We start from the raw sequence: 50934 nt of genomic DNA, 5'->3' as shown, positions 1-50934 counted from the left end.
TGGTGGAGGGAGAAGGATTCGAACCTTCGAAGGCAGAGCCGTCAGATTTACAGTCTGATCCCTTTGGCCGCTCGGGAACCCCTCCACGGGGTATTGCTTTCAACTTGTCGCACTTGAAATGGTGGAGGGAGAAGGATTCGAACCTTCGAAGGCAGAGCCGTCAGATTTACAGTCTGATCCCTTTGGCCGCTCGGGAACCCCTCCACAAGTGCGAGGCGCATACTAACAGATCTTCCGGTTTTGTGAACCCCCAAGCAGGATTTTTCCATTAAAAGAATTGGATTTGTGGCCGATAACCAGTGAAATCGCCATTTTCGAGAGTTATCTCATGCTGCCCAGTTCAATCCGTAATCACCTGCTTGTTGATGAGGGCCAGTTGGGGCAGCGCCTCAACCGTGACCTGCAGCATGGGGATCGGGCGGATTTCCGGTTGCATCTGGCCCTGCTGACCGACGCGGTGGAGGAGCAGCCCTGGTTTGATGCCAAACCGGCGGCCACTCCCCAGAGCCGTGACTGGCGTCTGCACTTTGCGCTGAGACCGGCAGAGGTGCTGGTGGCTGAAGGGGCGGGGAGTGACTGCAGTGCCATCAATGAGCGGTTGCAGCAAGGGGGAAGCATGGTGGATGTACGGCTCTGGCTGGCGCTGCAAACACCGCCGCTGGCGGTCAAACAGCCACTGCTCGATGAGGCGGTCTACGACAACCTGTCACCGCTGGCGCGGGAGCAGTTGCAAGGAAAGCTGGCCGATATGCCACGCCAGGAGGATCCGCTGGTATTGCTGCCGATCCTCGATCGTTTGCAAGAGGGGATGGATACCCGGTTGCACTGGCTCAGTTGATGGCGCCTGTTCACTGGTGTAACGCGATGCTTGTCGGCAAATCACAGGCAACAAAAAGGCGGGTGCCCCCGCCTTTATGCTCTTTGGAATTTTTAGCCTTGCGGCATGCAATCAAGCGTCAGCTTCATCCGGTTGCGGCTGCTCTTTGAGCGCGGCATTGGCACGACGGGCAATCGGCTTTTCGGTGTGACGGTTGAGTTGGCGCTCCAGTTTTTGCCCCAGTTCGTTGATGGCGGCGTAGAGATCCTCATGCTCTGCCTGGGCAAACAGTTTGCCGTTGGGGATGCCAGCACTGGCTTCGACAGTGAACATCAGACGCTCTTTGGAAACAATCACATGGGGTGTGATGAGAGGCACCTGAAGACGTTCGAGCTTTTCAAAACGGGATTCGATGCGCTCGCGGATAGCCGGGGTGATGTCGATGATTTTGCTGGTAATTTCGATTTTCATATTGGCCCCCTTCGGGTCGTCTTGCTTGTGTCTTCACCTTCAGATTACTCATTGGTAAAGATTGAAATGTGATCTATGTCACATAACCTTCCCTTGGCTATTCAGCAACTTATAAATTGTGATCTTTTCCGGTTTCGTGCCAAAAACAGCTTGAGCTCCATGAAACTGGCAGGCAGTATGACGGGAATAGGATCGTTTCTGTCCCTTCTTGGCAGCACTTCGTGTCGACCTCATGTCCGGTTTCCACTGCTTGATATCGCATGTTTGTACTCTTCCCTCGCAACCTCTGATCTCATGAGCGGATGCAGGGGGCGTTGCTATGCCTGATTGGACATCAAACGTGGTTGGTTGTTGTGTTGGAGTGGTAAATGAAGCAGCAGGCCACGCAAGTCATGTGGTTTTTCGATCGGCAACATGATCAGTGGAGTCTCTCTGATCAGGGGGCCTACCAGCAGTGGCAAGGGGAGGGCAATCATCCCTGGGCCGCTCGCCTGTTACCGGAAGATGAGGCAGGCTTTGCCGACTTTCTTGTCCGGCTTCATGAATCACATCTGCCTGAACAGTTCATCGGTCATCTGAAAGATGATCAGGGGCAGCTTAACCATGTGCTCTGGAGTGGCCAGTTTGTGCCCACCCAGCAGATCTGCTGTGGCTGGCTGGCCCCTCTTGATACCGCCAACAGTGCGGTCTCCTCTCTCAACCTCTCTTTGCCGTTGCTGCAAACCACCCTGCTCACCCAGTTGGCGCAGGCGCTCTCTGCCCGCACCGGGCTCGATTTCTTCAATACCCTGGTCAGCCAGCTGGCTCATATTCTCAAGGTGGATGCGGTCTGGGTGGGGGAGTTGTGCGGTGCCGACCGGGTCAAAGTGCTGGCTGCCGATGGGTTGTCGCTTAAAGACTACCCGCTGGCGGGCTCCCCCTGTCAGGAGCTCTATAAGCAGGGGGCCATCTGTTTCGAGGTGATCGACGAGTCGCAGGAGTATCAACCCTGGCTGGCGGCCGGGCAGACTTATTATGGTCAGCCGCTGTTTGATGCCAGGGGCCAACTTCTGGGCCATCTGGCGCTGCTCTATTCGGCCCCGGCAGATACCAGCAATCTCACCTCGGTGCTCAATACCTTCTCGGTACGGATGGTGGCCGAGCTGGAGCGTCTGCAATCCGATGCCCAGATGCGGCTCTCTGCCGTTGCATTCGAGACCCACGAAGGGATCATCATCACGGATCCGGGGTTCAAGATCCTACGGGTCAACAACGCCTTCAGCCAGATCACCGGCTTTGACAGCCAGTCGGTGCTGGGCCTGCATCTGGAAGAGGATCTCTGGCCCAATCTGGGGGGGCTCGGCTACGAGCTCAATACCCTCAGCCGCTGGCAGGGGGAGACCCAGCGTCGCCATGTCGATGGTCACACCTATCCCCAGTGGGAGATAGTGACACCGGTGCAGGATGAAAAAGGGGTGATCAGCCACTTTGTCATCTGCTTCGAGGATATCTCCGAGCGCAAGGCTGCCGAGCGACGCATTCAGGATCTCGCCTATTACGACGAGCTGACCGGATTGCCCAATCGCCGTCAGCTCCACGAGACTCTGGTGCAGACCTTCAACGAGGCGACCCGCGACGGTCTGATTGGCGCGCTGCTCTTTATCGATCTCGACCACTTCAAGACCATCAACGACTCTCTCGGCCACGCCACCGGCGACTGGCTGCTCAAAGAGGTCGCCGCCCGTCTCAAACGCCTGGTGCGACAGGGGGATTGTCTGGCCCGCCTCGGTGGTGACGAGTTTGTACTGCTGCTGCCATCGCTCTCGGCCAGCCCGCCCCAGGCGGAGATGCAGGCCGATATCATTGCCGAACGGCTTATCACCGAGATTGCCGCTCCTTATACCTATGTGGGGCAGGTGCTGCACATCGGCGCCAGTGTCGGCATTACCCTGTTTCCGGATCGGGAGCAGGGGGTCGATGATCTGCTCAAGCAGGCGGATACCGCCATGTATCAGGCCAAGTCCGCTGGCCGCAAGACCCGTCGCTTCTTCGATGCCTCGATGCAGCAGCAGGCGGATCGCCGTCTGCTCATTCACAACGAATTGCGCAACGCCCTCAGCCAGCAAGAGCTGACCCTCTACTATCAGCCTCAGCATATGGTCGATGGCGGCGATATCATCGGTGTCGAGGCGCTCATTCGCTGGCAGCCGGCCGGTCGCTCGCTGGTCTCGCCGGCCGAATTTATTCCCATTGCCGAGGAGACGGACCTGATTGTCGATATCGGCAACTGGGTGCTGCACGAGGCGTGCGCCCAGTATGTGCTGTGGGAGGAGAACGGCATCCACATTCCGCAGATCTCGGTCAACGTCAGTGCCAAGCAGTTCCATGCCACCGATTTTGTCGAGCGGATCCACGATGTGCTGGCGCAAACCGGCATGGATCCGGCCTGCCTCAATCTGGAGATCACCGAGTCCGTGGTGCTGGGTCATGCAGAGGACACCATCAGCAAGATGACCGAGCTCAAGGAGCTCGGCATCAGCTTTGCCATCGACGATTTTGGCGCCGGTTACTCCTCTCTGAGCTACCTCAAGCGGCTGCCTGCCGATGAGCTCAAGATCGACCGTTCCTTCATTCAGGACATCCCGAAAGATGGTGACAACATGGCCATCGTCGAGGCGGTGATCGCCATGGCGCGACATATGGGGTTCAACGTCACGGCGGAAGGGGTGGAGTCCCGTCAGCAACTGGAGTTTCTCAAGGCGCAGGGGTGCAGTTTCTATCAGGGCTATCTCGCCTCCAAGCCGCTGCCGGTGCCCTATCTGGAGAAATATGTACAGCGGCTGACCAGACCGGAGCAACTGCGCGAAATGCAGCTGAGCGAGGCAGAAAAATAGTCCTTGCTCCCCGCTGTAGCGCTGCCCGGCAACGGGTAGAATGAGAGGCAGTAGACCCACCGCCACCGGGCGGTGTATTGCCCTCAATGGAGATGCTCAGTGAAAGCTGTATGGGGAATTGTTTTGTCGGCGCTGTTTGTGCCGACCCTGATGGCGCAGACTGCCGACCAGACGCTCTACCGTCAGGCGTATGACGCCGTACGGGCCAATGATCAGGCCCGTTTCCAGCAAATTCGTGCCCGTTTGACCCATTATCCCCTGTTGCCCTATCTCGACTACTATCAGCTCGCCTTTCGTCCGGGGGCGGCGGATTACAACGATGTGACCCGCTTTATCCGCCAGCATGGAGATACCCCCCAGTCCAACCGGCTGGAGCGCAGCTATCTGACCTATCTGGCCCAGAGCCAGCAGTGGTCGCAGTTCCTGCGTTTCTATCCGGCCAAGCCGAGCTCCACCGATCTGCTCTGCATGCACTATCAGGCGCTCTATTACACCGGCAAGCCGAAAGAGGCGTTGCAGGGGGCGGGCAAGATCTGGATGAGCGGCCAATCCCGTCCCGATGCCTGCTCACCGCTGTTCCAGCTGTGGCAGGCATCGGGTCAGCGAACCCAGGAGAAGATCTGGCAGCGGATGACGCTGGCGTTCGAGGCGGAAAACCCCAATCTGATCCGCCACCTTGGCGCGACCCTGGGTAGCGGCTTGCAGAGCTATGGCGATCAGATGGTGACCCTGTTCGAGCAGCCAGCCAAGGCGATGAACCCGGCCTATTTCAGCAGCAATCCCTATTCCCGCAAGCTGCTCTCCCTCGGCTTGACCCGCTATGCCAATCAGGAGCCGGAGTCGGTGCTGCGCCAGCTTGCGCTGTTGCGCAGCCGTTTCGGCCTGACCCAGGCCGAGGTGAAACCGGTAGAGCGTGCCATTGCCCGCCGCCTGCTGCTGGATCGCTCCATTGCCCAGCGCAGCTGGGTCGACAGTACGGTGAAAAAGCTGGCGGATCCCGACATTACCGAGCTGCGTGCGCGACTGGCCATCTGGGAGCAGGATTGGCGTGGCCTCTCCGGCTGGGTGAAGATGATGCCGATGGCCCGTCAGAAAGAGGATCGCTGGCGCTACTGGATGGCGCGCTCCCTTGAAGTGCAGGGGCAGCAAAAACCGGCGCGGGATCTCTATCTGGAGACCGCCAACCTGCGTGGTTTCTACGGCTTTATGGCCGCCCAGCGCACCGGCGTGCCTTATCGCATCAAGAACCAGAGCGTCAAGCATGTACCGGACTGGCGGACGGCCAGTCAGCGCTGGCCCTTCCTGTTGCGGGTGCGCGAGCTGCTGTCGATGAACGAGATTGCGGCGGCCCGTTCGGAGTGGATCCACAATATGGATCGCAATCCGGTGGCCCAGCGCATCGAGTTTGGTCATATCGCCCTCAATCAGGGCTGGCACGAGCTGGCCATTCTCGCCAGCATTCGCGCCGAAGCGTGGGATGCCCTGGACCTGCGCTTCCCGCTGCCGCTCAAGCGCACCTTCTCCCAGATGGCGCAAGAGCGCACCATGAACACCAGTTTGCTCTACGCCATCTCCCGTCAGGAGAGTGCTCTCTATCCGCTGGCCCAGTCGCCGGTGGGGGCGCGCGGTCTGATGCAACTGATGCCTGCTACTGCCAAAGAGACTGCCGGCAAGCTGGGGGTGCCCTATCGCAACGAGCAGCAACTGTTTGATCCGACGATGAATATTCGTCTGGGGAGTGCCTATCTCAAGCGCTTGCTGGATGTCTATGATGGCAACCGGATCCTGGCGGCCGCCGCCTACAACGCCGGGCCGGGACGGGTAAAACGCTGGCGAGAGCAGAGTGACAACAAGCCGATGGATGTGTGGGTCGAGAGTATTCCCTACAAGGAGACCCGCAACTACGTGCAAAACGTGTTGTCGTTCGATCTCATCTATCAGCACAAGCTGCAGCAGCCGCTGCGCTTCATGTCAGAGCGGGAGCTCAATCACGCCTATTGAGTCGGGGGCCGCCAGCCGGCCCCTGTTTTCAAATTTCCCTGCCGCCGGGTATCATCGGGTAAGGTTTTGTTACCAAAGGAAACATGCCTGGTGACCTGGCTCCGGGAATTGCATCAGGCCGCAGGGTATACTCGGGCGTCGGCACCGACAGGTTCCCCCACAATAAAGGAATGGATAGTGGCAACGATTAAAGACGTTTCTCAGCTGGCAAATGTGTCTATCTCCACTGTGTCGCGGGTTATCAACAACACGGCACAGGTAGCACCGGAAAAGCGTGAGGCCGTACTGGCGGCCATGAAGGAACTGAATTTTCGACCCAACAGTTTTGCCCAGGCACTGGTCAGCAAGCGTTCCAACTGCATTGGTGTGCTGGTTGGCGACCTCTGCGGTGGCCCCTTCTTTGCCCAGATGATGCGTGGCATCGAAACCATGGTCGATCAGGCCAACAAGTTCACCATCGTCATGTCTGGCAACCACGATATCGCGCGCGAGCGTCACGCCATTCAGGCGCTGCTGCAGCGCCAGTGCGATGCGCTGATCCTCCACAGCAAGGCGCTTCCGGACGAGGAGCTCAGCGAGCTGGCGGCAGGCTCTACCCCCATCGTGTTCATCAACCGTCAGGTGCCGGGCGCTGAAGATCGCTGCGTCTGGCTCGATAACCAGGCGGGGATCACCACCGCGTGCCAGCACTTGCTGGATGCCGGTCATCGCAACATCGCTTTTATCACCTCCGATGATGAAGAGTTTGTCGATGGTCAGCAGCGGATGGCCGGTTACACCCAGACCCTGGCCAGAGCCGGGATCGCCTTTGATCCTGCTCTCGTCAGCCGCGCCTATGCCGACGAAAATGGCGGCTATGTGGCGATGAGTGAACTGCTGGCCCGTGGTGTCGAGTTCACGGCCGTGCTCGGTTTCAACGACGGCATGGTGGCGGGGGCTATCTCTTGCCTGCTGGAGCGGGGTTACAAGATCCCGCAGCAGGTATCGGTGGTGGGGTTCGACGATATCCCCTACGCCCGCTACATCTATCCCAAGCTCACCACGGTGCGCTACCCCATCGAGGAGATGGGTAGCCGTGCAGCCGAGCTGGCGCTGCGTCTGCTCGATCACAAGCCGGTGGACGGCCTGGCGCTCAAATTTGAAGCCCAGCTGGTGGAGCGGGAGTCAGTCGCCTGATGTGCGGCGAGAGGTTCAGAGCAATATGGCCCCGTCGGGGCCATATCTTTATCTGCCACAGGCAAGTTCCGGTTTACCCCGCCAGGGCAATGCGCTGCTGGCGGCGCGCTTCCACCCCTTCGGCAAGGGTATCGAGCACTACCCGCGTCTGCTCCCAGCTGATGCAGCCATCGGTGATCGACTGGCCGTAGCGCAGCGGTTTATTGCCGATATCCTGATGCCCTTCGCAGATAAAACTCTCCACCATGATGGCGGCGATGGCATGGCTACCAGCACCCAGCTGGTCGGCAATGTCACGGGCAACCAGCAGCTGGCGGGCATGTTGTTTCTGGCTGTTGCCGTGGCTGCAATCGATCATCAGGCGAGGGGAGAGATGATGCTGGCGCAGCAGCTCGCCAGCCTCTGCCACATGACTGCTCTGATAGTTTGGCTGGCGGCCACCGCGCAGGATCAGATGGCAGTCGGGGTTGCCATGGCTGCGCACCAGTGCCAGCTGGCCATCACCGGAAGGCTGGGTATAGAGGTGGGCCGCCCGGCTGGCGAGGATCGCCTCGACTGCGATCCGGATATTGCCATCGGTGCCGTTTTTAAAACCGATGGGGCAGGGGAGAGCGGAGGCTAGCTGGCGGTGGAGCTGGGATTCGGTGGTGCGGGCACCGATGGCGCCCCAGCTGATGAGGTCCCCCAGATAGAGCATGCTGGTGAGATCGAGAAATTCGGTGGCACAGGCGAGCCCTTCCTGTCCAAGGGTCAACAGTAACTCCCGGGCCTGGGTTAGTCCCTTTTCCAGCCGATCGCTGCCATCGAGGTCGGGATCGAAGATAAATCCTTTCCAGCCGAGCGTCGTGCGCGGCTTTTCGAAATAGGTGCGCATCACCAGTTGCAGCTGCTCCCCGTATTGGCCCTGCAGTTCAGCGAGCCGGCCACCATAGTCGCGGGCGGCTGCCGGATCGTGAATGGAGCAGGGGCCGATCACCAGCAGCAGGCGATCATCCTCTCCCTGCAGAATATGGCGGGTTTGCTGGCGGCTGCGAGCGATCTGGCGAGCGAGCCGTGCCGGACAGGGTCTGGCCTTTAACATCTCGTCAGGGGTGGGCAATGTGGCAAGGGGTGAAGCATTCAGAAGTGAGGTGAACATGAGCGATCCTGATGAAAATGGAAATCTGCATGCTCTTTGCTGTCCAGTGGGGATCTTCCCCTTATTCTCTTGGTTAACAGAGCGCGGGCATGGGCCCGCGCTCTGTTATATCGGCCTTGGCTACCTTAGAAGCGGGCTGAGCCGCTGACGTAGTAGCTGCGACCCGGTTCGACGTTCTGGAAGACAGTATCTTTCTCTTGCAGGCGCACGTCGGTCAGGTTGTTGATCCCCAGTCGCAGGTCAAAGTTCTCGGTGACCTTGAAGCCGGTGCCGAGATCGAAGGTCTGATAGCTGGGCAGCTTGTGCAGTACGACAACCTTGTTGACGGTCTGCTCGGCAAACTGGGTGCCGGTGTAGGTGGTGCCGACAAAGGCATTGACCCGCTCGGTGGCCTGCCAGGTGATCTTGGCGTTGGCCTTGTGCTCCGGGCGCTCGGGCAGAGCCTGACCCTGATCGCCTTCCGCCTTGAGGTAGGTGTAGTTGGCGCCAAGGTTGATATTGTCGGTCAGATCGAGCTTGCCGGTCAGCTCCAACCCCTTGGTGGTGGCTTTCTCCAGGTTGTACCAGGTGCGGTCAGTGGAGTTCGGCAGCTGTTTGAAGGTGAGCATGTCGTCGATGTCGGAGTAGAACAGGGTGGCGCTGGTTTCCCAGATCCCTTCTCCTGCGATGACACCCAGCTCGTAGTTGGTGCTGGTTTCCGGCTTGACCTTGTCACTGCCATAGATGCGACAGCTGCCGCCGCAGCTCTCGATGCTGTAACCGTTGGAGTACTGGTGTGGTGCCGGTGCCTTGAAGGCCTGGCTGACACCGCCTTTCACTGTCACCACATCGTTCATCTCATAGACCAGATAGCCGCGCGGGGTGAAGTGGCTGCCGTAGATCTCGTGGTGATCGTAACGGCCGCCCAGCGTGAAGGTCAGGCTGTCGGTCAGGCCAATTTCATCCTGGGCGAACAGCGCCTCCTGAGAGTGACTCTCCTTGCCGCCGATATCCTTGTAGCTCACCGCATCCACCAGCTCCCGGTCCAGATATTCACCACCCAGGGTCAGGTAGTGGTTGGCCAGCGCCAGGTTGGTATAGCCCTTGAGGGTCAAGGTGTTCTCTTCCAGCTCCCGCTGCTGTGGGGCAGAGTAGCTGGTGTTGAAGTCGTCGATCTGGGAGCTCTCGTAGTTGGCCATGACGGTGGTGTCACCCCAACTCCAGTTCCCCTTGTGGGTCAGACCAAACAGGTTGCGATCGTTCTGCTGCTGGCGGCTGTGCACTTTGTTGCCGGTTTTGCGGAAGATATCGAGAGGCCGCTCATCCTGGTTGTAGAGGTAATCCAGCTCGAAGCGCTGCTGCTCATCCACCAGCCAGCTGAGGGTGGAGGCGAAGTTGCGGGTCTGTTTGGCTTCGATAAGGGGGATGCCGTCAGCAGCTTCGGTGGGGGTCCAGGCTTGACGGTCATACACCTCGCCGTTCATCCGGATCAGCAGGTTGTCGGTCAGCGGGCCGGTAAAGCCCAGGTTGGTTCTGTGCTGATCGCCGCCATCCTTGCCTTCGATAGCCTTGAAGTCGGCATCGGCCGCCCCTTGCCAGGTTTTGCCCGGCTGCTTGGTGATGATGTTGATGACACCACCGATGGCATCGGAGCCGTAAAGTGCCGACATGGGGCCACGGATCACCTCGACCCGCTGGATCATGCCAAGGGGCACGGGAGTGTTGTCGAAGTTGCCGCCGCGCCACAGGGCATTGGAGGAGGAGAGGCGTTTGCCATCCACCAGTACCAGCGTGTATTTGCCGGACATGCCGCGAATGCCGATATCGCTGCGGCCATTGGTGTCAGCTTCAGCCTGAATGCCCACTTCGTGGCGCAGCAGGTCGGCAAGATCATTGACGGGCGCGGCGGCGATCTGTTCGGCCGTGATGACAGAGATAGAAGCTGGTGCCGAGCGGGTATTGTGCGCCGTGGTGGTGACGGTGATCACCTCATCGGCTTGAGGGGCGTTGCTGGCGGCGATCGCTTGCTGGGTCAGCAGAGTGACGATGGTGGTGGCCAGCAGGCTGGGAGCAATAAAACGGGAGGTTGAGGATTTCATTATTTACATCTTCCATAATATACAAATGATAAGCGTTATCATTATCAAGTTGAATTTGCTCCGATCGCAACTCTTTTTTATCGGCGAAGCTCAGTTTCGTTCGTCACCCTCTTTTGACTAAAAAGAAGTTAATGAAATTGATTCTCATTTGTATTGATCGTTTTTTCGCTCCTTGTTAGGATGCCGTTCACCCTGACATCTGGTGAGTCAAATGACTCACTACAAGTTGTGTCAGGCAGTGATTCATTCCAAGGAGTAGCACCGTCATGTGTGACCATGCACTGGAAGGAGAGTGGCTCGCCACAGCGGTCGGGCTGGATAAAGTGTGCTGTTTTGCCAGCGGTGACAGGGTACTAGTCGCCTCCGGTATCCACGACAGTTTTACCGGCATCCCGCCGGAGAAGCTGCTCGCCCATCTGCGTCAGTTGCGCCAGCAGGGGATGGTCAATCCCATCGCCATCGGCGCCATTCCGTTTGATACCCAATCCCCTTGGCATCTGGTGATCCCGGCGCAATCGCAGTGGGTCAAACGGGATGCGTTGTTACCCGCCTGCTGTTGCCAGCTCCATGGCGAGGTGAGCGAAGTGACCGGCTCTGCCCACTATCAGGGGGCGGTGCGGGCAGCGTTGCAGCAGTTCAGCGAGGGGCAACTCGAGAAAGTGGTGTTGTCGCGCGCCATCGATGTGCAGAGTGCAGAGCAGACCTCCCCCGCACACGCCTATGGCTCTCTGCTTGCCCAGAATCCGGGCGCCTATGTGTTCCAGATCCCGCTGCCGGAGGGGGAGACCCTGCTTGGTGCGAGCCCCGAGCTGCTGGTATCGCGCAGCGAGATGGCGGTGGTGAGCAATCCATTGGCGGGCTCCCGTCCGCGCCACGCGTTTTCCGATGAACAGGCGGCCAGCGCCGAACTGCTGGGGGCGCAAAAAGATCGCTATGAACATGCGCTGGTGGCCGATGCGGTCGCCGCCGCCCTCGCTCCCTTCTGCCGCGAGCTGGACGTCCCTCTGGAGCCGCAGGTGATCGCGACCCCTACCATGTGGCACCTTTCGACCCGCATTGCCGGACGGCTCCATGAGCCCTCTCCCGTGCTGGCACTGGCGCTGGCACTGCACCCGACACCGGCGGTGTGCGGCACACCGCTCTCGGCTGCGCGTCAGGCCATCGCCCGGCTCGAGGGGTACGATCGCCGCTTCTACTGCGGCGCCGTCGGCTGGATGGATGCCGATGGCAATGGCGAGTGGGTGGTCACCATCCGCTGTGGCGTGCTGGCTGGCAGGCAACTGCGGCTCTATGCCGGCGCCGGGGTGGTGGTGGGCTCTTCGCCGGAAGCGGAGTGGCAGGAGACCGCCGCCAAGCTTGGCACCATGCTGCGGGCGTTTGGCCTCGAAAGCCGGGAGCCGGAGGTAACCGCATGAAGCCGCTGGTGCCCTTTACCCCCTGGCCCGCCGAGCTGGCAGCCCACTACCGGGCACAAGGGTGGTGGCGCGGACAACCGCTCACCGCCCTGCTCGATGAATCTGCCGAACGTTATCCCGAGCGCACGGCCCTGATCTGCGGCGCGCGAACCCTCAGTTATGGCCAGTTAAAGTGTGAGGTTGATGCGCTGGCGGCGCGGCTGGCGGCGCGCGGGCTGGGCCACGGCGATACAGCGCTGGTGCAGTTGCCCAACTGCGCCGAGTTCTATATCTGCTGGTTTGCCCTGATCCGCTGCGGCGTAGTGGCGGTGCATGCCCTCTACAGCCATCAGCGGCGCGAGCTGGTGGCCTTTGCCCGCCAGATTGAGCCCGCCTTGCTGGTACTCAGCCCCTCCCATCCCGGCTTTGCCGGTGAAGCGGGGAGCCTCGCGGCCCTTGATGAGCTGGTATCGCCTTCTTGCCAGACACTGCTGTTCGAGCAGGCAGAAGGCTCCGATCTTCAGTCGGGATTTGCATGGTGTCAGCCTGACCCGATAGCCCGTGCTGATGGTTCGCCGCTGACGGCTATCGAGCCAACTCCTACCCCGGCCGATCAAGTCGCTTTTTTCCAGCTCTCCGGCGGCAGCACCGGCACCCCCAAACTGATCCCCCGTACCCACGATGACTATGGCTACAGCGTGCGCCAGAGCGTAGAGGTGTGCGGCTGGGATGAGCGGGTGATCTATCTCTGCGCTCTGCCAGCGCCCCACAACTTTCCCCTGAGCTCCCCCGGGGCACTCGGGGTGTTTTATGCCGGTGGCTGCGTGGTGCTGGCAAAGGATCCTTCCGCCGCAACCTGTCTGCCGCTGGTGCAGCGCCATCAGGTCAACTGGGCGGCGCTGGTGCCACCGGCTCTGGCGCTCTGGCTGGAGGCGGCCAGCCACTATCCGCAGACCTCCCTGGAGTGTGTGCAGGTGGGCGGCGCGCGCCTCAGCCCGGCTCATGCCGAGGCGGTAGCGAGCCGCCTTGGCTGCCGCTTGCAGCAGGTGTTCGGCATGGCCGAAGGGCTGGTCAACTACACCCGCATCGAGGATGACCAGTGGCACATCGTCAATACCCAGGGCCGCCCGATGAGCCCGGGCGACGAGGTGGAGGTGCGGGATAGCGACGGACGCCCCTTGCCAGATGGCGAGTGCGGAGAGCTCTGGACGCGTGGCCCCTACACCTTTCGCGGCTACTTCAAAGCTGATGCCCACAATCAGCGGGCTTTTGACCGGGACGGTTTCTACTGCACTGGCGATCTGGTCTGCCGCTTGCCCAGTGGTCATTTGATAGTGGTGGGGCGCAACAAGGATCAGATCAACCGGGGCGGGGAGAAGATCGACGCCCTCGAGATTGAAGAGCTGTTGCTGACCCACCCGGAGGTGCGGCAGGCAGTGCTGGTCGCCATGCCTGATCCCATGCTCGGGGAGCGCAGCTGCGCCTTTCTGATGTGCCGCGAGCCCCTCAATTTGCCCCGCTTGCGCCGTTTCCTGCGCGAGCAGGGGGTGGCCGATTACAAACTGCCCGATCGCCTGGTGCTGGTGGAGCAACTGCCCCACACCCCGGTCGGCAAGATAGACAAACAGACGCTGCGCGAGCAGCTCGCCAAGGAGTGTGCATGACCATTCAATCCCTCGCCGCCTATCCGCTGCCTACCGCCGAGGAGCTGCCCACCGGGCGGGTGAACTGGCCCTTCGAACCGGGCCGCGCCGCCTTGCTGGTCCACGATATGCAGCACTATTTCGTCGACTTCTACGGGCCGGACAATCCGCTGATCAATCAGGTCATCGACCATATCGCCACCCTGATCCGTCAGGCGCGAGCTCTTGGCATGCCGGTGGTCTATACCGCCCAGCCCGCCGAGCAGCGTCAGGCCGATCGGGCGCTGCTCAACGACATGTGGGGGCCCGGGTTGACCCGGGCGCCGGAGCGCCAACCAATCGTTCCGGCGCTGGCACCCGAGCCGCAGGATACGGTGCTGACCAAGTGGCGCTACAGCGCTTTTTGCCGTTCACCGCTGGCCGAGCTGATGGCCGAATGGGGGCGGGATCAGCTGGTGATCTGCGGCATCTACGGCCATATCGGGGTGATGCAGACGGCGGTCGATGCCTTCATGCGGGATATCCGCCCCTTCCTGGTGGCAGATGCCATCGCCGACTTCTCCCGCGAGGATCATCTGTTGGCGCTCTCCTACGTCAGCCGTAATGCCGGTCGGGTGATTACCGTGGCCGAGGTGATGGCGGCCAGCAAACGCCCTCTGACTCGCGAGTCACTACGTGCTCAGGTGTTGGCACGGCTGCCCGCCGAGATGCAGCAGGAGCAGCCCACCGAGGATGACAACCTGCTCGACTACGGTCTCGACTCGCTGGCGGTGATGGGGCTGGTGGAAGAGTGGCGTCAGCAGAGGCTGGTGGTGGAGCTGGCCGAGCTGGCCCGCACGCCGACCCTAGCTCACTGGTGGGCGCTCCTCTCCCGTCAGCTGAATGTCAGTCAGGACACGGCTTATCAGGTCAACGAAGATCACGTCAGCGAACCGGAGTGCATCCCATGAGCGAGTGGCAAGGCAAAACCGTCTGGGTGACCGGTGCGGCGCAGGGAATTGGCCATACGGTGGCGCGCACCTTTGCCGAGGCGGGGGCCAGCGTGGTGGCGTTCGATCTGCAACTGGCCGAGGCGCTGCCCGGCAACGTGAAGGGAGTGGTGATCGATGTCAGCGACAGCGAGGCCGTGACCCGCTGCTGCGAACAGCTGCTGGACGAGGGGCTGGGGCCCGATGTGCTGGTCAATGTCGCTGGCGTACTGGCGACCGGCAGGCTCGATGAGGTGGATGACGCCCTCTTGCAGCGCACCTTCGCCATCAACACTTTCGCCCCCTTCTACCTGATGCGGGCCCTGACCCCCTGGTTTCAGGGGCGGCGCAGGGGATCCATCGTCAATGTCTCCTCCAATGCCGGTCGGGTGCCGCGAGTGGGGATGGGCATCTATGGTGCCTCCAAGGCGGCGCTAACCAGCCTGACCCAAACGGCAGGGCTGGAACTCGCCCCCTACGGCGTGCGCTGCAATCTGGTGTCGCCGGGCTCGACCCGTACCCCGATGTTGTACGGCATGTGGCAGGAGGGGGAACAGCGTGAAGGGGAGCTGCGCACCATCGCGGGCCTGCCCGGGCAGTTCAAGCTTGGGATCCCCCTTGGCAAACTTGGGACCCCCGACGAGGTGGCTGCCTGCGTGCTGTTTCTCGCCTCCGATGCGGCCAGCCATATCACCCTGCAGGATCTGGTGGTCGATGGCGGTGCCACCCTGGGGGTCTAGCCCACGTGCTGCCGATCTGGCAGGCGTGACACTCTCTTTATGCAGGAGGCTTTGTCTCCTCGCTTTTCAGCCATGCGGGCAGGGGCAAGCCGCTGCCCGCCCGATGTTTGCGCAAGGACATTCCCATGGAACAGACAATGGCGATGCGCGCCACCCACCAGCGCGGTGAGCACCCGCGCTGGCCGCTAACCACAGCTCAGGCTGGCATCTGGTTTGCCCAGCAAAAATACCCGCAGAGCCCCGCCTGCAATACCGGCGAGTACTGGCTGCTGGAGGGGGCGCTGGCTCCCCATCACTTCACCCGCGCGGTGCGCCAGACTATCGACGAGATCCCCGGTCTGCACTGCGCCTTTGTGGCTACTGCCGATGGCCCGCAGATGGTGGCCAACCCCGCTTGCTGGCAGCTGGCAGAGCGGGATCTGCGCAGCGAAGCCGACCCGCTCGCCGCTGCGCAGGCCGAGATGCGTGCGCAGTTGGCCGTCCCCTTCAATCTGGCCGGGGGGCCGCTGTTTGCCACTACGCTCTATCGCCTTGGCGAGGGGCGGTGGGCCTGGTTTATCGCCGTGCACCATATCGCCATCGACGGCTTTGGCCTGAGTTTGCTTTGCCAGCGGGTGACAAATTGGTATGAGGCGCTCTGTGCCGGCGAGCAGCCTGCCCCCTGTCGTTATGCGACCCAGCAGGAGTTGCTGGCTGAAGAGGCGGCCTATCAGGATTCGCCGCGCGCCGCGCGGGATCGCGATTTCTTCGTGCAGCAGCTGGCCGGGGTGGAGAATCCTGCGTCGCTCTCCCGCCGTCCGGCGCAAGGGCCGGGCTCCACCTATCGTCTTGAGCAGCGGCTTGCTGGCCGCCAGTGGCAGGCACTGGTAGAGCGAGCGAGTCGCACGGCCTGTCACCCCTACAGCCTGCTGCTGGCGGCGGTGGCCAGCTATGTGCAGCGGATGAGCGGCGCTGGCGAGGTGGTGCTGGGTATTCCGCTGATGGGGCGGCTGGGCTCAGCGGCGGCCGATACCCCCTGCATGAAGGTCAATGTGGTGCCCCTGCGCATCGAGCTGAGCGGCACCAGCCGGGTAGGGGAGTTGCTGGCACAGGTCGAGCGGCAATTTGCCGCCCTGCGCCGTCATCAGGGCTGCCGTCAGGAGTGGTTGCAACAGCGTCAGCCGGGCCAGCCGCTGTTTGGCCCTCAGGTCAATTTGATGCCCTTTGCCCGCACCCTCAGCTTTGGTGAAGGACACAACCAGGTTCGTGGTGAGGTGCAGGTGCTGGCGGCGGGGCCGGTGGAGGAGTGCGCCTTCTACTTTGGCGAGGAGGCAGGTGCGATGACCCTGACCCTCGAAGCACATCAGGGGCGCTTCAGCCAACAGGAGAGTGAACGTCATCTGGCCCGGCTGGTAGCTTATCTGGCGGCCTGGAGTGAGGCGGCTGACGAGGCCCTGGCGGTGTGCTTGCCGCTGTTGCTGCCCTGCGAGCAGGCTGAGTTGGCGCGCTGGAACCAAACCGACCATCCCTTGCCGACTACCACCCTGAGTGCACTGCTGGCCGAAGGGCTGGCGGCGGCAGAACAGAGCGCCATCGCGCTGGAGTGTGGCGCCGAGCGCTGGAGTGTGGCCGAGCTGCGCCAGCGCACCCGCCAGCTGGCCAGCTATCTGGCGGGGAGGGGCGTGGGCCCCGGTAGCCGGGTGGCGGTGGTGATCCCGCGCTCTCCCGAGCTTATTCTCGCCCAACAGGCCATCATGGCGGTGGGTGCCGTCTATGTGCCCGTTGATCCGGACTATCCGGCGGAGCGGATCGGCTACATTCTCGCCAGCAGCGACCCTGCGCTGGTGCTGACCAGTCGCACCTTGCGGATGCCGCTCGATGTGGCCGTACCACTTGTCTGCCTTGATGCCCCCGGTGTGGCAGAGCAGCTGGCGACGATAGACGTGGCGGCGACAGTACCTTGTGAGCTGCCAGCCTCCAAGCCGGAAGATGCGGCCTACATCATCTACACCTCCGGCTCGACCGGTCGGCCCAAAGGGGTGGTGGTGAGCCATGGCGCCATCGTCAACCGGCTGCTCTGGATGCAGCACATGTATCCCATCGGCCCGGCGGATCGGGTGCTGCAAAAGACCCCGGCCGGTTTCGATGTCTCCATCTGGGAGTTCTTCTGGCCCTTTATGACCGGGGCGCGGCTGGTGCTCGCCAAACCGGGCGGCCACAAGGATCCCGCCTACCTTGCCGAGCTGATTGAGCAGGCCGGGATCACCACCTTGCACTTTGTCCCCTCCATGCTGCAGATCTTTGTCACTCAGGCCGAGCCTGCGCGTTGCCAGGCACTGCGGCAGGTCTTCTGCTCCGGCGAGGCGCTGCCCGCCGATCTGGTGCAACGCTGGTATGGAACATTTTCAGCCCCCCTGCACAACCTCTATGGCCCGACCGAGGCGGCGGTGGATGTCACCTGGTATCCCTGCCGGGCAGACGAGGCGGTGATCAGCGTGCCCATCGGCTATCCGGTCTGGAATACCAGCATCCACATTCTCGACCCCTGGTTGCAGCCGGTGCCCCCCGGTGTGGCGGGGGAGCTCTGGATCGGCGGCGTACAGGTGGCGGATGGCTATTTTGGCCAGCCCGAGCTCACCGCCGAGCGCTTTATTGCCAACCCCTTCGGCGCGGGACGGCTCTATCGCAGCGGCGATCTGGCCGCCTGGCGCGAGGATGGCGCCATCGAGTATCTGGGGCGCCTCGATTTTCAGGTGAAGATCCGCGGTCAACGCATCGAACTGGAGGAGATCGAGCAGGTGCTGCTGCGCCATCCCCGAGTGGCGCAGGCGGTAGTGCTGGCCCCCGAATTTACCCCCGGCGATCGCCGTCTGGTGGCCTATGTGGTGGCCGCAGATAGTGGCGAGTTGACGCTTGCCGAGTTGGCACCCGCCCTTGGTGCAGCCTTGCCTGACTACATGGTGCCGGGGCTCTTGGTCACTCTGGCTGAGCTGCCGCTCACCCCCAATGGCAAGCTGGATCGCAAGGGGCTGCCGCTGCCCGATATGGCGTCGGCAGTGGGTCAGTCACTGCCGAAAACCCTGCTGGAGGAGCGGCTCTGTCGCCTCTTCGCCGAGGTACTGGGGCTGGCGCGAGTCGGCGCCGACGATAACTTCTTTGCCCTCGGTGGCCACTCCCTGCTGGCGGCGCAGCTGGTGGTGCGCATTGAGGAATCAATCGGACAGGATCTCACTCTGGCCAGCCTGTTCGAAGCGCCGAGCCCAGCCCAGCTGGCGCGTCGTCTTGGTGGTGAGCGGGAGGCCATGCCCATGCTGTTGCCCCTGCGGGCGCATGGTACGCAGTCTGGCACATCGTGCCCCACCCTCTTTTGCGTCCACCCCGCAGGGGGGCTCGGCTGGTGTTATGCGCCGCTGGTGCCCCATCTGCCGGCCGACATGGCGGTCTATGCCCTGCAGGCGCGGGCGCTCTGTCAGCCGGCTGCGCCGCTGCCCGCCAGTTTCGACGAACTGGCGCTCGATTATGTGACCGAGCTGCGTCGTCAACAGAGCGAGGGGCCCTACTGGCTGCTCGGCTGGTCGCTCGGGGGCATGCTGGTGCACCGGATGGCCGCCATGCTGCAAGAGCAGGGACAGGAGGTGGCCATGGTGCTGCTGCTCGATGCCTACCCCTGCCAGCAGTGGCAGACCCAGCCGTTGCCCGACGAGCAGCGGATGCTCGATGCGCTGCTGCGGATGGGCGGCATTGCGGTTGCGGATGAGGCACTCGACTCCCTCACTCGGGACGAGGTGGTGGCCCGACTGGGGGCGGAGGGGAGTGCGCTGGTCATGCTCGACGAGCAGGTGGTGAGCGCCATGATTGAGCTGGTGGGCCACAACAACCGGCTGATCCGCCAGCCGGTCGACTACTGCTACCACGGGGAGGTGATCTTTATCGAGGCGTCAGCCTCCCGCCAGCTCTGGCTGGATGGACGTGGTTGGGAGCCGCTGACAAAAGGCGAAATCCGTTATGAGCGCTTCCCCTGCCTGCATCAGGAGATGGTGCATCCCGACTGGCTGGCAAAGGTCGGCGCCCTTATTTGTGAGCGGGTCGATGGGGTCGGGCAGCAACCGCACATCCGGCAGGAGGGGGATGCATGACCCCGGTTGCCGCCATCCGGGAAGCCTTGCTGGCGGGTAAGCTGGTGGGGCTGGGGGAGCCGCACTGGCACCCGGATTTTATCCGGCGCCAGCACGCCTGGCTCTGTGATCCGGCGCTCTGGGAAATCATGACCGATCTGGTGCTGGAGTGCGGCAACCGCCGCCATCAGGGCTTGCTCGATGCCTGGCTGACGGGGCAGGAGAGCTGGCAGGGTGAGCCGCTGACGCTGGCACGGCTCTATCCAGTCTGGCTTGACTCCTGCGCCTTTCCTGCCTGGATGGCCCCCGAGTTTCCGGCTCTCTTTTCCGCTCTGCGCCAGAGCAATATGGCGCGCCCCGAACATGTGCGGCTGCGGGTGCATCTCTGCGAGCCCTTATTCGAGTGGCAGGAGATGAGCCCGGAGTGGTGGCAGCAACACAACAGGGGGCGGGATCAGGCGCTGGCCGACTATCTTCTTGCACTTCCCGCCCGCGGCGTGGTGGTGCTGGCGGGGGCGCGCCATCTGCTCAAAGCCGCAGGGGATCCCCACTTTGCTCAGCCGACGCTGGGCCAGTTGCTGGAGACAGCACGGCCGGGTTGGCTACAGGTGCTTCACCCCTGGCCAATGGTTGATGAGAAGGGAGATGGGGAAGAGGAGCGGGTGTGCGAGTTGGCCGATATCACCACTGCTGACCTCTATCCCAACTGGCCGGTGTATCCGCCGCTGGAGACTCTTGTCGACAGGCTGGTGCGCGTGGCTGACCGGGGACGGGAGATGCGAATTTGCCCCACCTTGCTGGCCGAGCCCTGGCGCAGCCGCTTGTTGAGTCGCGCTCACTTGCTGCCAGTTGGCATGGCCCGCCAGCTGCAACAGTGGCTGGCGTAACTGCTGGTTGGAGTAACCCCTGACAGAAGTAACAGCTAACTGAAACAACTCAATGGGGGAGCAAGGCTCCCCTTTTTCACATTTGGCATCCTGCGTTCAGTGCTGCAAAGTTGCACCATTTACGGCATACCTTGCCACTCATCGCCGAAAATTCAGCTCCTTCGCTACTTTAAAGAAGTTTCTACTGGTCTTACCTGAGTAAATCCCTTTGCTTTTTATTTAACAAGGTATTTACATCTAGGTGTCACCAGCATCGGTGACGCTCACAACGGCAAGGAGCCAGTTATGACCCATGTCGACATCCCTTTCCTTCGTTACCTCGATGCGGAAGGGTGCCCGGTCGCCACCTTACCGACCTGGCTGGACAAGGCGATACTGCACACCTTCTACCGCAATATGGTGATGGTGCGCAGCTATGACAAAAAAGCGATTGCGCTGCAACGAACCGGCAAACTCGGTACTTTTCCCTCCCATCTCGGCGCAGAAGCCGTGGGGATTGGCATTGGTCTGGCCATGCAGCCGCAGGATGTCTACGTCCCCTACTATCGGGACATGCCCACCCTCTATGTGCGTGGCGTGCCGATGGAGAAGAACTTGCAATATTGGGGTGGGGACGAGCGGGGCAGTTATTTTCTCAAACCCGATGGGACTCCCTCTGAAGATCTCCCCATCTGCGTCCCCATCGCCACCCAGATCACCCACGCCTGCGGTATTGCCTCGGCTTTCAAACTGCGTAATCAACCGCGGGTTGCCGTGGTCACCATCGGCGACGGCGGCACCTCCAAGGGGGATTTTCTGGAGGGGCTCAACTGCGCCGGGGTCTGGCACCTGCCGATGGTTATCATCGTCAACAACAACCAGTGGGCTATCTCGGTGCCACGCAAGCTGCAATCGAGCGCCCCAACGCTGGCCCAGAAAGGGATTGGTGCCGGGGTGCGCAGCCTGCAGGTGGATGGCAACGATGTGGTGGCGGTCTACGATGCCGCGCGCAGTGCCGTCGAACGGGCCCGTAGCGGTAAGGGGCCGACTCTGATCGAGGCAGTCAGTTATCGCCTCGGCGATCACACCACGGCCGATGATGCCACTCGCTATCGCGACGGGGCCGAGGTCGAGGCCGCCTGGGCGAAAGAGCCGGTCAAGCGGCTGCGCCAGTTTATGCATAGCAAAGGGTGGTGGGATGAGGAGCAGGAGCAGAGCCTGCTGGCGGAAGCCACCCGGGAGGTGGAGCAAGCCGTCGCCCGTTATGAGGCGATGGCACCCCAGCCACCGGAGGCGATGCTCGATTATCACTATGCCAGCCTGCCCGCCGAACTCTTGCCCCAGCGCGAGCGAGTAATTGCCAAGGGGATGAAGCAGGAGGTTGGCCATGAGTGAGATCAGTTTGCTGGAAGCGGTCAACATGGCCCTTCACTACGAGATGGAGCACGACCCTGATGTGGTGGTACTCGGCGAGGATGTGGGGGTCAACGGCGGGGTGTTTCGCGCCACGGTTGGCCTGCGTGACAAGTTCGGTTTCAAGCGGGTGATCGACACGCCGCTGGCCGAGGGATTGATCGCCGGAGTGGCGGTTGGCATGGCCACCCAGGGGCTCAAGCCGGTGGCTGAGTTCCAGTTTCAGGGGTTCATTTTCCCCGGGATGGAGCAGATCATCTGTCAGGCGGCGCGGATGCGAAACCGCACCCGTGGCCGTCTCTCCTGTCCCCTTGTCTATCGCTCCCCGTATGGCGCGGGCATTCACTCGCCGGAACACCACAGCGAGAGTGTCGAGGCGCTGTTTGCCCATATTCCCGGGCTACGGGTGGTGATCCCCTCCAGCCCGAGACGCGCCTATGGCCTGCTTCTGTCGGCTATCCGAGATCCGGATCCCGTGATGTTTTTTGAACCGGACCGCATCTATCGCTCGATGAAATCCGAGGTGGTGGATGACGGTGTCGGCCTGCCGCTGGATGTCTGCTTCACCCTGCGCCCGGGCCGGGATATCACGGTAGTGGCCTGGGGGGCCTGCATTCAGGAGGTGATGCGGGCGGCGAACCTGCTGGCCGAGCAGGATATCCAGTGCGAGGTGCTGGATCTGGCCACCATCAAGCCGCTGGATATGGAGACCATCCTCACTTCGGTACGCAAGACCGGCCGCTTGCTGGTGGTACACGAGGCGTGTGGCAGCTTCGGGGTAGGAGCCGAAATTGTGGCTCGGGTGACCGAGCAGGCACTTCCCAGCCTCAAGGCGCCGCCCAAACGGCTGACCGGCGTGGATGCAGCCGTTCCCTACTATCGCAACGAAGCGTATTACCTCATCACCGAGCAGGATATCGCCGATGCCGCTCACCAGCTGATGGAGAACCAGTGGCTATGAAATTTTTCAAATTACCGGATCTGGGTGAAGGGTTGGCCGAAGCCGAGATCGTCGAATGGAAGGTGAGTGCCGGGGATACCGTCGAGGTCGATCAGGTGCTGTTGTCGGTGGAAACGGCCAAGGCGCTGGTGGATGTGCCTTCTCCGGTGGCCGGGGTAATCGCCCGTCTCTGCGGCGCCGAAGGGGATATCCTCCATATCGGTGCGCCGCTGGTGGAATTCGAGGGGGGTGAGGATGATGGCACCGTCGTGGGTAAGGTGAGTGCCCATCAGCAGCATATCGAGGATCACTTCGTGGTGGGGGCCATTGCCCCGGGTGGCGCGCTGGTGCAAGCCATGCCTGCCGTGCGACTGTTGGCACAAAAACTGGGTCTGGATATCGACCGGATCAAGGGAAGTGGCAGCGGCGGCATGGTGACCGAGCTGGATGTGCAGCAGGCATTCGAGTCACAGCAGAGCAGTGGCAACGAATTCCTCAAAGGGTCACGGCGTGCCATGGCCAAGGCGATGGAGCTCTCTCATCAGACTGTGGTGCCGGTCAGCATCACCGATGAGGTGGATTTGCGTCACTGGCGCCCTGATGAGGATGTGACGGTGCGCCTTATCAAGGCCATTGGCGTGGCGTGCCGCGCCGAGCCCTCGATGAATGCCTGGTTTGATGGCGACACCCTGTCACGGCGGCTGTTCAAAGAGGTCAATGTAGCCATCGCTGTGGATTCAAAGCATGGCCTCTATGTGCCGGTGATGGAGAACGTGGCCGAACGGGAGGGGGCAGATATCCGGCAGGGGCTGGATCGGATGATCGCCGATGTGAAGGCGCGCGCCGTGCCGCGCGAGATGTTGCAGGGGGCGACCATTACGCTCACCAACTTCGGTGCTATCGCAGGCCGCTATGCGAGCCCCATTGTCACGCCGCCGCAGGTGGCCATCATAGGGGCTGGCAAACTGTTCGAAAAAGTGGTGTTCATCCATGGTGAAGCGCGTCCCGTCAGGGCATTGCCGCTGTCGATGACATTTGACCACAGAGCCTGTACTGGCGGGGAGGCGGCTCGTTTTCTCAGAGCGCTGGTCGAAGCGTTGGAAGCAGCCACCTTATAACGGTTTGTGCCCTGTCATTGGCAGGGCACAAATTTGTTTGCGTAATCTACAAAGCCACGTATAATCCAAACCAGCTTGAAAGGGCGATAGTTATGTCAATGAATACGATGTTTCACATCTTGTCCTGTTGTTCATAAGTTAATCCCGTTTTTTGAGCTTTACCCGCTGAAAAGCATAAGTAATTATTTTGAATACAGGTTTAAAAGATATGTCTAACATGATCACCGGTACCGTTAAGTTTTTCAACGAAACCAAAGGTTTTGGCTTCATCCAGCAAGAAAACGGCCCGGACGTTTTCGTTCACTTCAGCGCCATTCAAGGTAACGGTTTCCGTACCCTGGCTGAAGGTCAGCGCGTACAGTTCTCTGTGACCCAAGGTCAGAAAGGCCCGCAGGCTGAGAACGTAACCGCTCTGTAATTCTTACAGAATTTAAGAAAGCCGTGGTACTTCTGGTGCCACGGCTTTTTGTTTATATGGCTTCTGCAACTGACTCCCATGTGCTGAATCATGCTGCTATCGCTCCTGCTTGCTGCCACCTTGACTCCGACGTCCGATGCGCCGGTACCGGTTCAATCCGCGATGGAAGCGCAGGTGATCTGCCAGCAATTTGTCCAGGTCCGGGTGGGCGCGGCGCTGCAACCCGATGAGGTAAATGCGCGACTGGTACCTGAAAGGGAGGGGGAGTGGCTGGTGGATGGCAAAGTAAAAGGACCCGAAGGTCCTTTGCTGTTTGCCTGTCATCTTCACCAAGGGGAGCGCTGGGAGCTACTCAACTTTTCCCTCTGGGCACCACAGCCGGTCAAAGCGGTTTGAGTGCGACCAACAGATGTTGCAGGTGTTCAACCATGGTCATGCCAAACGGGGTGAGATAGCCGCCATCTTCTGCGCTGATGAGCCCCTGTTGATGCAGACGGGCTGCCGCCTGGCACAACTCTTCAGACATATCGCTGCGTAATTTAATCCCCAGGCTCATGTTGGCCGGATCAAAGCATGCCAGTATTTTCAAATCGTTCACGAATTCGTTAGAAACCTGGTCGATCCCAATCATGGATTTACTCCTTACGCTAAAGATGTATGCAAACTAGCATCCCCGGATCCACTTTAGTGGGCGCTGGCTCAAATTATTGACCTTTGACTGGATGCTGCGTTTCAAATGCTGTTTTTTTCGGCGTAATCAGATGGTTGGCTGACAGCTTCGCCAAGGGCCGAGCCGGACCAAACGTGGTAGGATAGGGCACTTCTTTATATCGGACGGTCTATTGGTGGCTGTTCGCCCTGTTCAAGGTATCGCTCATGGTCAAGATCACTCTGGTATCCCTGCTGCATTCACTTTGTACCCGCTTTCCGGTTTACCCCGCTGCTTCGTTGACGTCCCTGTTGGATGCCCATCAGGGCGAGGTGTGGTTACCTGCACGCAAGGGGGCCGACATTGCGCTGTTACGCAAGCATGCCAAGGAGGCTCATGAGCTGGCGTCACTCGATGCGGGCTGGTGTGATTTTGCCGCCAGCGACAGCGGTGATACACCCGAGCTGGATGCACTGGCCAACTACGACAGCGAGATGATGGATAACCTGCTGATGTACTGGCACAGCGCCGCCAAGATCAACAGCCCGATCACCGATAACCTGTTCGAGTTGCGCCGCGAAGTGGTGGATGAGGCCCACGGTGCCAAACTCGCTGCCGCCTGGGAGCAGCAACAACAGCTGCGTTTTGAGCAGCTGATGGCGATGGCGGCCAATGGCCAGGAGCTGCTCTGCTTTGTCGAGGTGGAGTCCGCCTACTGGCTGCGGCAAAAGCTGAGCGAGCAACCTGATGTGGAGCTGATCACTCCTGCGCTGTAAAAGGGGCAATATGATGGCTGGCGGTCTCGCTATCGAGGAGGCTGCTCTATCCTTATTTGCGTTATTGTCCTCCCCATCCGGTGCCAAGGGGCTGCAAGCTGGACAAGCTGACGACAAGATGTGAACATGGCGCCCTTTATCGAGAGAGAGACTTGGCCAATGAGCTATGAACTGAGCGACACCGAGCGCAATGCCGCGCTGCAACTAAACGCTGATTACCGTTACGATCACTTCATCAGCAAGCTGGTCGAGCATGAAGAGCTGTTCGTCCTGACTGACGAGCATGGCGTCATGATGCTGACCACCGACGATGAAGATTGCATCCCGGTATGGCCGCACCCGGAGTACGCCAAGGCGTGGGCCGAAGGCGAATGGGCCGATTGCAAGCCGCAGTCCATCACCCTGAAGGTGTGGCTGGAGCGCTGGGTTGACGGTATGGAGCAGGACGAGCTGTGTGTTGCCGTGTTCCCGACCCCGGATCAGGAAGGCATCGTACTGGAGCCGGCTGACGTGGCTGACGCCATTGCCGAGAAGCAGGCCAAACGCGGCTGATCACCGAGCTATTCGCAACACCGGTTGCCAACAAAGACCCCGCTATCTGGCGGGGTCTTTGTTTTAAGGACTTTTGCCGATGGGCTGATGCAATCAGAGCTGGCGATAAGTGGTGTCGATGATAGGCTCGGCCGGGAAGGTCTTGCCGCTCTTGATGGCTGCCCTGGTCTCGGATTTTAGCTCTTCATCGATCCACAGCAGACCGCCATAGCTGTAACCGCTGTTGTCGCCACCGAGGGGCCAGTAGAGCTGCTCGCTCTTGGGGGTGGCAGGTACTTTTGGCAGTTTGATCCAGCGCCAGGCGCCTTCCCGGGTATAGGGCACCTGATAGGCAGGGACGAAGCTCGCCAGCTCATAGAGCCGCTGCTGGATCTGCCGTGACAGGGCCGCCTTTTTGGCAAAGTCGAACTCCTTGTCATACTGCTCCACCAGCGCTGTGATGGCGTCGTCATCGATGTTCATGATGTTGTTGGTCTGGGGTTTGTTGGCGTTGACCTTGTGGAAGAACTCCCAATAGGCGGGATAGCGGCTACCCGCCCAGGCCATCCAGGCGCTCTGGTGCTTTTTCTCCAGCATCGATTTGAAACCGGCCGAGGCATCCATCAGGTTTAGCTCCAGATTAAGCCCCGCCTTCTTGGCCTCTTCCCGCAACAGCGTGAGCCGCTGGGCGTGCTCTGCGGTGGTGTAGGTGATAGCGAGCGTCAGTGACTGCCCCTTGTCGTTTTGCAAAATCCCCTGTGGCCCCACTTTGTTAAAGCCTGCCTTGGCAAAGTATTCCCGTGCCAGTTTGGGATCGAACGGACGGGCCTTGATCTCGCTGTTGGTAAACTCCCCCTGACCTGAGCCATAACTGTTGAGTCGCTGGTAATCCCCCCGCAGCAGGGTGGTGAGCATCTTGTCGAGGTTGAGGGCATGCTGGCTCCCGAGCCGCACATCGAGATTATTCAGCAGCGGATCGGCGGTGTTGAGATAGAGCCCCATCGGCGATTGCGGGGTCTGGTTGAAGAACCAGGTGCGCGCGATATACCCCTTCTCGAACTCGGCGGTTTTGGTTTTGTCGTGCCACCAGTTGGGCATCACCAGCGGGAAGGTGTCGAGATCGCCGCGCAGGAAGTGCTGCCAGGCGATGTTCAGATCCCTGAGCACCTTGATCTCGATCCGCGCAGGATTGAAGCGATGCTGGAAGTAGCGCTCGTCATCTCCCCACCAGCGTTCAATCCGCTTGAAGGTGACCGATTTACCCTTTTTCACCTGATCGATCTGATAGGGGCCGGTGACCGGCAACACCTTCCAGTTGTACTCCTTGACCCAGTTGGCGGTGAGCTTGATGGCGTGGCTCGGCTCCGGGCTGATGGGCAGTGACTCGAGCAGATCTTGGCGGCTCTTTTCGGTGCCGCTGGTGATGGCCAGGGTGTGATCATCAAACTTGGTGATGTCTGCTATCTGGGTGCTGTAGTAGTTGTTGTACCAGGGGTCGTTGATCTCTTTGCTGCGCATCATCTTGAGGGTAAAGAGCCAGTCATCGGCGGTGACCGGCTGGCCGTCTGACCAGCGCGCTTTGGGATTGATGCGAAAATAGAGGGTCTTGTTGTCGGCGCCGAAAGCCCACTCGTTTGCCAGCATCGGCATGGGGTTGCCGGTGACGGGATGAGTGCTCAGCAGTGGCAGGTTGGTTTCCCGCACGTAACCGGCAAAGCCCCCGTTGGAGTCGGGGCCATATTTGCGCAGGGTCAGGGGGAAGCTGGTCATAAAGGTGCGAAAGGTGCCGCCGCGCTTGGCGGCCGGATCGGCATAGAGAGGATCCTGGTTGTTGCTCTCCCACTTCAAGCCAGCGGGCAGCGTGGCACTCCAGCCAAACGGGCTCCAGCACAGGGTCAGGGTGATGGCGGTGGCGCGAATGATAGGGGAGAGTCGGCACTCCCCGGCGGTGATGGTCGATGGCATGTCCTTGCTCTCCTGAAGTCTGCTTCCTGCAGATCACGCACTGGTGATGTCAGTCCCGATGGGGACTGGCTCATCATGGAAATTTTATCCTGTCAGGTCAATGAAATAGAGTGAATTAGCGGGTGGCCTAGGCCGCAACGCAGTGCAGGGTGATCCCCTTGGCCGCGATGGCAGTCCGCATGGGGGCGGGCAGGGCATCGTCGGTAACCAGCACGTTGATCTGGCCCGGCGCGCCAAGCTGGCTCGGGTGGATGGCGCCAAATTTGCTGCTGTCGGTGATCACCACATTGGTCATCCCCTTGGCCAGCACACTGTTGACCACATCGGCCCGCATCATGTCGCGGCCAGTGAAACCCATCTCGGGATGAAAACCGTCGACCCCGATAAAGGCCTTGGAGAAGTGCACCTGCTCGATGCAGAGGCGCGTGAGCGGCCCCACCACGCTCTCGCTCTGATGTTGGAACAGCCCGCCGAGCAGCACCACCTGAGCCGGGGTGTCTTTGAGCAGATGGGCGATATAGCTGCTGATGGTGATGATGGTGACCCGTTTGTGCAGGGCCAGATGGCGCGCCAGCATGGCGTTGGCGCTGCCCCCCTCGATAAAGACCGTCTCGCCATCTTCCACCAGCTGGGCGGCCCGCTCGGCGAGGCGCTCCTTGAGCAGGTAATTGATGTTCATCCGGGCATCCGGGTCATCGGTCTCCAGCGCCATGGCCGAGCCGTGTACCCGTCTGAGCAGTCCCTGTTTCTCCAGCGCGGTGAGGTCGTTGCGCACCGTTACCTCAGACACGCCGGTATGTCGGGAGAGTTCACTCACGCTCATCTTGCGAGCCTGATGGACCAGAGTGAGGATCAGTTGGTGGCGTGGATTCATGGTGCGCTCACATAGAAGGTGGTGGATAGCGGCAAGCCACCCGTGGGGTGGCTTGCCAATCATATGACGTCACAGGCGCCATGGGGTGCGCCCCGTCAGAGACTGTGCTCGGTGCGGGCGATGATATCATCTTGCGCATCCGGGGATAAGGCGGTGAAGAAGGCTGAATAGCCCGCCACCCGTACCACCAGATCCCGGTACTGATCCGGATTGGCCTTGGCCGCCAGCAAGGTCTCCCGCGAGACGATGTTGTACTGCACGTGCCACCCCTTGTGCACCTCGAAGAAGGTGCGCAGCAGGCTCATCAGCTTGGTCTTGTCCCGCTCGTTCTCAAGGCTCGCCGGACTCAGCTTCTGGTTGAGCAGCACCCCGCCGAGAATGGCCGCCGTGGGCAGCTTGCCGATGGAGTTGAACACCGCCGTCGGGCCGAGACGATCCGACCCCGAAGAGGGGCTGGCTCCTTCCGCCAGCGGCGTGCGGGCGTGACGGCCATCCGGGGTAGCCATGGTGGCGGCACCGAACGGCACGTTGGCGGAGATGGAGGAGGTGCCCGCATAGTAGGTGCCGCCGATGGGGCCGCGCCCGAAGCGGGTGTTGTGCAGCCCCTTGAGCTCGTCGATGTAGCTCTGGTAAGCCTGTACCAGCAGCAGGTCAACCTCGTCCAGATCGTTGCCATATTTGGGGGCGGCGTTGGTGAGGCGCTGACGCAACTGCTCGCCTGCCAGCCCGGCAAAGTCTTGCTCCAGTGCGGCAGCCAGCTCGTGCTGATCCACCACGCCCTGCTCGAACACCAGTTTCTTCAGGGCCGCCAGACTGTTGCCGAGGTTAGCGATCCCCACCTGCAGACCGGAGACCCAGTCATAGACGGCACCCCCTTCTTTGATGGTCTTGCCGCGCTCGATGCAGTCATCCACCAGGGTGCTGCAGAGGATGTCATGGGCTTGAGCCTCCAGCACGCTGTCGACCACGCAGTCGATCTCGATGGATTTGCGGGTGAAGTAGCGCACTTGCTCATCCCAGCGGGCCATCACCTCGTCAAAGTTGCCAAAGCTCCCGTCTCGCAGCGACTGGGGCTGGGGCAGGAATACCTTGCCTGTGGTGGCATCGCGGCCGCCATCGAGGGAGGCCAGCAGGATGCGGGCGAAGTTGATAAAGCTCATGCCGGTGCAGCGGTAGCCCCACTTGCCGGGCACGGCGGTCTCGATGCAGCCGATGGCGGCGTAGTGGTGGGCATCCTCCACGCTCACCCCGAGCTTGATGAACTCGGGGATCACCACCTCGTCGTTGTTGAAGGCTGGCATGCCAAAACCGCAGCGGATCACCTGGATGCAGGCGTCGAGAAAATCCTCGCTCATGCCGGCGTGATAGCGCACCGAGAGGTTGGGCTGGGTGGAGCGCAGTTGGCCACAGGACTCCAGAATCGCGTAGGAGAGGCCATTGACCGCGTCATGGGCCTTGCCATCCCGCCAGTTTTGGCCGCCGATGGTGACGTTTTGATAGAGCGGGCTGCCGGCGGAGGCCTTGGAGTGGGTGCCGGAGCGGATCTTGTTCACCTCCAGCAGCTTGAGCCAGCACCCTTGCAACAGTTCGATGGCGCGCGTCCGAGGCAGGGATTCCGACAGCTCCACCTCGCGACGATACCAGGGGTAGAGATATTGATCCATTCGGCCAAACGACACCGAGTGGCCGTTGGATTCGATCTGCAGAATGAGCTGGATAAAGTAGCAGAGTTGCAGCGCCTGCCAGAAGGTCTCGGGGGGCTGGTGGGCGATGTGGGCGCAGTTGAGTGCGATGGTTTCAAGCTCGCTTCGGCGCTCCGGGCGCGACTCCTGCGCGGCCATGCTGCTGGCAAGGGCGGCGTAGCGCCCGATATGATCGCTGACCGCCTCCAGGGTGATGGCGACGGCGTGCAGGAACTGCTCGCGCTGCAGATCGGCCCAGTCCGCCAGATCCAGCCGACTGCGCCGCTCGGCCACCTTGGCCTTGTAGCCATCGAGACCCAGCGTGAGCAGCTCCTCATAGTTGACCGCGAGGTGGGCATCCCCCGAGGTCATGTTGCCCTCGGCCTTGATGATGCCGCTCTCCAGCAGCGCTTTCTGCTCGTCGGTAAAGAGGCCGAAGCAGCGATCCTGCACCGTCTGGCCGCGCCAGAAGGGGGTGAGGGCGTGGATGACCTCCTTGTCGGTTTCGCTGACCGCAAAACCGGCACCGGGTCTGTCCGCCAGCTCGTCGATCTCCTTCTCGATCCAGCTCACCGTGTATTCAGGAAACAGCGGCGCCGCCCGCACCTGACTGGCCTGATTGCCGACGATCAGTTCGTCGTGCTTGATCCAGATGGTGCGCTGCTTGAGGTGATGGGCCAGCGCCAGCGCGCGGCGCACCGGCAGCGGCCGGGCGAGGTGAGCCTGATAGGCCTCGGTGTAGTGGCGGGCACGCTCGGTGCAGACCGGTGGCTGAACGATGTGGATCAGGCTCTCTTTGTGGGCGCGGATCCGCGGGCTGAGGGTATTGAGGTCGAGCTGGGTCATGATCTTATCCTCTGGTCACAGGGGTCAGCCCCTGACGTTGGGCGTATGCGTGGGCAAAGCTGAGTAAATCGGGATCGTCGAGCGGTGTCTCTGGCGCCTGATAGGGCAGATCCAGCAGGGCATATTTGCCCATCCCCAGGGTGTGATAGGGGAGGAAATGGATCTCCTGCACGGTGCCGAGGCTGGCGGCGGTGTCGGTGATGGCTTCGATCGATGCGCGGTCAGCATTGAAGCCGGGAATGAGCGGCACCCGGATCTGCATCGGCACGCCGTGCTCGGCGAGGCGCTTGAGGTTCGCGATGGGCAGCTCCACCTTGCCGCGGGTCCAGTGGAAGAAACGTTCTTTATCCACGTGTTTGAGATCCGCCAGCAGCAGATCCAGTGAGGGGAGGCTTGGCTCAATCTGATGCCAGGGCACATGGAGGCAGCTCTCGACCGCTGTGTGCAGCCCTTCGGCATTGCAGCGGGCCAGCAGGTTGGCAGCAAATTCGGGCTGCATAAACGGCTCGCCACCGGAGAGGGTGACGCCACCGCCGCTGCGCTCGAAGAAGGGGCGATCCCGCAAGATGGTGTCCATCAGGGTGTCCAGGGTTTCATCGCGGCCGCACACCTGCAGCGCTTCGCTGGGGCAGAGGCCGCGCAGCCGTTCCATATCATCGGCCTTGAGGGCAGAACGGCTGAGCTGGATGCCCTCGCTGTCACGCAAGATTGCCGGACACGCCTGGCTGCAGAGCTGGCATCCCTCGATGCACTGGCGCCGGTCGAGTAGTATGTCCGGCTTGGGAGAGCGGCTCTCCGGGTTTTGACACCATAGACAGGCCAGCGAGCACCCCTTGAGAAATACCAGGGTGCGAATGCCGGGGCCATCGTGAGTTGAATATCGTTGCAGATCGAAAATCATACCGCCCCCTTTTGTTTTTCATTCTATTTGCTTTCATTCGAAAGTTGATTTGATTTCGATCAAGCAACTCGCAGATGTTTTATCGCTAGAATGGTGACATATTGAACATCCCGTTAAGGAGTTAGAGATGGAGCTGTATCTCGATACCGCCGATGTGGCGGCAGTGCGTCGCTGGTCACGGATCCTGCCGTTGGCCGGTGTCACCACCAATCCTTCCATTACCGCCGCCGGGGGATTGCCGCTCTGTGAGCTGCTGCCCGCCCTGCGCGACGTGCTGGGGCCCAAGGCGCGCCTGTTTGCCCAGGTGATGGCCAAAACCGAAACCGAGATGGTGCGCGAGGCGTTCGCTCTGCGTGAGCTAGACCCGGATCTGGTGATCAAGATCCCGGTATGCGCAGAAGGGCTGGCGGCCATCAAGACCCTGACAGCTAACGGTGTGCCGACCCTGGGCACCGCTGTCTATACCCCGCTGCAGGGCTGGCTGGCGGCGGTGGCGGGGGCGGAATATGTCGCCCCCTACGTTAACCGGCTGGATGCTCAGGGGGGCGATGGCATCGCCACCGTGCAGGAGCTGCAACAGCTGCTTGCGCTGCACGCGCCGAACAGCAAGGTGCTGGCGGCATCATTCCGCACTCCCCGTCAGGCGCTCGACTGCCTGCTGGCCGGTTGCCAATCGATCACCTTGCCGCTCGATGTGGCGGAGCAGTTGCTGAACGTGCCGGCAGTGGATGCGGCATTGGCGAAGTTTGATCAGGATTGGCAGCGCGCTTTCGGTCGCTGATCCCGGTGGCAAGCTGATTGCCGTGATTGAAGGGGGAGGGTGAAGAAGCGCGGGTGATGGGGATTGACCGACTAGACTGGAAAGAGGTGGCCACGTTCGCGGGCCGCCCTGCAGTCTACCGGAGGTATCCCATGAGCGACCATCTGCTACTCCCCCATGGTGAAGATTTGCGTCGGGCGGTGCTTTGGCTCAGCGAGCATCATCAGCACGATATCGCCTCCATTGAAGAGGCCTGCCTGCGTTTTGATCTCTCGCCGCTGGATGAGGAGTTTCTGATCCAGCACTGGCTCGACAGCCAGCGCCCATCATGAATATCTGAGGTGAGAGATTTAGAAGAAGTTGGCGAGGTTGATGCCAAACTCTTTGGGGTCGACCGTGTTTTCGATGCTCTCCTGCACCCCTGACTTGGCCAGATCCAGCCACTGTACCTCGAGGTAGTGACGCTGGGTGGCGTGATAGATCACCTTGACCACCGGCTTGAGCGGCTGCTGCTCGTTGCGCTGCATCACGATAGCCAGGCGCTGGTTTGAGAGCTGTACCAGGGTTCCCACCGGATAGACCCCCATACACTTGATGAACTTGGTGACCAGTTCGGCATCAAAGTGCTGATTGATCCCCTTGAGCAGAATGCGGAAGGCCTGGGTCGGCTGCATACCTGCTTTGTAGACCCGATCCGCTGTGATGGCATCATAGACATCGACGATGCCGCTCATCCGGGTATAGAGGGAGAGCTGCTCTCCCTTGAGTCGCTGCGGGTAGCCGGAGCCATCGAGCCGCTCGTGGTGGTTGGCGGCCACCTCCAGCATGGTGGGGGTGATACCCGGGGTATTGCTGAGGATCTCGTAACTGTGCACCACATGCTGGCGCATGATGGCGAACTCCTCATCGGTCAGCTTGCCCGGTTTGTGGAGCACCTCGTCCGGGGTCATGATCTTGCCCACGTCGTGCAGCAGGCCACCCAGGGTCAGCTCCTTGAGCACGCTGCGCTCAAGCCCCAGATAGCGGCCGAAGTTAGCCAGCAGAATGGCCACGTTCATGGAGTGCTCCATCAGGTAAGCATCCTTGGCGCGAATACGAGCCAGACAGAGCATGGCATCGCCGTGGGTGAACATGGTGTCCACCATCTCTTCGGCAACTTCGGCCAGCGGGGTGATGTCGATGGGTTCACCCGCTTTGAGGTGGCGAATGAACTTGCCTTGCAGCTCGCGCGCTTCCTGATAGAGGCGGCGGATTTTAAGCTCCCGTCCTTCGCCGTTGGCACTGGCACGGCGCCCTACCTGGGCGCTGTTGGCATTGAGGTCGGGGGAGGTAACGGCATCACTTTCGGCACTGCCCAGCTTGCTGCGGGCCAGATCGATGCGTACCGTGAGCACCCCCTGACGCACCAGATTGGCAATTTGCGCCACGCTGGTCACCAAGCCCATCTGGGCGATCTCCATCCCACCTGTCTGGCTGGCGATAGCAATGACATACATGCCGGGTTTCAGCTGGTTGACGGGAATGACGGGATAGGATGCTTGAGACTTCATGAGGGCTTCCTGACTCTTATTATTATGAGTATCGTTCGGATGGGTCACACCGGAGAAGTGTAACATCGGATGACCAGTTCGTCATAATTGGCAACCCCTTAACAGTGGCGTTGTCGCCCCCGCCCGATATAATGACGCCCCTTTACTTGTTGGACTCCGAGGTTGTGAATGCGGCTTGATAAATTTCTGTGCGATTGTTCCGATTTGACCCGCTCGCTGGCAGGCAAACTGATCCGTCAGGGTGAGGTCATGGTGGATGGCATTGTGGTCAAGCAGCCAGCCTTTCATATCAATGAGCAGAGCCAGATCGAGTTTGACGGCGTGCTGCTGACGCTGGAGCAGCGCAACCGCTATTTCATGCTGCACAAGCCGGAAGGTTACGTCTGCTCCAACGAGGATCCGGATCACCCGACCGTCTTCTTCCTGATGGATGAACCGGCGATGGGCAAGCTGCATGTAGTGGGGCGCCTCGACCTCGACACCACGGGGCTGGTGCTGGTGACCGACGATGGTCAATGGTCCCACCGCATAACCTCACCGCGTCACGAGTGTGCCAAGACCTATCACGTCTGGCTGGCCGATCCGGTGAGCCCGGATGCAATCGAGCTGTTCGCCGAAGGGGTCTACCTGCGTAACGAGACCGATAAAACTCGTCCTGCCCAGCTGGAAATTCTCGGCGAGTGCGAGGCACGCCTGACCATCCACGAAGGCAAGTACCACCAGGTCAAGCGGATGTTTGCTTCCATCGGCAACAAGGTCATTGGCTTGCATCGCGAGCGGGTGGGTGGCCTGACGCTGGATGAAGATCTGGCCCCCGGTGAATACCGCGAGCTGACCGCTGAGGAGATTGCCCTGTTCTGATCAGGGATGGTGCCGGGTGTCAGTGAGTGCTGAAACCCAGCACCAGCGCCGTGCCCAGGGTGGCAATCAGTGCACCCGCCCAGGCGGCAACGGATGGCCGCTCCCCCGAGTGCCACCACAACAGCGGCAGCAGCAGTACCGGCGTGGTGGAGGAGAGAATGGCCACCATGCCCACCTCGCCCTGCCGCAGCGCCATCAGGATCAGCGTCATCCCCAGCCCCATCGCCAGAAAACCGTTGGTGGCAATCATGGCGAGGATATGGCGATTGACCGGTTTGAGCGGCATGGCCAGCGGCAAGCGCCCCAGCCGCAGGACGCAGTGGGCCAGCAGGGCACTGCCCATCCGGATACCCGATGCACTCACCGCATCCACCTCACCACTCATCATCACCGGCTTGGCGATGATGGCTCCCACGCTTTGACACAGTGCCGCCGTCAGGCCAAGGCCAATCCCCAGCGCCAGATTGCCACGGATCTGCTCCCACTCGTTGCTGCTACTGCGTCTGCCAAACAGGATCGCCAGCATCACGCCGGCAAAGACCAGCACGGCCCCCAGCAGTCGCCAGCCCGTCAGTTGTTCATTAAATAGCCAGATCCCAAGCAGGGCGGAAAACAGCGCATGGCAGGAGAAGAGCAGGGCACTGCGCCTTGGTCCCAGCCGATTCATGCAGGCAAACAGCGCCGTGTCGCCCACGAAGATGCCGACCAGCCCCGAGATGGCGAGCAGAGGCAGGGCGCTTGCGGTGAGGGTTTGCCAGCCACCGGTGAGCAGACTCATGGTGCCGAGCATCAGGCTGACCAGAAACATGCGCCAGCGGCTGTAGGCAAATGCGCCGAGATGACGGGCCGGTTTGACCGAAATTAGCGCGGCAATTGCCCATAAACTGGCCGACGCGAGGGCCAGCCACTCATAACCCATAAAAACTCCTGAAAAAATTAACCCGAAAGACTCCATCTCCCGGGCAAGCCCGATACAATACGGGGCGTTTTCGGGGATAACAAGAGCGGCATCAGGCATTCATCAGGCGCGCCGTCGGCCTTCCCCTCCTGCAGTGGTGTTATTCGAGGTTTTGTCATGAGGTATGGTTTCTTCCCCAAGCTGGCGCAACGCTGGCTCTCCCCGCTATTGCTTGCCGTGCTGGCAGGGCCCCTGGCCCATGCCACCACCGTTGAGCAGCAGCCCCTGCTTGCCGATCGGCAAACCCTGGTAAAGGGCAACGGTGCCGAGCCGGAGTCGCTGGATCCGGCGCTGGTGCGCTCCGGTTTTCCGGGGGAGGCGGTACTGGTCGATCTGTTTGAAGGGCTGGTCAGCGAAGATGGTCAGGGGCATATCGTCCCCGCTCAGGCCCTGCGCTGGGAGGTGAGTGAAGATGGGCTGGAGTGGCGATTCTTCCTGCGCCCTCAACTGAAATGGTCCAATGGCGAGCCGCTGGTGGCCGCTGATTTCGTCTATGCATGGCGCCGTCTGCTCGATCCGGCCATCAACTCCCCTTCTGCCGGATTGCTGCTGGCGACGGGGATCAACAATGCGCAATCCATCTATGCCGGTGCGCTGGAGCTCGGCAATCTTGGCATTGAAGCGCAAAGCGATCAGATTTTGAAAATCACTCTGGAGCGGCCGGCTCCCTATTTCCTGCAACTCATCAGTCAGCGCCCCTTTGTGCCAGTCAATCAGAAGGCGATAGCCAAGTTTGGCAAACAGTGGACCGAGCCTGGCAAGCTGGTGAGCAATGGTGCGTACCGGCTGGCAAGCTGGACGCCGAACGAGCGGATCGAAGCCGAGCGCAATATCCACTACTGGGATGACCTTCACACCCGTATCGGACGGGTCACCTATCTGCCTATCACTTCGCAACATGCCGAACGGCTGCGCTATGAGGCTGGTGAAATCCAGCTTACCAACAAGGTCTCCCTCGGCTATTACCAGAAGATGAAGCGCGAATCTCCGGAGCGGCTCTGGGGCTTGCCGCTGTTTGGCACCTATCTCTATGCGTTCAATCTGAAGCGCCCCGAACTGCAGGATGTGCGGGTGCGTCAGGCGCTCTCCATGGCGGTTGATCGACAGCAGCTCATTGGATCGGTGAGCGGGCAGGATGAACAGGCGGCATGGTCGCTGTTGCCGGAGATGCCGGGTTACCCCCGGGTGATATTGCCTGTGGCGCTTGAAGATATGCCAACCCGCCAGGCCAAAGCGGCAGCGTTGCTGTCAGCGGCCGGGTATAACAGTGCCAATCCACTCAAGCTGAGCATTACCTACAACAGCGCCGAAACCCACAAGCAGATGGCGATGGCCATTGCCGCCATGTGGCAGAAGCTGGGGGTACAGGTCACTCTCAACAGTCTGGAGTGGGGCGCCTATCAGGTGGCCAAGGATAGCGGTGATTTTCAGGTGGCCAGAAGCTTCCTGTTTGGCGATTACGTGGAGCCGTCTGCCATGCTGGGCAGCTTCCGTTGTCAGGATCTGCGCAACGAGAGCGGCTACTGCAATCCCGACTTTGATCTGTTGCTGGAGCAGGCGGCCAATACGCTGGACAGCGCGAGCCGGGTTGAACTCTACCGGCATGCCGAACAGTTGCTGCTTGAGGAGGCGCCGATCCTCCCCGTGTATCATTACAATCAGATGAGACTGGTCGATCCCGCGCTGCGAGGGCTGCCCAGCCAGAATTTGAAAGGGACGATTGCCACCAAGGATCTCTATTTCAGCCCGCAGTGAGGAGCATTTCATGAAACTTGCCATCATTTCCGACATCCACGGCAGCATCATTGCGCTGGAGCGGGTGCTGACCCAACTTGAGCCCTGGCAGCCGGATCACTATCTGCTGCTCGGCGATCTGCTCAACCATGGCCCGCGCAATCCTCTGCCGGAAGGGTATAACCCGGCCGCTGTGGCCGATCGGCTTAACGAGTTGGCTCCGCAAATCATCGCGGTGCGGGGCAATTGTGATTCCGAAGTAGATCAGATGCTGTTGCGCTTTCCCATCACCGCCCCCTACAACCAGTTGCTGATCGATGAGCGGCGCTGGTTTGTCAGCCACGGTCATCTCTATCGCCCGGACGAGGTACAACTGCCGGAGGGTAGTCTTTTCCTGAGCGGTCACACCCATGTGCCGGTGCTGGAGTGGCAGGGAGAACGGATCTTGATGAACCCGGGGTCGATCTGTTTCCCGCGCGGCGAGTTGCCTGCCAGTTACGGGAGCTATGAGGACGGGGTACTGCGCGTTAATGCGTGTGAGGACGGGCGAGAGCTGTTGCGACTGGTGCTTTAAAACGGAGAGCAAAAATGCAAGGCCTGATAAGAGATGTCAGGCCTTGATACCGTAGGAGCGGGTGCCAGAGCGAGTGTTGCCCTTGGCGTCATAGGTCAGGCTGTTGCGATCGCGCAGCTGACTCAGAAAGGTTGCCAGACGACGGTTTGAGACGATGCTCAATTCAAGCAAGCGACCGTTGATATCATTTTGTGCCTGGCAGGCATCCAGTTTTGCACGAAGCTGCACCATCTCGTCGGGATAGGCTGCCAGCTGCAGTGCCAGTTCCGGCATCTCTGCGAGGGTCTTGTCCAGAGTTTCTATCGCAGCAAGCATCTGCTGTTTGCGCTCGGTCAGTGCGGGCAGGGCCAGTGCCTGATGCTGTTCGAGCAAGCTGAACTCCTCTTCCAGAATGCCTTGCATCTGGCTGAGGTAATCATCTTGGGTGTGCAGTAACGAAGGTAAGTCCATCATCCCAGAACTTTGTCCAGATTGGCCTCAAAACTGAACATCTTCTTGGCCACAGCGTCGCTGTTAACCTGATATTCGCCACTCGCGACGGCTTTTTTCAGCCGTTCGACCTTGCTCTCATTGCCGGTCGAGGCGGTATTGAGGTTTTGTTGCATCTTTTGCAATTGTTGCGCCTCACTGGTCAAGGAGACGGAGTCCAGCTTGACAGTAGCCGCTTTGTTTTCGGGCGATGAGGTGACTGACTTGCTGCCTGTCCCCTGGCTATTAGCGGTATTTTGCAACCGATTATTCGCCAAGTTGTTGATATTGTTGATGGCCATTTTAGTTACCTTCGTCTGCTTTAAGGTTTGCTTACCTGTTTATCGGTGCGGCAGATCAAAACTTTAGAAAAAAGTTGTCAAGGATCCGGATTTAAAAAGTGACCGATACGGCACCTACCGCACTGACTTTACCCTCAACGGTTTTGCCGGAGCGAATATTGACGAGTTTGATGATCTCTCCGAAGCTGCCATCTTGCAAGGCTCGGGCCATGGTTTTGATCTGGAAGTTGCTGTTTTCTGCCGTCAGGGTGACCTGATCCCCTTTGCACACGACACAAACCTGGCTCAAACGGATGGGTTGCCCAGGTTTTAGCTCCCGCTTGCTGCGTACTCCGACAAGAGGGGCTGTGTCAGTCAGGTAGTCGCCGCGGATCAGGGTCTGATCCTGATAGGCCAACACCAGCTGGCTTTCACTCAGCAGGTCCCCCTTGGCGATGGGGTTGGTCACAGTGACATAGGGCTTTTGAATGCTGACCCGCACTGGGAGATAGACGTCCCAGGGTTTGTCTTCCTCACACTTAAGGTAAACTGTTGTATTACGGCGAATTTCCATTTTTGCTGGTAAGCTGATAGTGAGCAGGTCTTCGCAGCGGGTCAGTGGGAGCCGTTCATCCAGCGTGGCAGAGGTGACCTCGGCTCTGGCATCCAACGGAATATCCAGCTGGCTGTAAACGAACTCTTGTGCCTTTTCTTGCAGATAAGTAGTGACGTCCGAGGCGTAGCTGGAAGATATGCTGCCAAAAAAGAGGCTGATGAGTAAAAGTCGGTTAATCATTTTCGCTCGTTGGTCGATAAGTTGTTCACGCATATCACCATATTTAACTATGATTGCTTCAGAATCTGTTCGTTGTCACATCGATAGTCTGACGCAATCCATCACGCATGCATGATTAATGCCAAGCGTTTTTAGGGAGTGTTTATGGCCAGTATCCTGGACTCGGTCAACCAACGTACCCAGCTAGTGGGGCAAAACCGGCTGGAGTTGTTGTTGTTTCGTCTCAATGGACGTCAAAGATTTGGCATCAACGTATTCAAAGTGCGTGAAGTGTTGCAGTGTCCCCCCTTGACCGTGATGCCCAAACTGAACTCCTGCATCCGCGGGGTCGCACATATTCGTGGCCAGACTATCTCGGTCATCGACCTCAGCATGGCGGTTGGCAAACGCCCGATTGATGATCTGAGCAAATGCTTCATTATCATCTCCGAGTACAACCGCTCTATTCAGGGCTTTTTGGTGCATTCGGTCGAGCGCATCATCAATATGAACTGGGAATCCATCCTGCCTCCGCCTAAAGGTGCGGGTCGCATCAACTACATGACAGCCGTGACTGAAGTCGACGGCGAGTTGGTCGAAATTCTTGATGTTGAGCGGATATTGAACGAAATTTCGCCGGTTGCAACGGATGTGAGTGAGGAGCTGGTTCAGGCCAGTGTCGACCACCCTACTCTGGGGCGTCCTGTTCTTGTTGCGGATGACTCCTCAGTGGCACGCAAACAGGTACAACGTGCGCTTGAGGCTATCGGTGTCGAGTGCGTGTTGGCAAAAGATGGCCGCGAAGCATTGAACATGCTGCTGGAAATGACCAAAAATGGTCCTATCAAGGATCAGGTTGCGCTGGTTATTTCGGATATCGAAATGCCGGAAATGGATGGCTATACCTTCACTGCCGAGATCCGGAATAATCCCAATCTCAAGGATTTGCATGTTATTCTGCATACCTCGCTCAGTGGAGTATTCAACCAGGCAATGGTGCAGAAAGTTGGTGCGAACAATTTTATCGCCAAGTTCCAGCCTGATGAATTGGCCAAGGCCGTACAAAACGCACTCTAATAAAGAAGAACAGCTGCATGAAGACACTTTCGGACGACTTATACAAACAGTTCAGCAACTTTCTGGCGGTACAGAGCGGAATTGTGCTGGGGGATAACAAACAGTATCTGGTGAAGAGCCGTCTTTCACCTTTGATGGCTCAGTTTGGCATCGAGAGTCTGTCTGATCTGGTTACCCGTGCAATGAGTGTGCGAGAGCGTGACCTGAAAATGGCCGTGGTGGATGCCATGACGACCAACGAGACCCTCTGGTTTCGTGATACCTATCCGTTTCAGCTTCTTACTGACAAGATTTTCCCCGAGTTGGGGAAGAGTGGCCGACCCATCAAGATCTGGTCGGCTGCATCCTCGTCAGGTCAGGAGCCCTATTCCATTGCCATGACGGCACTGGAGCAGCAGATGAAAAAGCCGGGTACCTTGCCTGGTGGCGTGCAGATTGTCGGGACGGATATTTCGACGACCATGCTCAATCAGTGTAAGGAAGGCGTTTACGATAGCCTTGCTCTGGCGCGCGGTTTGTCACCGGAGCGCAAGAAGATGTTTTTTGAGCCTTACGGTGACAACAAGATGCGGGTTGCCGAGCGAGTCAGAAAATTGACCACCTTCCGGCCACTCAACTTGTTGGAGAGTTATAGTCTGCTCGGCAAGTTTGACATTATCTTTTGCCGTAACGTGCTCATCTATTTTGCACCGGAAGTGAAGTCTAAGATCCTCAACCAGTTTGCTGCCAGTCTCAATCCCGGTGGATATCTGATGCTGGGCGCGTCGGAGTCACTGGCCGGGTTGACCGATCGGTTCGAGATGATCCGCTGCAACCCGGGGATTGTCTACAAGGTCAAATAGGCCTGACCGCCTTGATATTCGGGGTCTGCCGAATATTGCCAGTTCATGTAAAGAGGGAAGCTACGAGCTTCCCTCTTTCTTTATCTACAGCTCAGACTTTCTATTTACCTACCATATCTCGCCACTGCAAAAATGGTTGAAGCCTTAAGGTGGCCAAATGATGCCGTCTGACTCAAGGCACGAGATGCTCCTGCCGTTTTCGGTCTGAACTGTGCTAATACCCAAACCATCGATCTGAGAGATTTGCTTATGGCACACCTCTTGCAAACAAAATAAACCAAGCAGGAGGTGTGCTATGGCTCTTTCATTTGACAAGGCATTCGGTGTGCATCAACACACCATAAGCGTTCGCGCCAAGCGTGCTGAGGTGCTTTCCAGCAATATTGCCAACGCAGATACCCCTGGCTTTAAAGCCAGGGATATCAATTTTGCTCAGGCATTGCAGGAGGCCCAGTCGCATCAGGGGTTTGGTTTGGCAACGACCAGCGAAAAGCACTTTGCCTTGAATATGGACGCCCCAGGTACCGTGCAATATCGCAACCCGCTGCAACCGGATACCGGTGACGGCAATACAGTCGATGTGCAGCAGGAGCGCAGCGAATTTCTGCGCAATAGCCTCGAGTATCAAACCTCCCTTGAATTTATGAATAGCAAGATCAGTGGCCTGCTCAAGGCCCTGAAAGGAGAGCAGTGATGAGTTTGTTCAAGGTCTTTGACATAGCAGGCTCGGCTATGAGCGCACAATCAGTGCGCCTCAACACGGTTGCCAGCAACATGGCCAACGCGGACAGCGTCAGCTCCAGTGTGGAAAATACTTACCACGCCAGGCGGCCAGTCTTTGCCGCCCAGCTCGATCAGGCGATGTCTGACAAACAGGGCTCGGTCGGGGTTGAGGTGAAGGGGATTGTCGAGAGCAAGGCGCCACTGCTCAAGGAGTACAACCCCAACCACCCGATGGCGGATAAAGACGGTTTTATCTTCAAGCCAAACGTCAACATGGTTGAAGAGATGGCCGACATGATCAACGCCTCGCGCAGCTACCAGACCAACGTACAGGTTGCAGATTCGGCCAAAAAGATGCTGCAGCAGACGCTCCAGCTTGGCAAATCCTGATAGGAGGGATGTAGCATGGTCGATACAACCAATAATGTGAACGGTATCAGCCGTACCACGACCCAGACGACAGGCACCACTACAACGCCGAAGAAAGAGCTGGATCAAGCTTCTTTTCTGAAGCTGCTGACCATGCAGCTGTCGTATCAGGATCCTTTCAAGCCTGTTGATAACGCCCAGATGCTCTCCCAGATGACATCCATGTCGACTTCTGAGGGGATCAACAGCTTGTCCACCCAGATGGGCAATCTCAATACTCTGATGACATCTAGTCAGGCGCTGCAAGCCTCTGCACTGGTCGGACAAAATGTGCTGCTCCCTAGCAATATCGGTTATTTGGAGAAAGAGGGGTCCATATCCGGGGTTGTGGCTGTCGGTGTCGAGAACAAGTATTCGAATGTGAAAATCACGGTGGAAGATGAAAAGGGTCAGGTGATAAAGGAGTTTCCTCTGGAAGGTGATTTACGCGGCAATGTTGAATTTGCTTGGGATGGTAAAGACAAGAGTGGCAATCCGGCCAAGCCTGGAAAATACGTGATTAAAGCTAACGGCACCATGGATGGAAAGTCGGAGAGCATCTCGGCCCTGACCTATGGCAAGGTTGATAGTGTGGTCCTGGGGAACGGAACCAACCCGACTCAACTTAATCTGAGAGGTCTAGGCACTACAACGCTTAACAGTATCCTGCAAATTTCAGGATCTAATCAGAACAAACCAACAACTCAGTCAAAAACCACGTCGACAGCATCGATCTAAGGAGCTGGATATGTCATTTAACAATGCCTTGAGCGGTGTCAACGCGGCACAAAAAGACTTGAACGTCACCGCCAACAACATTGCCAACGTTAACACCATGGGCTTTAAGGAGTCCCGAGCCGAGTTTGCGGATGTCTATGCCAACTCCATCTTTGTCAACGCCAAGACCCAGGTCGGTAATGGTGTGGCGACCGGTGCGGTTGCCCAGCAGTTCCATCAGGGGGCGCTGCAATTTACCAATAACGCACTCGACTTGGCGATTCAGGGGAATGGATTCTTTGTGACCTCCGATGGCCTGACCAACCTGGATCGCACCTATACTCGTGCCGGTGCCTTCAAGCTCAATGAAAACAGTTATATGGTCAACAATCAGGGCCATTATCTGCAAGGCTATGAGGTGAACGTTGATGGAACGCCAAAAGCGGTGAGCATAAACGCAACCAAGCCTATCCAGATCCCGGATCGGGCAGGGGAGCCGAAACAAACAACCAAGATTGAAGCCAGCTTCAATCTGAAGTCTGATTCAACCCCGTTGGCTGCAGGTAACACTGCTGCAGACGCCTCCATTTTTGATCCGATCAATAATCCTAAAAGTTATGCCTCATCTACATCGGTCACTATTTATGATTCATTGGGTTCTCCTCATGTGATCACACAATATTTTGTCAAGGAAGCTGACCCAGCTGATGTGACAAAGCCTGCCAATCCTACCGCTTGGCGTATGTACATGTATGAGGGGGATAAACCCATTGATGTTGCGGGGGGGGTTCCAACAACGATGGCAGCTGGTGTGACTCCTGTTCCACCGCTTGCCGCACGCATCACCTTTGGTGCTGATGGCAAGATGGTGACGCCAACAACACCGGCAACCATCAAGACAGAACAATTGGGGGTCGCGCCCCCGGCAGGTGCTGGCATTATCACCAACGGTGCAGATCCCACCCAGGAGGTTGAGATTCAACTTGGCACTGTGACTCAGTATTCTTCTCCGTTTGAAGTCAACAAGTTGACTCAAGATGGCTCTACTGTCGGCCGTTTGACCAAGGTGGAGATCACGCCAGACGGGATTGTCTCTGCTACCTATAGCAATGCCACCACACTCAAGGTTGCCATGGTGGCCATGGCCAAGTTTGCCAACTCGCAAGGATTGACTCAGGTTGGCGATACCTCCTGGCGACAGTCCCTGCTCTCTGGCGATGCCTTGCCGGGGACGCCCAATTCGGGCACTTTCGGGACCATCAAATCATCGGCGCTGGAGCAGTCCAACGTGGATTTGACCTCCGAGCTGGTGGACCTGATCACTGCCCAGCGTAACTTCCAGGCCAACTCCCGTTCTCTGGAGGTCAACAGTTCGCTGCAGCAGACCATCCTGCAGATCCGTTAATTGCGCAATACATGATAATGAGCGGGGGCTTGGCCCCCTCTCTGTTTCTGTCGCATTCCCATCCTACTTCTCCCCCCATATTTCTGCTGTTGGCACTCAAATTGCATTTCTCCTGTCAGAGTCATCTGTTTGACGGAGAATTCCATGGATCACCTGCTTTATATCGCCATGTCCGGGGCCAAAGAGACCATGAACAGCTTGGCTGTTCGCGGCAACAACCTCGCCAATGCCAATACCACCGGCTTCAAGTCCGATTTTGAGCAGGCCAGAAGCATGCAGGCGTTCGGAGAGGGCTTGCCAAGCCGGGTGTTTGCCATGGCTGAGCGCCCGGGTCAGAACCTGCAGCATGGCATGCTGATGACCACCGGACGGGATCTGGACGTGGCGGTGGATGGGCCGGGCTGGATTGCCGTGCAGGATCCCAAGGGGGGCGAGGCCTATACCCGCATGGGGAATCTGCAGGTCAATGCGACCGGCAATTTACAGACCTCGACTGGCCTGAATGTGGTGGATGACGGCGGTCAGCCAATCGTGTTGCCGATGCCGATGGAGAAACTCGAGATCAATCGGGATGGCACCATCAGCGGTCGTCCTGAGGGGGCTGCCGCCAACTTGCCGGAAGATTTTCAGCGGATCAAGTTGGTCAATCCGGCCGCCGATGCGGTGGAGAAGGGGCAAGATGGTCTGTTTCGCCGCAAGGATGGTCAGAATGAACCCGCCTCTGCCAACGTTGGCCTGATTGCCGGCTCCCTTGAGGGGAGCAACGTCAATGTGGTGGATGAGATGACCAACCTGATCCGGCTGCAACGTCAGTTCGAAACCCAGGTCAAAATCATGAAGACGGCCGAAGAGAATGATGAAGCTCAAACCCAACTGCTGCGAATCAGCTAATCAAGGAGTTACCTATGAATCCCGCACTCTGGATCAGCAAGACCGGGTTGGATGCACAGCAGACCAATATTTCGGTCACCTCGAACAACCTGGCGAACGCCAGCACCGTGGGCTTCAAAAAGTCACGGGCCATCTTTGAAGATCTGCTGTATCAAAACATCAATCAGCCCGGTGGCCGCTCCTCTGCCGATACCGAGCTCCCCTCCGGCCTGATGCTGGGGGCGGGTGCCAAGGTGGTGGCGACCCAGAAAAACCACAGCCAGGGCAACGTACAAACCACTGACAACTCGCTCGATTTGATGATCAGTGGTCGTGGCTACTTTGAAATTCAGCTGCCGGATGGTAGTGCGGCCTATACCCGCAACGGTCAGTTCACCCTCAACGATGAAGGGACCATAGTGACCCCGGGTAATGGCTACCCGCTGCAACCGGAAATCCAGATCCCGGAAAACGCTCAGAGCGTTACGGTGGGTGAAGATGGCCAGGTCTCGGTGCAGCTCAAGGGCGATGGCGCTTCTCAGGTTGTCGGTCAGATCAACATCTCCGACTTTGTCAACGCCAGCGGCTTGCAGCCGATGGGGGAGAACATGTTTGTCGAGACCCAATCCAGTGGTGCTGCCGCTCAGGGGACTGCCGGTGCCGATGGCTTGGGGGTGATCAAGCAGGGGATGCTGGAGACTTCCAACGTCAACGTGACCGAAGAGCTGGTGAACCTCATTCAGGCTCAGCGGGTCTACGAGATGAACTCCAAGGTGCTCTCCGCCGTGGACGGCATGATGTCCTTCCTGATCCAGCGTACCTAAATAGGAGGTGCATGATGAAAGCCGTATGGATGCTGGGATTGTTGGTGCTGGGAGGGTGTAGCAGCACTCCCAATACGCCCAAGCCTGATGATCCCGAGTTTTCCCCCGTCTACGGGGAGTCGGAGCCGGTGTCGGTGCGACCGACAGGGGCGATTTTCCAGCCGGATCAGGTCAATGGCATCTATTCGGATATCAAGGCACACAAGGTAGGCGACATCATTACCATCGAGTTGTCGGAGTCGACCTCCGCCTCGAAAAAGGCCAATACCCAGAGTGGCAAGAATAACAAGTTCAATCTGGATCCGGTCAAGTTGGGTGGCGTGCCCGTGACCGCCAGCCCCTATGATCTCTCAGCCTCCATTGCTCAAGACAGCGCGTTCAAGGGCCAGGCCAAGGCGGATCAGAGCAACAGCCTGCAGGGCAATATTTCGGTCAGCGTGGCCAAGGTACTGCCCAACGGCAATCTGGTGGTGCGCGGCGAGAAGTGGATCATGCTTAATAATGGCAATGAATATATCCGGATCACCGGCCTTATTCGCCCGGAGGACGTGACGTCTGATAACAGCGTTTCGTCCCAGAAAGTGGCCAATGCCCGCATTTACTACGGTGGTACCGGCGATCTGGCCAATAGCCAGGAGCAAGGGTGGCTTACCAGCTTTTTCAATGGTCCCTGGTGGCCGCTCTAGGAGATGTTATGAAGTCACTCCGTCTTGTCACACTACTCTGCTGTCTGCTGCCCTTGGGCGTGGCCAATGCGGCTCGGATCAAGGACATCAGCTCGGTTGAAGGGGTGCGTAACAACCAGCTGATTGGTTACGGTCTGGTGGTGGGGTTGCCCGGCACTGGAGAGAAGAACAACGCCTTCACCGAGCAGACCTTCCGTACCATGCTCAACAATTTTGGCATCAAGGTGCCGGACAACATCAAGCCCAAGATCAAGGATGTGGCTCCGGTGGCGATCCATGCCGACCTGCCCCCCTTCTCCAAGCCGGGCCAGACCATCGACGTGACGGTCTCTGCCATCGGCGAGGCCAAGAGCCTGCGGGGCGGCACTCTGCTGCAAAGCTTCCTGAAAGGGCTCGATGGGCGGGTCTATGCGGTCGCCCAGGGCAGTCTGGTGGTCGGTGGTCTGGGTGCAGAGGGGGCTGATGGTTCCAAGGTAGTGATCAATACCCCGACCGTCGGGCGGATTGCCAACGGTGCGACCGTGGAGCGGGAGGTGCCCAACTCCTTCAGTCAGGGTGACACCATCACCTTCAACCTTAACCGCCCCGACTTTACTACGGCGCGCCGTCTGGCCGATGTGGTCAACGATCTGGTGGGGCCCAATACCGCTCAGGCGCTCGATGCCACCTCGGTCAAGGTCTATGCCCCGCGGGATCCGGGTCAGCGCGTCTCCTATCTCGCCACCATCGAGAACCTGGAGGTGGATCCGGCCAATGAGGCGGCCAAGATCATCGTCAACTCCCGCACCGGCACCATAGTGATCGGCAGTCAGGTCAAGCTCAAACCGGCGGCCATCAGCCATGGCGGGTTGACGGTGACCATCGCCGAAAACCAGCAGGTCTCCCAGCCCAACCCGCTGGCAGGAGGAGAGACAACGGTGACCAACAACTCGACCATCAATGTCCAGCAGGAGCCGGGGCGGATGTTCAAGTTTGATACCGGTGCGACCCTGGACGATCTGGTCCGGGCGGTCAATCAGGTTGGGGTCGCCCCGGGTGATTTGATGGCCATCCTTGAGGCGCTGCAGCAGGCAGGCGCCATCGAAGGGCAACTGGTCATATTGTAACAAGCGGCAAGTGGTTGCCACGGGTGGCAATGAGGTAAGCAAAATGGCGGAGTTTGACAGCAACAGCGGCATGAATCTCGGGATGGTACAGGACATCAAGAACCTGGACCGTCTGCGCCAGATGAGCCAAAGCAAAGAGGGACAGGCCGAAGCGCTCAAGAGTGCGTCACGCCAGTTCGAGTCAATCTTTACCCAGATGCTGTTTCAGAGCATGCGTCAGGCCAACGGGGTGTTGACTCAGGACAACCCGATGAACAGCAGCTATACCCAGTTCTATGAAGGGATGCTGGATGAGCAGCGGGTTGCCGACATGTCCAGCAAGGGGGGGCTGGGATTGGCTGACATGGTGGCCAAACAGCTCTCTCCCGAGACCTTTACCCATCAGGATGGGCGAGTGCTCAAGATGCCGCAGCGCACCGAACGGACCTACAAACCCTATCAGCCACCCACGGCCGCAGCAGATGATTTGATCTCGGCATCAAAAGTTGGCAAAGATTTTGCTGAAAAAGAGATGACCGAGGGGGCAAAGGAGAGTCACGCACTCACTATGCCCCGTCGACCGCACCGCAGCATTCCGCCCATGGGGCGCATGGCCAGCGAAGAGGGCAGTGCCACCGGTAGTGGGGGCAAAGAGTTCGATACACCGGAAGAGTTCGTCAATCGCCTGATGCCGCTGGCCAAGAAAGCGGCCGACAAGCTGGGGTTAAGCCCGGCGGTACTGGTCGCCCAGGCGGCACTGGAGAGCGGTTGGGGCAAGCGGGTGATCAAGGATGGCGAGGGGCAGGTGACCCATAACCTGTTTGGCATCAAGGCCGATCCGCGCTGGGAAGGGCCAAAGGCTGTGGTCAGCACGCTCGAGTATGAGCAAGGCGTCGCCTCCCGCCAGAAAGCGGCATTTCGCTCCTATGAGTCGTTTGAAGAGAGCTTCAACGACTATGTGGACTTCCTCACTTCCGGCTCTCGCTACAAGGGAGCCCTGGCGAAGGTGGATAGTCCTGATCGCTACTTTGAGGCGCTGCAACAGGCGGGTTATGCCACCGACCCGCACTACGCCAGAAAATTGAAACAGGTATTGCGCAGTGATGCCATTGCCCAATACAACGAGATGGAGCTGTAACGTATGGCAAGCGACCTGCTTGGGATTGGTTCATCGGGCGTGCTGGCACAGCAACGCCTGCTGCAGACCACCAGTAACAACATAGTGAACGTCAATAGCCAGGGCTATGTGCGTGAGCGTACGCTGGTGTATACCAATACCATCGGTCTGGGGACCGGTGACATCAAGACCCAGCGGGTAATCAACGACTATATGCAGGGGGAGGTGCGCCGTGATACCTCCGCCTATCATGCCTCCCTGACCCATTATGAACAGTTGGCTGGCGTTGACAGCTTGCTTGGGGATACCAGCAACAGCGTGGGGGCGGCCATCACCTCCTACTTCAAGTCATTTCACTCTGCCAATGAATCGCCTGCCGAGATCGGTGGGCGCAAGGTGGTGATGACGGAGTTGAGTGGCATGGTCAACCGTTTTCATACCCTCTCGGCGCAGCTCGACAAGCAGAGCGATACCCTCAACACCCGCATTGAAGATGAAACCAAGCAGGTCAACAGCCTGCTCACCAGCATCAATGATCTTAATCAGGCCATCATCCGCACCCAGGGGTCACCCGAAGAGAACCTGATGCTGTTTGATCAGCGGGATGAGGCGATCCGCCAGCTGTCGGAGAAGATGGATATTCGCACCGTAGCCCAACCCAACGGCAGCATGCTGGTCAATATGAGCACTGGCCATTCGTTGATCCTCGATGGGGGCGTCGCCCAGTTCAAGGTGATTGCAGGAGATCCTGACTCCCGAGATCAGGAGCTGCAACTGACTCTGGGGGATAATCAGGCAACCATCGACCACGATACGTTTGGTGGCGCCATGGGCGGGCTGTTCAAGG

General features: G+C 59.3%; 47 protein-coding genes and 2 tRNA genes (1 of these 49 cut by a window edge). 34 read left to right on the top strand and 15 right to left on the bottom strand.

Annotated features, from left to right (window positions below):
* Positions 1-85 (bottom strand) — tRNA-Tyr (locus AB5Y67_RS01365).
* Positions 86-119: 34 nt separating this feature from the next.
* Positions 120-204: transfer RNA gene (locus AB5Y67_RS01360), tRNA-Tyr, on the bottom strand.
* Positions 205-328: 124 nt separating this feature from the next.
* On the opposite strand from AB5Y67_RS01360, the gene AB5Y67_RS01355 reads away from it, so the two are divergent.
* Complete coding sequence (locus tag AB5Y67_RS01355; protein WP_368207559.1) at positions 329-838, top strand: VC2046/SO_2500 family protein; 510 nt, start codon at positions 329-331, stop codon at positions 836-838.
* A gap of 111 nt (positions 839-949) precedes the next feature.
* Here AB5Y67_RS01355 and raiA read toward each other — a convergent pair whose 3' ends face one another.
* Positions 950-1288, bottom strand: coding sequence for a ribosome-associated translation inhibitor RaiA (gene raiA / locus AB5Y67_RS01350; RefSeq protein WP_005334257.1), 339 nt, complete (start codon positions 1286-1288; stop codon positions 950-952).
* A gap of 368 nt (positions 1289-1656) precedes the next feature.
* Here raiA and AB5Y67_RS01345 point away from each other — a divergent pair, with 368 nt between their 5' ends.
* The 3 genes from AB5Y67_RS01345 to AB5Y67_RS01335 all read left to right on the top strand — a co-directional run bounded on the left by AB5Y67_RS01345 (position 1657) and on the right by AB5Y67_RS01335 (position 7338).
* On the top strand, positions 1657-4161 hold the full coding sequence (locus AB5Y67_RS01345) for a bifunctional diguanylate cyclase/phosphodiesterase (protein WP_199415888.1): 2505 nt from the start codon (positions 1657-1659) through the stop codon (positions 4159-4161).
* Between the two features lie 99 nt (positions 4162-4260).
* Complete coding sequence (locus AB5Y67_RS01340; RefSeq protein WP_139411247.1) at positions 4261-6162, top strand: transglycosylase SLT domain-containing protein; 1902 nt, start codon at positions 4261-4263, stop codon at positions 6160-6162.
* 177 nt (positions 6163-6339) lie between these two features.
* Complete coding sequence (locus AB5Y67_RS01335) at positions 6340-7338, top strand: LacI family DNA-binding transcriptional regulator (protein WP_005350588.1); 999 nt, start codon at positions 6340-6342, stop codon at positions 7336-7338.
* 73 nt (positions 7339-7411) lie between these two features.
* On the opposite strand, the gene AB5Y67_RS01330 is transcribed toward AB5Y67_RS01335, so the two are convergent.
* Positions 7412-8476 (bottom strand): 3-deoxy-7-phosphoheptulonate synthase, encoded by a 1065-nt coding sequence (locus tag AB5Y67_RS01330; RefSeq protein ID WP_150388805.1) that lies wholly within the window; start codon positions 8474-8476, stop codon positions 7412-7414.
* 125 nt (positions 8477-8601) lie between these two features.
* The gene (locus AB5Y67_RS01325; RefSeq protein ID WP_150388806.1) at positions 8602-10554 is read right to left on the bottom strand and encodes a TonB-dependent receptor; all 1953 of its coding nucleotides are present in this window, start codon (positions 10552-10554) and stop codon (positions 8602-8604) included.
* A 266-nt stretch (positions 10555-10820) separates the two neighbouring features.
* Here AB5Y67_RS01325 and AB5Y67_RS01320 point away from each other — a divergent pair, with 266 nt between their 5' ends.
* From AB5Y67_RS01320 to AB5Y67_RS01270, 11 genes are all read left to right on the top strand, one after another.
* On the top strand, positions 10821-11969 hold the full coding sequence (locus AB5Y67_RS01320; RefSeq protein WP_325793717.1) for an isochorismate synthase: 1149 nt from the start codon (positions 10821-10823) through the stop codon (positions 11967-11969).
* A complete protein-coding gene (locus tag AB5Y67_RS01315) occupies positions 11966-13612 on the top strand; it encodes a (2,3-dihydroxybenzoyl)adenylate synthase (RefSeq protein WP_325793718.1) in 1647 nt (548 codons plus the stop codon). The genes AB5Y67_RS01320 and AB5Y67_RS01315 overlap by 4 nt, the downstream gene beginning before the upstream one ends.
* Positions 13609-14541, top strand: a complete 933-nt coding sequence (locus AB5Y67_RS01310; RefSeq protein ID WP_201942074.1) for an isochorismatase family protein — start codon at positions 13609-13611, stop codon at positions 14539-14541. Before AB5Y67_RS01315 ends, AB5Y67_RS01310 begins: the two co-directional genes overlap by 4 nt.
* On the top strand, positions 14538-15299 hold the full coding sequence (gene dhbA / locus AB5Y67_RS01305; RefSeq protein WP_064338309.1) for a 2,3-dihydro-2,3-dihydroxybenzoate dehydrogenase: 762 nt from the start codon (positions 14538-14540) through the stop codon (positions 15297-15299). The genes AB5Y67_RS01310 and dhbA overlap by 4 nt, the downstream gene beginning before the upstream one ends.
* A 125-nt stretch (positions 15300-15424) precedes the next feature.
* A complete protein-coding gene (locus AB5Y67_RS01300; RefSeq protein WP_201942071.1) occupies positions 15425-19414 on the top strand; it encodes a non-ribosomal peptide synthetase in 3990 nt (1329 codons plus the stop codon).
* Positions 19411-20280 carry a hypothetical protein gene (locus AB5Y67_RS01295; protein WP_199415882.1) on the top strand — a complete coding sequence of 290 codons (870 nt, stop codon included), beginning with the start codon at positions 19411-19413 and terminating at the stop codon, positions 20278-20280. Before AB5Y67_RS01300 ends, AB5Y67_RS01295 begins: the two co-directional genes overlap by 4 nt.
* A 285-nt stretch (positions 20281-20565) precedes the next feature.
* Positions 20566-21654 (top strand): pyruvate dehydrogenase (acetyl-transferring) E1 component subunit alpha, encoded by a 1089-nt coding sequence (pdhA, locus tag AB5Y67_RS01290; protein WP_064338306.1) that lies wholly within the window; start codon positions 20566-20568, stop codon positions 21652-21654.
* Complete coding sequence (locus tag AB5Y67_RS01285; protein WP_021231077.1) at positions 21647-22633, top strand: alpha-ketoacid dehydrogenase subunit beta; 987 nt, start codon at positions 21647-21649, stop codon at positions 22631-22633. Before pdhA ends, AB5Y67_RS01285 begins: the two co-directional genes overlap by 8 nt.
* On the top strand, positions 22630-23730 hold the full coding sequence (locus AB5Y67_RS01280) for a dihydrolipoamide acetyltransferase family protein (protein WP_064338305.1): 1101 nt from the start codon (positions 22630-22632) through the stop codon (positions 23728-23730). The genes AB5Y67_RS01285 and AB5Y67_RS01280 overlap by 4 nt, the downstream gene beginning before the upstream one ends.
* 208 nt (positions 23731-23938) lie before the next feature.
* Positions 23939-24148 carry a cold-shock protein gene (locus tag AB5Y67_RS01275; protein WP_005302803.1) on the top strand — a complete coding sequence of 70 codons (210 nt, stop codon included), beginning with the start codon at positions 23939-23941 and terminating at the stop codon, positions 24146-24148.
* Between the two features lie 90 nt (positions 24149-24238).
* A complete protein-coding gene (locus AB5Y67_RS01270; protein WP_005359485.1) occupies positions 24239-24544 on the top strand; it encodes a hypothetical protein in 306 nt (101 codons plus the stop codon).
* Here the strand turns inward: AB5Y67_RS01270 and AB5Y67_RS01265 are convergent.
* Positions 24531-24779 carry a TIGR02647 family protein gene (locus AB5Y67_RS01265; RefSeq protein WP_005334209.1) on the bottom strand — a complete coding sequence of 83 codons (249 nt, stop codon included), beginning with the start codon at positions 24777-24779 and terminating at the stop codon, positions 24531-24533. The genes AB5Y67_RS01270 and AB5Y67_RS01265 overlap by 14 nt on opposite strands.
* A gap of 245 nt (positions 24780-25024) precedes the next feature.
* Between AB5Y67_RS01265 and AB5Y67_RS01260 the strand changes: the two genes are divergently transcribed.
* Together AB5Y67_RS01260 and AB5Y67_RS01255 are read left to right on the top strand one after the other, a co-directional pair.
* A complete protein-coding gene (locus AB5Y67_RS01260; RefSeq protein ID WP_199415880.1) occupies positions 25025-25573 on the top strand; it encodes a hypothetical protein in 549 nt (182 codons plus the stop codon).
* Positions 25574-25732: 159 nt separating this feature from the next.
* Positions 25733-26125: a DUF2750 domain-containing protein gene (locus AB5Y67_RS01255; protein WP_005334204.1), complete on the top strand. Its 393-nt coding sequence runs from the start codon at positions 25733-25735 to the stop codon at positions 26123-26125.
* A 93-nt stretch (positions 26126-26218) separates the two neighbouring features.
* Here AB5Y67_RS01255 and AB5Y67_RS01250 read toward each other — a convergent pair whose 3' ends face one another.
* The 4 genes from AB5Y67_RS01250 to AB5Y67_RS01235 all read right to left on the bottom strand — a co-directional run bounded on the left by AB5Y67_RS01250 (position 26219) and on the right by AB5Y67_RS01235 (position 32372).
* Positions 26219-28069: an extracellular solute-binding protein gene (locus AB5Y67_RS01250; RefSeq protein WP_150388817.1), complete on the bottom strand. Its 1851-nt coding sequence runs from the start codon at positions 28067-28069 to the stop codon at positions 26219-26221.
* 127 nt (positions 28070-28196) lie between these two features.
* Entirely contained in the window at positions 28197-28943 is a 747-nt protein-coding gene (locus AB5Y67_RS01245; protein WP_113738736.1) for a DNA-binding transcriptional regulator YciT, read from the bottom strand.
* Positions 28944-29038: 95 nt separating this feature from the next.
* Positions 29039-31471 carry a formate C-acetyltransferase/glycerol dehydratase family glycyl radical enzyme gene (locus AB5Y67_RS01240; RefSeq protein WP_199428050.1) on the bottom strand — a complete coding sequence of 811 codons (2433 nt, stop codon included), beginning with the start codon at positions 31469-31471 and terminating at the stop codon, positions 29039-29041.
* Positions 31472-31475: 4 nt separating this feature from the next.
* Positions 31476-32372 (bottom strand): glycyl-radical enzyme activating protein, encoded by an 897-nt coding sequence (locus tag AB5Y67_RS01235; RefSeq protein WP_150388819.1) that lies wholly within the window; start codon positions 32370-32372, stop codon positions 31476-31478.
* Positions 32373-32499: 127 nt separating this feature from the next.
* On the opposite strand from AB5Y67_RS01235, the gene fsa reads away from it, so the two are divergent.
* Positions 32500-33153 carry a fructose-6-phosphate aldolase gene (fsa, locus tag AB5Y67_RS01230; RefSeq protein WP_021231069.1) on the top strand — a complete coding sequence of 218 codons (654 nt, stop codon included), beginning with the start codon at positions 32500-32502 and terminating at the stop codon, positions 33151-33153.
* A gap of 131 nt (positions 33154-33284) precedes the next feature.
* Positions 33285-33464, top strand: a complete 180-nt coding sequence (locus AB5Y67_RS01225; RefSeq protein WP_199428051.1) for a hypothetical protein — start codon at positions 33285-33287, stop codon at positions 33462-33464.
* A gap of 18 nt (positions 33465-33482) precedes the next feature.
* Here AB5Y67_RS01225 and AB5Y67_RS01220 read toward each other — a convergent pair whose 3' ends face one another.
* Positions 33483-34682: an HD-GYP domain-containing protein gene (locus AB5Y67_RS01220; protein WP_019446125.1), complete on the bottom strand. Its 1200-nt coding sequence runs from the start codon at positions 34680-34682 to the stop codon at positions 33483-33485.
* Between the two features lie 168 nt (positions 34683-34850).
* On the opposite strand from AB5Y67_RS01220, the gene rsuA reads away from it, so the two are divergent.
* Positions 34851-35543, top strand: coding sequence for a 16S rRNA pseudouridine(516) synthase RsuA (gene rsuA / locus AB5Y67_RS01215; RefSeq protein ID WP_199428052.1), 693 nt, complete (start codon positions 34851-34853; stop codon positions 35541-35543).
* 19 nt (positions 35544-35562) lie between these two features.
* Here rsuA and AB5Y67_RS01210 read toward each other — a convergent pair whose 3' ends face one another.
* Positions 35563-36462, bottom strand: coding sequence for a DMT family transporter (locus tag AB5Y67_RS01210; RefSeq protein ID WP_199428053.1), 900 nt, complete (start codon positions 36460-36462; stop codon positions 35563-35565).
* Positions 36463-36618: 156 nt separating this feature from the next.
* Here AB5Y67_RS01210 and AB5Y67_RS01205 point away from each other — a divergent pair, with 156 nt between their 5' ends.
* Positions 36619-38256, top strand: a complete 1638-nt coding sequence (locus tag AB5Y67_RS01205) for a peptide ABC transporter substrate-binding protein (protein ID WP_199428054.1) — start codon at positions 36619-36621, stop codon at positions 38254-38256.
* Between the two features lie 10 nt (positions 38257-38266).
* Positions 38267-38809, top strand: a complete 543-nt coding sequence (gene yfcE, locus AB5Y67_RS01200) for a phosphodiesterase (RefSeq protein ID WP_150388821.1) — start codon at positions 38267-38269, stop codon at positions 38807-38809.
* A 36-nt stretch (positions 38810-38845) separates the two neighbouring features.
* Here the strand turns inward: yfcE and AB5Y67_RS01195 are convergent, their stop codons facing one another.
* From AB5Y67_RS01195 to flgA, 3 genes are all read right to left on the bottom strand, one after another.
* Positions 38846-39262 (bottom strand): flagella synthesis protein FlgN, encoded by a 417-nt coding sequence (locus AB5Y67_RS01195; protein ID WP_190973227.1) that lies wholly within the window; start codon positions 39260-39262, stop codon positions 38846-38848.
* On the bottom strand, positions 39259-39579 hold the full coding sequence (gene flgM, locus AB5Y67_RS01190; RefSeq protein ID WP_005334177.1) for a flagellar biosynthesis anti-sigma factor FlgM: 321 nt from the start codon (positions 39577-39579) through the stop codon (positions 39259-39261). The genes AB5Y67_RS01195 and flgM overlap by 4 nt, the downstream gene beginning before the upstream one ends.
* Positions 39580-39670: 91 nt before the next feature.
* Positions 39671-40354 (bottom strand): flagellar basal body P-ring formation chaperone FlgA, encoded by a 684-nt coding sequence (gene flgA, locus AB5Y67_RS01185; protein ID WP_081042809.1) that lies wholly within the window; start codon positions 40352-40354, stop codon positions 39671-39673.
* Between the two features lie 144 nt (positions 40355-40498).
* Between flgA and AB5Y67_RS01180 the strand changes: the two genes are divergently transcribed.
* The 12 genes from AB5Y67_RS01180 to flgK all read left to right on the top strand — a co-directional run.
* Positions 40499-41410, top strand: coding sequence for a chemotaxis protein CheV (locus tag AB5Y67_RS01180; RefSeq protein WP_005334174.1), 912 nt, complete (start codon positions 40499-40501; stop codon positions 41408-41410).
* A gap of 17 nt (positions 41411-41427) precedes the next feature.
* Positions 41428-42252, top strand: coding sequence for a protein-glutamate O-methyltransferase CheR (locus AB5Y67_RS01175; protein ID WP_005350656.1), 825 nt, complete (start codon positions 41428-41430; stop codon positions 42250-42252).
* Positions 42253-42547: 295 nt separating this feature from the next.
* On the top strand, positions 42548-42946 hold the full coding sequence (gene flgB / locus AB5Y67_RS01170) for a flagellar basal body rod protein FlgB (RefSeq protein ID WP_005334169.1): 399 nt from the start codon (positions 42548-42550) through the stop codon (positions 42944-42946).
* Entirely contained in the window at positions 42946-43365 is a 420-nt protein-coding gene (gene flgC / locus AB5Y67_RS01165; protein WP_005350658.1) for a flagellar basal body rod protein FlgC, read from the top strand. The genes flgB and flgC overlap by 1 nt, the downstream gene beginning before the upstream one ends.
* 15 nt (positions 43366-43380) lie before the next feature.
* On the top strand, positions 43381-44121 hold the full coding sequence (locus AB5Y67_RS01160) for a flagellar hook assembly protein FlgD (RefSeq protein ID WP_005350659.1): 741 nt from the start codon (positions 43381-43383) through the stop codon (positions 44119-44121).
* A gap of 10 nt (positions 44122-44131) precedes the next feature.
* On the top strand, positions 44132-45505 hold the full coding sequence (gene flgE / locus AB5Y67_RS01155; RefSeq protein ID WP_042080196.1) for a flagellar hook protein FlgE: 1374 nt from the start codon (positions 44132-44134) through the stop codon (positions 45503-45505).
* A 144-nt stretch (positions 45506-45649) separates the two neighbouring features.
* Positions 45650-46396: a flagellar basal-body rod protein FlgF gene (flgF, locus tag AB5Y67_RS01150; RefSeq protein WP_005334159.1), complete on the top strand. Its 747-nt coding sequence runs from the start codon at positions 45650-45652 to the stop codon at positions 46394-46396.
* Positions 46397-46410: 14 nt separating this feature from the next.
* Positions 46411-47199, top strand: coding sequence for a flagellar basal-body rod protein FlgG (gene flgG / locus AB5Y67_RS01145; protein WP_005334158.1), 789 nt, complete (start codon positions 46411-46413; stop codon positions 47197-47199).
* 14 nt (positions 47200-47213) lie between these two features.
* Positions 47214-47885 (top strand): flagellar basal body L-ring protein FlgH, encoded by a 672-nt coding sequence (flgH, locus tag AB5Y67_RS01140; protein ID WP_005350662.1) that lies wholly within the window; start codon positions 47214-47216, stop codon positions 47883-47885.
* 8 nt (positions 47886-47893) lie between these two features.
* Complete coding sequence (locus AB5Y67_RS01135; protein ID WP_005350664.1) at positions 47894-48991, top strand: flagellar basal body P-ring protein FlgI; 1098 nt, start codon at positions 47894-47896, stop codon at positions 48989-48991.
* Positions 48992-49034: 43 nt separating this feature from the next.
* A complete protein-coding gene (gene flgJ / locus AB5Y67_RS01130) occupies positions 49035-50108 on the top strand; it encodes a flagellar assembly peptidoglycan hydrolase FlgJ (RefSeq protein WP_150388822.1) in 1074 nt (357 codons plus the stop codon).
* 3 nt (positions 50109-50111) lie between these two features.
* On the top strand, positions 50112-50934 hold the start of the coding sequence (gene flgK / locus AB5Y67_RS01125; RefSeq protein ID WP_047437647.1) for a flagellar hook-associated protein FlgK. Its footprint extends 1181 nt past the window's final position; only the first 823 of its 2004 coding nucleotides appear in the window; its start codon is at positions 50112-50114; its stop codon lies off the right edge, out of view.

It is taken from the genome of Aeromonas sp. s12, assembly GCF_040907925.1.
In the GTDB taxonomy this organism is placed as follows: Bacteria; Pseudomonadota; Gammaproteobacteria; order Enterobacterales; family Aeromonadaceae; genus Aeromonas; species Aeromonas veronii.
This window is presented reverse-complemented; position numbering and strand designations above follow the sequence as displayed.

What these genes read in the sequence shown, in the direction of transcription:
- dhbA (WP_064338309.1), top strand. Translation starts at nt 14,538, where the DNA reads ATGAGCGAGTGGCAAGGCAAAACCGTCTGGGTGACCGGTGCGGCGCAG.
- yfcE (WP_150388821.1), top strand. Translation starts at nt 38,267, where the DNA reads ATGAAACTTGCCATCATTTCCGACATCCACGGCAGCATCATTGCGCTG.
- AB5Y67_RS01260 (WP_199415880.1), top strand. Translation starts at nt 25,025, where the DNA reads ATGGTCAAGATCACTCTGGTATCCCTGCTGCATTCACTTTGTACCCGC.
- flgF (WP_005334159.1), top strand. Translation starts at nt 45,650, where the DNA reads ATGGATCACCTGCTTTATATCGCCATGTCCGGGGCCAAAGAGACCATG.
- AB5Y67_RS01135 (WP_005350664.1), top strand. Translation starts at nt 47,894, where the DNA reads ATGAAGTCACTCCGTCTTGTCACACTACTCTGCTGTCTGCTGCCCTTG.
- AB5Y67_RS01310 (WP_201942074.1), top strand. Translation starts at nt 13,609, where the DNA reads ATGACCATTCAATCCCTCGCCGCCTATCCGCTGCCTACCGCCGAGGAG.
- AB5Y67_RS01225 (WP_199428051.1), top strand. Translation starts at nt 33,285, where the DNA reads ATGAGCGACCATCTGCTACTCCCCCATGGTGAAGATTTGCGTCGGGCG.
- AB5Y67_RS01265 (WP_005334209.1), bottom strand. Translation starts at nt 24,779, where the DNA reads ATGATTGGGATCGACCAGGTTTCTAACGAATTCGTGAACGATTTGAAA.
- AB5Y67_RS01235 (WP_150388819.1), bottom strand. Translation starts at nt 32,372, where the DNA reads ATGATTTTCGATCTGCAACGATATTCAACTCACGATGGCCCCGGCATT.
- AB5Y67_RS01160 (WP_005350659.1), top strand. Translation starts at nt 43,381, where the DNA reads ATGGTCGATACAACCAATAATGTGAACGGTATCAGCCGTACCACGACC.
- flgH (WP_005350662.1), top strand. Translation starts at nt 47,214, where the DNA reads ATGAAAGCCGTATGGATGCTGGGATTGTTGGTGCTGGGAGGGTGTAGC.
- AB5Y67_RS01275 (WP_005302803.1), top strand. Translation starts at nt 23,939, where the DNA reads ATGTCTAACATGATCACCGGTACCGTTAAGTTTTTCAACGAAACCAAA.
- pdhA (WP_064338306.1), top strand. Translation starts at nt 20,566, where the DNA reads ATGACCCATGTCGACATCCCTTTCCTTCGTTACCTCGATGCGGAAGGG.
- AB5Y67_RS01210 (WP_199428053.1), bottom strand. Translation starts at nt 36,462, where the DNA reads ATGGGTTATGAGTGGCTGGCCCTCGCGTCGGCCAGTTTATGGGCAATT.
- AB5Y67_RS01330 (WP_150388805.1), bottom strand. Translation starts at nt 8,476, where the DNA reads ATGTTCACCTCACTTCTGAATGCTTCACCCCTTGCCACATTGCCCACC.
- fsa (WP_021231069.1), top strand. Translation starts at nt 32,500, where the DNA reads ATGGAGCTGTATCTCGATACCGCCGATGTGGCGGCAGTGCGTCGCTGG.
- flgB (WP_005334169.1), top strand. Translation starts at nt 42,548, where the DNA reads ATGGCTCTTTCATTTGACAAGGCATTCGGTGTGCATCAACACACCATA.
- AB5Y67_RS01220 (WP_019446125.1), bottom strand. Translation starts at nt 34,682, where the DNA reads ATGAAGTCTCAAGCATCCTATCCCGTCATTCCCGTCAACCAGCTGAAA.
- AB5Y67_RS01285 (WP_021231077.1), top strand. Translation starts at nt 21,647, where the DNA reads ATGAGTGAGATCAGTTTGCTGGAAGCGGTCAACATGGCCCTTCACTAC.
- raiA (WP_005334257.1), bottom strand. Translation starts at nt 1,288, where the DNA reads ATGAAAATCGAAATTACCAGCAAAATCATCGACATCACCCCGGCTATC.
- AB5Y67_RS01250 (WP_150388817.1), bottom strand. Translation starts at nt 28,069, where the DNA reads ATGCCATCGACCATCACCGCCGGGGAGTGCCGACTCTCCCCTATCATT.
- AB5Y67_RS01320 (WP_325793717.1), top strand. Translation starts at nt 10,821, where the DNA reads ATGTGTGACCATGCACTGGAAGGAGAGTGGCTCGCCACAGCGGTCGGG.
- flgG (WP_005334158.1), top strand. Translation starts at nt 46,411, where the DNA reads ATGAATCCCGCACTCTGGATCAGCAAGACCGGGTTGGATGCACAGCAG.
- AB5Y67_RS01280 (WP_064338305.1), top strand. Translation starts at nt 22,630, where the DNA reads ATGAAATTTTTCAAATTACCGGATCTGGGTGAAGGGTTGGCCGAAGCC.
- AB5Y67_RS01240 (WP_199428050.1), bottom strand. Translation starts at nt 31,471, where the DNA reads ATGACCCAGCTCGACCTCAATACCCTCAGCCCGCGGATCCGCGCCCAC.
- AB5Y67_RS01255 (WP_005334204.1), top strand. Translation starts at nt 25,733, where the DNA reads ATGAGCTATGAACTGAGCGACACCGAGCGCAATGCCGCGCTGCAACTA.
- flgC (WP_005350658.1), top strand. Translation starts at nt 42,946, where the DNA reads ATGAGTTTGTTCAAGGTCTTTGACATAGCAGGCTCGGCTATGAGCGCA.
- AB5Y67_RS01270 (WP_005359485.1), top strand. Translation starts at nt 24,239, where the DNA reads ATGCTGCTATCGCTCCTGCTTGCTGCCACCTTGACTCCGACGTCCGAT.
- AB5Y67_RS01245 (WP_113738736.1), bottom strand. Translation starts at nt 28,943, where the DNA reads ATGAATCCACGCCACCAACTGATCCTCACTCTGGTCCATCAGGCTCGC.
- AB5Y67_RS01195 (WP_190973227.1), bottom strand. Translation starts at nt 39,262, where the DNA reads ATGATGGACTTACCTTCGTTACTGCACACCCAAGATGATTACCTCAGC.
- AB5Y67_RS01315 (WP_325793718.1), top strand. Translation starts at nt 11,966, where the DNA reads ATGAAGCCGCTGGTGCCCTTTACCCCCTGGCCCGCCGAGCTGGCAGCC.
- AB5Y67_RS01355 (WP_368207559.1), top strand. Translation starts at nt 329, where the DNA reads ATGCTGCCCAGTTCAATCCGTAATCACCTGCTTGTTGATGAGGGCCAG.
- AB5Y67_RS01345 (WP_199415888.1), top strand. Translation starts at nt 1,657, where the DNA reads ATGAAGCAGCAGGCCACGCAAGTCATGTGGTTTTTCGATCGGCAACAT.
- AB5Y67_RS01325 (WP_150388806.1), bottom strand. Translation starts at nt 10,554, where the DNA reads ATGAAATCCTCAACCTCCCGTTTTATTGCTCCCAGCCTGCTGGCCACC.
- flgJ (WP_150388822.1), top strand. Translation starts at nt 49,035, where the DNA reads ATGGCGGAGTTTGACAGCAACAGCGGCATGAATCTCGGGATGGTACAG.
- AB5Y67_RS01295 (WP_199415882.1), top strand. Translation starts at nt 19,411, where the DNA reads ATGACCCCGGTTGCCGCCATCCGGGAAGCCTTGCTGGCGGGTAAGCTG.
- flgE (WP_042080196.1), top strand. Translation starts at nt 44,132, where the DNA reads ATGTCATTTAACAATGCCTTGAGCGGTGTCAACGCGGCACAAAAAGAC.
- flgM (WP_005334177.1), bottom strand. Translation starts at nt 39,579, where the DNA reads ATGGCCATCAACAATATCAACAACTTGGCGAATAATCGGTTGCAAAAT.
- AB5Y67_RS01180 (WP_005334174.1), top strand. Translation starts at nt 40,499, where the DNA reads ATGGCCAGTATCCTGGACTCGGTCAACCAACGTACCCAGCTAGTGGGG.
- AB5Y67_RS01175 (WP_005350656.1), top strand. Translation starts at nt 41,428, where the DNA reads ATGAAGACACTTTCGGACGACTTATACAAACAGTTCAGCAACTTTCTG.
- AB5Y67_RS01300 (WP_201942071.1), top strand. Translation starts at nt 15,425, where the DNA reads ATGGAACAGACAATGGCGATGCGCGCCACCCACCAGCGCGGTGAGCAC.
- AB5Y67_RS01205 (WP_199428054.1), top strand. Translation starts at nt 36,619, where the DNA reads ATGAGGTATGGTTTCTTCCCCAAGCTGGCGCAACGCTGGCTCTCCCCG.
- rsuA (WP_199428052.1), top strand. Translation starts at nt 34,851, where the DNA reads ATGCGGCTTGATAAATTTCTGTGCGATTGTTCCGATTTGACCCGCTCG.
- flgA (WP_081042809.1), bottom strand. Translation starts at nt 40,354, where the DNA reads ATGATTAACCGACTTTTACTCATCAGCCTCTTTTTTGGCAGCATATCT.